The sequence below is a fragment of the Caulobacter sp. 10L414 genome (genome assembly GCF_056395525.1).
In genome coordinates, this window is record NZ_JBFTJR010000048.1 from 1 (window position 1) to 40,553 (window position 40,553).

41 protein-coding genes and 3 tRNA genes are annotated in these 40,553 nt (G+C 69.2%); 20 read left to right on the top strand and 24 right to left on the bottom strand.

Annotated features, from left to right (window positions below; all coding sequences use genetic code 11):
- Nucleotides 1-49 precede the first annotated feature (49 nt).
- From AC1DCG_RS18105 to AC1DCG_RS18130, 6 genes are all read right to left on the bottom strand, one after another.
- Complete coding sequence (locus AC1DCG_RS18105) at nucleotides 50-1,807, bottom strand: class I adenylate-forming enzyme family protein (protein ID WP_477041594.1); 1,758 nt, start codon at nucleotides 1,805-1,807, stop codon at nucleotides 50-52.
- A 245-nt stretch (nucleotides 1,808-2,052) separates the two neighbouring features.
- Entirely contained in the window at nucleotides 2,053-4,776 is a 2,724-nt protein-coding gene (locus AC1DCG_RS18110; RefSeq protein ID WP_477036864.1) for a valine--tRNA ligase, read from the bottom strand.
- A gap of 149 nt (nucleotides 4,777-4,925) precedes the next feature.
- A complete protein-coding gene (gene popZ / locus AC1DCG_RS18115; protein ID WP_116489658.1) occupies nucleotides 4,926-5,468 on the bottom strand; it encodes a pole-organizing protein PopZ in 543 nt (180 codons plus the stop codon).
- A gap of 136 nt (nucleotides 5,469-5,604) precedes the next feature.
- Nucleotides 5,605-7,074: a TolC family outer membrane protein gene (locus tag AC1DCG_RS18120; RefSeq protein ID WP_477041595.1), complete on the bottom strand. Its 1,470-nt coding sequence runs from the start codon at nucleotides 7,072-7,074 to the stop codon at nucleotides 5,605-5,607.
- A 236-nt stretch (nucleotides 7,075-7,310) separates the two neighbouring features.
- Nucleotides 7,311-7,883, bottom strand: coding sequence for a protein-L-isoaspartate O-methyltransferase family protein (locus AC1DCG_RS18125; RefSeq protein WP_477028603.1), 573 nt, complete (start codon nucleotides 7,881-7,883; stop codon nucleotides 7,311-7,313).
- 98 nt (nucleotides 7,884-7,981) lie between these two features.
- Nucleotides 7,982-8,311: a hypothetical protein gene (locus AC1DCG_RS18130; RefSeq protein ID WP_477028602.1), complete on the bottom strand. Its 330-nt coding sequence runs from the start codon at nucleotides 8,309-8,311 to the stop codon at nucleotides 7,982-7,984.
- 175 nt (nucleotides 8,312-8,486) lie between these two features.
- Here AC1DCG_RS18130 and AC1DCG_RS18135 point away from each other — a divergent pair, with 175 nt between their 5' ends.
- Nucleotides 8,487-8,918, top strand: a complete 432-nt coding sequence (locus AC1DCG_RS18135) for a helix-turn-helix domain-containing protein (RefSeq protein WP_165255369.1) — start codon at nucleotides 8,487-8,489, stop codon at nucleotides 8,916-8,918.
- On the opposite strand, the gene AC1DCG_RS18140 is transcribed toward AC1DCG_RS18135, so the two are convergent.
- From AC1DCG_RS18140 to AC1DCG_RS18150, 3 genes are all read right to left on the bottom strand, one after another.
- Entirely contained in the window at nucleotides 8,827-9,375 is a 549-nt protein-coding gene (locus tag AC1DCG_RS18140; protein WP_477028601.1) for a hypothetical protein, read from the bottom strand. The genes AC1DCG_RS18135 and AC1DCG_RS18140 overlap by 92 nt on opposite strands.
- Before the next feature lie 143 nt (nucleotides 9,376-9,518).
- Nucleotides 9,519-9,593, bottom strand: a tRNA-Asn gene (locus AC1DCG_RS18145).
- 143 nt (nucleotides 9,594-9,736) lie between these two features.
- Nucleotides 9,737-9,811 (bottom strand) — tRNA-Asn (locus AC1DCG_RS18150).
- Nucleotides 9,812-10,109: 298 nt separating this feature from the next.
- Between AC1DCG_RS18150 and AC1DCG_RS18155 the strand changes: the two genes are divergently transcribed.
- On the top strand, nucleotides 10,110-10,520 hold the full coding sequence (locus AC1DCG_RS18155) for a hypothetical protein (RefSeq protein ID WP_240903284.1): 411 nt from the start codon (nucleotides 10,110-10,112) through the stop codon (nucleotides 10,518-10,520).
- Between the two features lie 4 nt (nucleotides 10,521-10,524).
- On the opposite strand, the gene AC1DCG_RS18160 is transcribed toward AC1DCG_RS18155, so the two are convergent.
- The gene (locus AC1DCG_RS18160; protein ID WP_477028600.1) at nucleotides 10,525-11,301 is read right to left on the bottom strand and encodes a hypothetical protein; all 777 of its coding nucleotides are present in this window, start codon (nucleotides 11,299-11,301) and stop codon (nucleotides 10,525-10,527) included.
- Between the two features lie 233 nt (nucleotides 11,302-11,534).
- On the opposite strand from AC1DCG_RS18160, the gene AC1DCG_RS18165 reads away from it, so the two are divergent.
- Nucleotides 11,535-12,020 (top strand): hypothetical protein, encoded by a 486-nt coding sequence (locus tag AC1DCG_RS18165; RefSeq protein WP_165255363.1) that lies wholly within the window; start codon nucleotides 11,535-11,537, stop codon nucleotides 12,018-12,020.
- Between the two features lie 5 nt (nucleotides 12,021-12,025).
- On the opposite strand, the gene AC1DCG_RS18170 is transcribed toward AC1DCG_RS18165, so the two are convergent.
- From AC1DCG_RS18170 to tmk, 4 genes are read right to left on the bottom strand one after another with little or no spacing between them, the layout of a single operon-like run.
- Nucleotides 12,026-12,841 carry an MBL fold metallo-hydrolase gene (locus tag AC1DCG_RS18170; protein WP_477036866.1) on the bottom strand — a complete coding sequence of 272 codons (816 nt, stop codon included), beginning with the start codon at nucleotides 12,839-12,841 and terminating at the stop codon, nucleotides 12,026-12,028.
- Nucleotides 12,838-13,617, bottom strand: coding sequence for a TatD family hydrolase (locus AC1DCG_RS18175; protein WP_477028598.1), 780 nt, complete (start codon nucleotides 13,615-13,617; stop codon nucleotides 12,838-12,840). The genes AC1DCG_RS18170 and AC1DCG_RS18175 overlap by 4 nt, the downstream gene beginning before the upstream one ends.
- 4 nt (nucleotides 13,618-13,621) lie before the next feature.
- Nucleotides 13,622-14,629 carry a DNA polymerase III subunit delta' gene (locus AC1DCG_RS18180; RefSeq protein ID WP_477036867.1) on the bottom strand — a complete coding sequence of 336 codons (1,008 nt, stop codon included), beginning with the start codon at nucleotides 14,627-14,629 and terminating at the stop codon, nucleotides 13,622-13,624.
- A complete protein-coding gene (gene tmk / locus AC1DCG_RS18185) occupies nucleotides 14,626-15,255 on the bottom strand; it encodes a dTMP kinase (RefSeq protein WP_477036868.1) in 630 nt (209 codons plus the stop codon). Before tmk ends, AC1DCG_RS18180 begins: the two co-directional genes overlap by 4 nt.
- Before the next feature lie 89 nt (nucleotides 15,256-15,344).
- On the opposite strand from tmk, the gene AC1DCG_RS18190 reads away from it, so the two are divergent.
- Nucleotides 15,345-15,710 (top strand): hypothetical protein, encoded by a 366-nt coding sequence (locus tag AC1DCG_RS18190; protein WP_477028595.1) that lies wholly within the window; start codon nucleotides 15,345-15,347, stop codon nucleotides 15,708-15,710.
- Here the strand turns inward: AC1DCG_RS18190 and AC1DCG_RS18195 are convergent.
- On the bottom strand, nucleotides 15,707-16,612 hold the full coding sequence (locus AC1DCG_RS18195) for a septal ring lytic transglycosylase RlpA family protein (protein WP_477036869.1): 906 nt from the start codon (nucleotides 16,610-16,612) through the stop codon (nucleotides 15,707-15,709). The genes AC1DCG_RS18190 and AC1DCG_RS18195 overlap by 4 nt on opposite strands.
- A gap of 136 nt (nucleotides 16,613-16,748) precedes the next feature.
- On the opposite strand from AC1DCG_RS18195, the gene AC1DCG_RS18200 reads away from it, so the two are divergent.
- Nucleotides 16,749-16,838, top strand: a tRNA-Ser gene (locus AC1DCG_RS18200).
- A 101-nt stretch (nucleotides 16,839-16,939) separates the two neighbouring features.
- Nucleotides 16,940-17,830, top strand: coding sequence for a DUF4424 domain-containing protein (locus AC1DCG_RS18205; protein ID WP_477028593.1), 891 nt, complete (start codon nucleotides 16,940-16,942; stop codon nucleotides 17,828-17,830).
- 42 nt (nucleotides 17,831-17,872) lie between these two features.
- On the opposite strand, the gene AC1DCG_RS18210 is transcribed toward AC1DCG_RS18205, so the two are convergent.
- The gene (locus AC1DCG_RS18210) at nucleotides 17,873-18,424 is read right to left on the bottom strand and encodes a cysteine hydrolase family protein (RefSeq protein ID WP_477028592.1); all 552 of its coding nucleotides are present in this window, start codon (nucleotides 18,422-18,424) and stop codon (nucleotides 17,873-17,875) included.
- Between the two features lie 141 nt (nucleotides 18,425-18,565).
- On the opposite strand from AC1DCG_RS18210, the gene AC1DCG_RS18215 reads away from it, so the two are divergent.
- The 3 genes from AC1DCG_RS18215 to AC1DCG_RS18225 are packed head-to-tail and all read left to right on the top strand — an operon-like array spanning nucleotide 18,566 to nucleotide 20,441.
- A complete protein-coding gene (locus AC1DCG_RS18215; RefSeq protein WP_477028591.1) occupies nucleotides 18,566-19,483 on the top strand; it encodes a class I SAM-dependent methyltransferase in 918 nt (305 codons plus the stop codon).
- Nucleotides 19,480-20,214 carry a pseudouridine synthase gene (locus AC1DCG_RS18220; protein ID WP_477028590.1) on the top strand — a complete coding sequence of 245 codons (735 nt, stop codon included), beginning with the start codon at nucleotides 19,480-19,482 and terminating at the stop codon, nucleotides 20,212-20,214. The genes AC1DCG_RS18215 and AC1DCG_RS18220 overlap by 4 nt, the downstream gene beginning before the upstream one ends.
- Entirely contained in the window at nucleotides 20,211-20,441 is a 231-nt protein-coding gene (locus tag AC1DCG_RS18225; protein WP_058349802.1) for a sulfurtransferase TusA family protein, read from the top strand. The genes AC1DCG_RS18220 and AC1DCG_RS18225 overlap by 4 nt, the downstream gene beginning before the upstream one ends.
- Here AC1DCG_RS18225 and AC1DCG_RS18230 read toward each other — a convergent pair.
- Both AC1DCG_RS18230 and AC1DCG_RS18235 read right to left on the bottom strand, forming a co-directional pair.
- Nucleotides 20,413-21,363 (bottom strand): YihY/virulence factor BrkB family protein, encoded by a 951-nt coding sequence (locus tag AC1DCG_RS18230; protein ID WP_477036870.1) that lies wholly within the window; start codon nucleotides 21,361-21,363, stop codon nucleotides 20,413-20,415. The genes AC1DCG_RS18225 and AC1DCG_RS18230 overlap by 29 nt on opposite strands.
- A 219-nt stretch (nucleotides 21,364-21,582) precedes the next feature.
- On the bottom strand, nucleotides 21,583-22,710 hold the full coding sequence (locus tag AC1DCG_RS18235) for a CaiB/BaiF CoA transferase family protein (protein ID WP_477036871.1): 1,128 nt from the start codon (nucleotides 22,708-22,710) through the stop codon (nucleotides 21,583-21,585).
- Between the two features lie 180 nt (nucleotides 22,711-22,890).
- Here AC1DCG_RS18235 and AC1DCG_RS18240 point away from each other — a divergent pair, with 180 nt between their 5' ends.
- The 3 genes from AC1DCG_RS18240 (at nucleotide 22,891) to AC1DCG_RS18250 (ending at nucleotide 25,197) form a co-directional block, all read left to right on the top strand.
- On the top strand, nucleotides 22,891-24,213 hold the full coding sequence (locus AC1DCG_RS18240; protein ID WP_165255344.1) for a diguanylate cyclase domain-containing protein: 1,323 nt from the start codon (nucleotides 22,891-22,893) through the stop codon (nucleotides 24,211-24,213).
- Nucleotides 24,214-24,287: 74 nt separating this feature from the next.
- Entirely contained in the window at nucleotides 24,288-24,923 is a 636-nt protein-coding gene (locus AC1DCG_RS18245; protein ID WP_477028587.1) for a DsbA family oxidoreductase, read from the top strand.
- Nucleotides 24,924-24,960: 37 nt separating this feature from the next.
- Nucleotides 24,961-25,197 (top strand): hypothetical protein, encoded by a 237-nt coding sequence (locus AC1DCG_RS18250; protein ID WP_477028586.1) that lies wholly within the window; start codon nucleotides 24,961-24,963, stop codon nucleotides 25,195-25,197.
- Here AC1DCG_RS18250 and AC1DCG_RS18255 read toward each other — a convergent pair.
- A complete protein-coding gene (locus AC1DCG_RS18255) occupies nucleotides 25,194-25,928 on the bottom strand; it encodes an EcsC family protein (protein WP_477036877.1) in 735 nt (244 codons plus the stop codon). The genes AC1DCG_RS18250 and AC1DCG_RS18255 overlap by 4 nt on opposite strands.
- A 286-nt stretch (nucleotides 25,929-26,214) precedes the next feature.
- Between AC1DCG_RS18255 and hdaA the strand changes: the two genes are divergently transcribed.
- The 4 genes from hdaA (at nucleotide 26,215) to AC1DCG_RS18275 (ending at nucleotide 31,206) form a co-directional block, all read left to right on the top strand.
- Nucleotides 26,215-26,910 (top strand): DnaA regulatory inactivator HdaA, encoded by a 696-nt coding sequence (hdaA, locus tag AC1DCG_RS18260; protein ID WP_477036872.1) that lies wholly within the window; start codon nucleotides 26,215-26,217, stop codon nucleotides 26,908-26,910.
- 103 nt (nucleotides 26,911-27,013) lie between these two features.
- On the top strand, nucleotides 27,014-29,239 hold the full coding sequence (locus tag AC1DCG_RS18265; RefSeq protein ID WP_477028584.1) for an RNA degradosome polyphosphate kinase: 2,226 nt from the start codon (nucleotides 27,014-27,016) through the stop codon (nucleotides 29,237-29,239).
- A 97-nt stretch (nucleotides 29,240-29,336) separates the two neighbouring features.
- Nucleotides 29,337-30,824 (top strand): Ppx/GppA phosphatase family protein, encoded by a 1,488-nt coding sequence (locus tag AC1DCG_RS18270; RefSeq protein WP_477028583.1) that lies wholly within the window; start codon nucleotides 29,337-29,339, stop codon nucleotides 30,822-30,824.
- A 109-nt stretch (nucleotides 30,825-30,933) separates the two neighbouring features.
- On the top strand, nucleotides 30,934-31,206 hold the full coding sequence (locus AC1DCG_RS18275) for a hypothetical protein (RefSeq protein ID WP_477028582.1): 273 nt from the start codon (nucleotides 30,934-30,936) through the stop codon (nucleotides 31,204-31,206).
- Here AC1DCG_RS18275 and AC1DCG_RS18280 read toward each other — a convergent pair.
- Together AC1DCG_RS18280 and rnd are read right to left on the bottom strand one after the other, a co-directional pair.
- Nucleotides 31,203-32,945, bottom strand: a complete 1,743-nt coding sequence (locus tag AC1DCG_RS18280) for an ATP-binding protein (protein ID WP_477036873.1) — start codon at nucleotides 32,943-32,945, stop codon at nucleotides 31,203-31,205. The two genes, AC1DCG_RS18275 and AC1DCG_RS18280, sit on opposite strands and share 4 nt — an antisense overlap.
- A gap of 207 nt (nucleotides 32,946-33,152) precedes the next feature.
- On the bottom strand, nucleotides 33,153-34,322 hold the full coding sequence (gene rnd, locus AC1DCG_RS18285) for a ribonuclease D (protein WP_477036874.1): 1,170 nt from the start codon (nucleotides 34,320-34,322) through the stop codon (nucleotides 33,153-33,155).
- 126 nt (nucleotides 34,323-34,448) lie between these two features.
- On the opposite strand from rnd, the gene purM reads away from it, so the two are divergent.
- Nucleotides 34,449-35,486, top strand: coding sequence for a phosphoribosylformylglycinamidine cyclo-ligase (gene purM, locus AC1DCG_RS18290; protein WP_477028685.1), 1,038 nt, complete (start codon nucleotides 34,449-34,451; stop codon nucleotides 35,484-35,486).
- Nucleotides 35,486-36,067 (top strand): phosphoribosylglycinamide formyltransferase, encoded by a 582-nt coding sequence (gene purN / locus AC1DCG_RS18295; protein WP_477028579.1) that lies wholly within the window; start codon nucleotides 35,486-35,488, stop codon nucleotides 36,065-36,067. The genes purM and purN overlap by 1 nt, the downstream gene beginning before the upstream one ends.
- A 3-nt stretch (nucleotides 36,068-36,070) precedes the next feature.
- On the opposite strand, the gene AC1DCG_RS18300 is transcribed toward purN, so the two are convergent.
- A complete protein-coding gene (locus AC1DCG_RS18300; protein WP_477036875.1) occupies nucleotides 36,071-36,565 on the bottom strand; it encodes a hypothetical protein in 495 nt (164 codons plus the stop codon).
- A gap of 70 nt (nucleotides 36,566-36,635) precedes the next feature.
- Nucleotides 36,636-37,055: a nucleoside-diphosphate kinase gene (gene ndk, locus AC1DCG_RS18305; RefSeq protein ID WP_058350417.1), complete on the bottom strand. Its 420-nt coding sequence runs from the start codon at nucleotides 37,053-37,055 to the stop codon at nucleotides 36,636-36,638.
- Between the two features lie 89 nt (nucleotides 37,056-37,144).
- Here ndk and AC1DCG_RS18310 point away from each other — a divergent pair, with 89 nt between their 5' ends.
- Nucleotides 37,145-39,022: an ABC-F family ATP-binding cassette domain-containing protein gene (locus AC1DCG_RS18310; RefSeq protein ID WP_477036876.1), complete on the top strand. Its 1,878-nt coding sequence runs from the start codon at nucleotides 37,145-37,147 to the stop codon at nucleotides 39,020-39,022.
- A gap of 263 nt (nucleotides 39,023-39,285) precedes the next feature.
- On the top strand, nucleotides 39,286-39,696 hold the full coding sequence (locus tag AC1DCG_RS18315) for a hypothetical protein (RefSeq protein ID WP_101717397.1): 411 nt from the start codon (nucleotides 39,286-39,288) through the stop codon (nucleotides 39,694-39,696).
- Nucleotides 39,697-39,901: 205 nt separating this feature from the next.
- Here the strand turns inward: AC1DCG_RS18315 and AC1DCG_RS18320 are convergent, their stop codons facing one another.
- Complete coding sequence (locus tag AC1DCG_RS18320; RefSeq protein ID WP_477028575.1) at nucleotides 39,902-40,231, bottom strand: hypothetical protein; 330 nt, start codon at nucleotides 40,229-40,231, stop codon at nucleotides 39,902-39,904.
- Nucleotides 40,232-40,553: the final 322 nt, after the last annotated feature.

Consider the following 40,553-nt stretch of genomic DNA (forward strand, 5'->3'; position numbering starts at 1 on the left):
CCACCGGCCTTCGGCCACCTCCCCCACAGGGGGAGGTTCCTGAAGCCCCTCACCCGGTGACGAACACCTTCTTCAGTTCGGTCTTGAGGATCTTGCCGTTGGCGTTCCTGGGCAGGGTCTCGGGCCAGAAGATCACCTTCACCGGCACCTTGAAGGCGGCCAGGCGGTCGGCGACGAAGGCGCGGAGTTCGTCTTCGGTGGCGGTCACGCCGGGTTTCAGGGTGACGACGGCGGCGGGTTCCTCGCCCAGGGTCTTGTGCTCGACGCCCACGAGGGCGGCGTCCATCACCGCCGGGTGGTCGTAGAGAACGTTCTCGACCTCTATGCAGTAGATGTTCTCGCCGCCGCGGATCAGCATGTCCTTGGCCCGGTCGATGATGTAGCAGAAACCCTCTTCGTCCAGACGCGCCAGGTCGCCGGTGCGCACCCAGCCGTCGATGAAGGTCTGGGCCGTGGCCTCGGGCTTATTCCAGTAGCCTTTCACCACCTGCGGCCCCTTGCACCACAACTCGCCCACCGAACCGATCGGCAGCTCCTCGTAAGGGGCTTCCAGGGTCATGATCTTCAGGTCGGTGACCGGCACGGCCGGGCCGCAGCTTTCGGGGCGGTTCTCGTAGTCTTCGGCCGAGTTGGAGGTGGCGGTGGCCGAGGTCTCGGTCATGCCCCAGCCGTTGCCGGGCGAGGATTTCGGCCAGATCTCCTTGATCTTGCGCACCAGCTCGGGGGCCGAGGGCGCGCCGCCATAGGCCACGGCCTCAAGCGAGGACAGGTCGTACTTGTCGCGATTGGGGTGCTCGATGATCTGCCAGGCGATGGTCGGCACGCCGCCCATCTGGGTCAGCTTCTCGTCCTGGATCAGCTGCATGGCCTTTTCGGGATCCCACTTGCGGATCATGGCCATCTTGGCCCCGCCGAACAGCGACGGGTTCATCACCGCGAAACAGCCGGTGGCGTGGAAGAACGGCACCGAGATCAGCGCGCCCTTCTGCGGCAGGCTGGGATCGGGCTGGGGCGGCGCCTCGCCGCGGCGCAGGAAGCTGCGGGCCGAGGCGGCGGCGGCGGCGAAGAKGTTGCTGTTGACCGCCCGGTGTGTGGCCAGGGCGCCCTTGGGCTTACCCGTGGTGCCCGAGGTGTAGAAGATCGTCGCGTCGTCTTCCGGGCCCAGCTCGACGGTCGAGAGCGGGCGCTCCTCCAGCTTGATCCAGTCATTGGGGCAGCCGATCACGCTTTCCAGCCGCGTGACGTACGGATGGGCGATGTCTTCCTTGCTGCGCGAGACATAGACGCGCTTGAGATCGGGGCAGTTGTCGAAGTGCTCGGCCAGCCGCTCGAAACGCTCGACGTCCATCACCGCCACCGAGGCGCCGGAGTCGGTCAGGCCGTACTCYAGCTCGGGCCCGGTCCACCAGGCGTTCAGCGGGGTGATGATCGCTCCGATCGACAGGCCCGCATAGAAGGCCACCGGCCATTCGGGCAGGTTGCGCATGATCAGGGCGACGCGGTCGCCCTTCCTGACGCCCTTGGCCTCCAGCTCGGCGGCGAAGGCGGTCACCGCGCGGTAGAAGGCCTCGAAGCTGACCCGCTCGTCCTCGTGCACGAGGTAGATCTTGTCGCCGTGGGTGCGGCCGACCTGCAGGGTATGGCGCAGCGTGGGCGGGAGGTTCTTCCAGGTCCGCGTCGGCACGCCGCGGATCTCGACCTCCTCCATCTCGGCGGGCGATCCCGGGGCGGTGATCAGGGCGTAGGCCTGTTTCACCGACATGGCGGGCCATGGAACGGGGTTAGGCGCGTGAGCGGCCTGGGTCATACGTTACTCTCCCGGTGTCGATCGCGCTCGTTCAAGCGGCGCGTTTCCGTCGAGTAAGCACGCGGAAGCGACCGATGTAAACGGTCGTTTGGACGATAAGGGAACAATGTTTAGTTGGGAGAGATCCTCCCCCTGAAGGGGGAGGTGTCGCCGTCAGGCGACGGAGGGGGAAGACCCTGCCGTCGCTGACACTTCCCCCTCCGACCGCTTCGCGGCCACCTCCCCCATCAGGGGGAGGATTTTGATCACCCCATCGCCGCCAGACGGCCGAGGGCCGCTTCCAGCTTGGCCTTGGCCGCTTCGGCCTCGGCGAGGCGTTCGCGGTTTTCCTCGACGACCTCGGGCTTGGCGCGGGCCAGGAAGTCGGGGTTGCCGAGCTTCTTGCCGGTCTTTTCGATCTCGCCGACATGGCCGGCGATTTCCTTGGTCAGGCGAGCCTTCTCGGCGGCGACGTCGATGAACTCGGCCACGCCGAGGGCGCCCGTGGCTTCACCCATCACCACCGGCGCCGTGCCGGCGGGCGCGGCCTCGGCGACCGAGACCTGGCCCAGGCGAGCCAGGCTGACCAGCAGGTCGCGCTGGCGCTCCAGACGGCCCAGCGTGCCCTCGCCCGCCCCGACCACGGCCAGGGCCGGCTTGGCCGACGGCGGCACGTTCATTTCGGCGCGCAGCGAGCGGATCTCGCCGACGGTGTCGACCAGCCAGCCGATCTCGGCGGCGGCCTCGGCGTCGATCCAGCTTTCCGGCAGAGCCGGCCACTGGGTGGAGATCAGCATGCTCTGGCGAGCCGGACCGCCCTCCTCGGCCGTCTTGTCCCACAGCTCCTCGGTGATGAACGGCATCACCGGGTGCAGCAGGATCAGGATCTGGTCGAGCACCCAGGCGGTCATGGCGCGGGTCTCGGCCTTGGCGGCCTCGTCCTCGCCGTTCAGCACCGGCTTGGCCAGCTCCAGGTACCAGTCGCAGAAGACGTTCCAGATGAAGCGGTAGAGCGCGCTGGCGCCTTCGTCGAAGGCCGGGGCCTCGAAGGCCTTGGTCACTTCGCCCAGGGTCTTGACGACCTCGCCGCGGATCCACTTGTTCAGCGGCTGGGTCACCGACGCGGGGTCGAAGCCCTCGACGCGGACGCAGCCGTTCATCTGGGCGAAGCGCGTGGCGTTCCACAGCTTGGTGCCGAAGTTGCGGTAGCCCTCGATGCGCTGTTTGCTGAGCTTGATGTCGCGCGCCTGGCCCGACATCGCCGTCAGGGTGAAGCGCACGGCGTCGCAGCCCAGCTCGTCGATCAGGGCCAGCGGGTCGATGACGTTGCCCTTGGACTTGCTCATCTTGGCGCCCTTCTCGTCACGGACGAGGGCGTTGATGAACACCTGCTTGAACGGGACTTCGTCCATGAAGTGGATGCCCATCATCATCATCCGGGCGACCCAGAAGAAGATGATGTCGAAGCCCGTGACCAGGGTGCTGGTCGGGTAGAAGCGCGCCACGTCCGGGGTCTTTTCCGGCCAACCCAGGGTCGAGAACGGCCACAGGGCCGAGCTGAACCAGGTGTCGAGGACGTCTTCGTCCTGGACCAGCTGGACGTCGGCGCCGAACTGAGCGCGGGCGGCGGCGTAGGCGGCTTCTTCGGTCTCCTCGACGAAGATCGAGCCTTCCGGGCCGAACCACGCCGGGATGCGGTGGCCCCACCAGAGCTGGCGCGAGACGCACCAGGGCTCGATGTTGCGCAGCCATTCGAAGTAGGTCTTCTCCCAGTGCTTGGGCTCGAAGACGGTGTCGCCGTTCTCGACGGCCTTCAGGGCCGGCTGGGCCAGGGTGTAGGCGTCGACGTACCACTGGTCGGTCAGGTAGGGCTCGATGACCACGCCCGAACGGTCGCCGTGCGGGACCATGTGGCGGGTCTTCTCGATCTCCTTCAGCCAGCCCTCTTCCTCGGCGCGGGCGACGATGGCCTTGCGCGCGGCGAAGCGGTCCATGCCGACATACTCGGCCGGCACGGCGTCGTTGAGCTTGGCTTCCGGCGTCAGGATGTTGATCGCCGGCAGGCCGGCGCGCTTGCCGACGCCGAAGTCGTTGAAGTCGTGCGCCGGCGTGATCTTCACCGCGCCCGAGCCCTTGGTCGGGTCGGCGTAGTCGTCGGCGACGATCGGGATGCGGCGGCCGACGATCGGCAGGACGACGTCCTTGCCGACCAGGTCCTTGTAGCGCTCGTCGGTCGGATGGACGGCGACGCCCGTGTCGCCCAGCATCGTTTCGGGACGGGTGGTGGCCACGACGATGTAGTCGCGCGTCTCAAATTGGGTCGCCTTGCCCTCGTCGTCGAATTCGACGGGGTGCTGGTAGGTGACGCCGTCGGCCAACGGATAGGCGAAGTGCCAGTAGGCGCCGTCGACCTCCTTCTGCTCGACCTCGAGGTCGGAGATGGCGGTCTGGAACTGCGGGTCCCAGTTGACCAGGCGCTTGTCGCGATACAGCAGGCCCTGCTTGTGCAGCTGGACGAAGACCTTGCGGACGGCGGCCGACAGGCCCTCGTCGAGGGTGAAGCGCTCGCGCGACCAGTCGCAGCTGGCGCCCAGGCGGCGCAGCTGGTTGGTGATCGCCCCGCCGCTCTCGGCCTTCCATTCCCAGACCTTGTCGACGAAGGCCTCGCGGCCCATGTCGCGGCGGCCGATGTTGCCGGCGGCGGCCAGCTGGCGCTCGACGACCATCTGGGTGGCGATGCCCGCGTGGTCGGTGCCCGGCAGCCACAGGGCGGCCTTGCCGCGCATGCGGTGGAAGCGGGTCAGCACGTCCTGCAGCGTGTTGTTCAGGGCATGGCCGATGTGCAGGCTGCCCGTCACGTTCGGCGGCGGGATCACGATGACGAACGGCTCGGCGTTCGGATCCTCGCTCGGCTTGAAGGCCCCGGAGGCCTCCCAGGCTTCGTACAGGCGCGGTTCGACGGCTTTGGGATCGAAGGTCTTTTCAAGCATGGCGGAGGGGATATGCCATCTGCGGCCGCCGGGCGAAACCGGGCGGCGGGATTATCGGGGAATTTGAACGGGAAAAGGCGGCCGCGAACGCGACCGCCTTCTCAAGATCCGGGCGTCGGGGGCCGCCTAGGGGCGACCCGACGCCGATGTCATACGCCGCGGCCGCGCGAGATCCGGTGGACCTCTTCCTCGACCTTGTTCTCGACGATGCGCGGCAGATTCTGGTCCAGCCACTCTTTCAGCAGCGGGCGCAGCAGCTCGCGGACGACGTCTTCCAGCGTGCGGCCGTTGGCCGGCATCAGCAGGGCCGAGCTCAGGCTGCCGAAGGCGCTGGCGGCCAGGCCGGCGGCGTGATCGCCGACCAGGGTCTCGGCCACTTCGTCGCGGTTGAACACCGGCGGCGGGGTGTAGGCGGGCTCCGGAGGCGGCGGCGGCGGCTCATAGGCCGGCTCCGGCTCGGGTTCCGGGGTGTAGAGGTCGAGGTCGCCGAGCGTCTCGACCGGAGCCGGCGGCTCGATCGGATCGGTCAGCTCGAGGACGTCGTCCTCGATCACCGGCTCGGGCTCGGGAACCGGCTCGGGCGCGGGCGGCGGCGCCGCTTCGGCGGCCGGAGCGTCGTCTTCGGAGATGATCCGCCTGATCGAGGCGAGGATCTCCTCCATCGTCGGTTCTTGGGAGCTCTGGTCGGACATGATGGGCTGGGCCGTATTAAGGGGCTACGAATCCTTGCGCGCCTCGCAAGACGCGTGCCGCCGATGGTGCAGACTTGCACGGCTTAAGCAAGCCAAGGATTCGCGCCGCGATGATTCGTCCTGAAGTTGGACTGAATTACTTGCCGTCGGACGAGGTCGCGATCGCCGGCGAGGCGACCTTGTCGAGGGTGCGCACGAGCGGCTCCCACGGCACCGAACCCGAGTTCACGACACGGTCATAGGAGGTCTTCGGGTCGTAGCGCTCGACGCTGGGCGCCAGCTTGGTCAMGTCCAGCGCGCCCATGGCCTGCAGGACGCCGGCGCTGGCCACGTATTCGTCGCGACGAGCGGTGACCAGGGCCAGTTCGGCGGCGCGCAGTTCCTGCTGGGCGTTCAGCACGTCCAGCGTGGTGCGCAGGCCGACCTGCTGCTCCTGGCGCACGCCCTCGAAGGCGATCTTGGTCGCCCTCACCTGCTCCTCGTTGGAGACGAGGTTGGCGCGGGCGGCCAGCAGCGTGCTCCAGGCGGCCGAAACCTGCTGGACGACGGTGCGCTTGGCGCCCTCGACGGCGATGCGGGCGGCGTTCTCGCGTTCCTTGGCGGCGCGGACGTTCGAGGCGTTCAGGCCGCCGGTGAACAGCGGCACCCGGGCGGTGATCGAGCCGCTGATCGCGCGGTCGTACTCGCCGAACTGCTTGTAGTCGCCGTTCACCTCGTTGGCCGAGTAGCCGAGGCTGGCCCCGGCCGAGACGGTGGGCAGGTAGGCCGACTTGGCCTGGGCGACGCGGGCCGAAGCGGCCTGCTCGCTGTAGCGGGCGGACTGGACCGTCGGGTTGTTGGCCTCGGCGGCGTCGAAGGCCTGCTCGACCGAGGCCGGCAGCAGTTCGACCAGCGACGGCTCGGGCGCGAGATCAGTCGGGTTCTGGCCGACGATCTGGGCGTAGTTGGCGCGGGCGACGGCCAGATTGGCCTGCGAGGACGACAGGCTGGCCTTGGCGGCGGCCAGGCGGGCCTGCGACTGGGCCACGTCGGTGCGGGTGATCTCGCCGACCTCGAAGCGGGCGTTCGACTCGTCGAGCTGGCGGGTCAGGACGCTGACATTCTCCTGGGCGATGCGCAGGCTTTCCTGGCCGCGACGCACGTCGACATAGGCGGTGATGACGTTGGCCAGCACGCCCTGCTCGACGCCGCGCAGGTCTTCGCGACCGGCCAGCACGTCGGCTTCGGCGGCCGACAGCCGGGCGCTGGCCTGACCGCCCGTGTAGAGCGGCTGCGACAGCGACAGCGTGGCGCCGCTGGAGGCGGACTTGGTGACGTCGGCGCCGGTGACCACCTGGCCGCCGACCAGCGTCGTGCGGGGGTGCGCCAGATCGGTGCGCGACCCGGAGATCGATCCGTCCAGCCCCACCGTCGGGCGGAAGCCGGTCTTGGCCTGGACCACGCCCTCGTCGGCGGCGCGCTGCACGGCGCGTTGCTGCTGGATGGTGGGATTGGTCTGGTAGGCCAGGGTGACCGCGTCGGTCAGGGTCTCGGCGCTAGCCGCCGAGGCCAGCAAACCCATGCAGCAAGCAGCGGCCAGCAACCCGGCCCGACGGCTCTTCGACATCCCTCATTCCCCAACACACGCGAAGTCCGCGCTTTACACCCAAGCGCTGTAAGGCCCACCGTGGACCATCGCTAGTTAAGCTTTTTTCACGCGGACTTACGCGCTTGTCACCAAGGCCCCCAGACTAGAACCAGCCAAGCTTGGATGAAATACCCAACCCTGGTGAGCAGGCGCCAGTTTGAGGGACCTATGAGAGCGTCCGGGCGGGTTCAGCACCCGGACGTCCCGTCATGAGGTCAGAAAGCGAAGCCAGCCTCGACCGGGAACCCGGCCAGCAGCGACGGCGTCGAATCGAAAGCCGCGCGACGGGCCAGGCCGTCCTCGGCCCGGGCGTAGATCGCGGCGCGACCGACCGGACCCTCGCGCTCGACGACGCCCAGGCGACCGTTCAGCGCCAGGGCGCCCGTCCACGAGGCCGGAGCCTTCGGCACGGCGCCTTCGCAGACGATCACGTCGTATTCGCCGCCCTGCACGGCGGTCAGGTCGTCGCCGTCGAGGCGGGTGACCGAAAGGCCCATGGTCTCAAGCACCACGGCCGCGTAGGGCGCGGCGATGGCCAGGGCCTTCTCGCCCGCGCGCGGCTTGAGGTTCTGCAGCAGCTTGCCGATGTCGCGCGGGCGCATCAGCGTGCGGCCCGGAGCGTATTCGACCTCGGCGTCGGCATAGGCCAGATAGGCCTTGCCGGCGGGCACGAGGTTCTCGCGCGGAACCACCCGCAGGGCGTCCTGCAACGGCAGGTCGGTCACGTCGGCGGTGCGGATCTGGCTTTCCACCATGTTCAGGCGGGCAGCCGCGAAATCGGAGCTCATGGACTTCCTCGGACAGCAGTTCGAGAGGCTTATAGGTCCGGGCCTCGCCGGAAGGCAATCAGGCCCGTGCAACCAATCGCGCCGAGGATTTTCCCGACTCAGGCCGTCTCGCCGAGCAGACGGCGCAACTGATTCACCGCCGGCTTCATCAGCGGGTAGACGGTGGCGGCCGTGGCCAGCGGCGGACCGAGCACCGCGGCGCGCGCGGCGTCGTTCTCGCAAAGCTGCACGGCGATGCGCGCAATCAACGGCAGATCGGGATCCAGCAAGGCCGTGCGCTGGTCGATGAGGCGGGTCAGATAGCGAGGATCGGCGTCGTCCGGATAGGCCTCGATGGCCTCTTCGACGCTTTTCAGAAGCGCCTCGATCCGCTCGGCCACGCCGACGGCGGCCGCCGCTTCTCGCAATTTGGCTTCGATGTCACTCATGCCCCAACGCGCCCCCCGCGTCCGCCTTCCCCTGAATCGGCGGCCCGTATGGCGCAAATCGCGGCGCGGCGCCTCCTCGAAAAGCACACTGCCCCCAAAATGGGGACATGGTGAATTTTCTCACAGAGACGACTCGGCCTCAGCCTGCACCGAGCGGCTTTCTTTGGGAGCAGGCATGAGTACGGATGTTCGGCGCGCGGTCATCCGCCTATCGGCGGGCTATTTCCTGCGTTCGCTGGACGTGGCCAAGGGCCTGCACGCCGACGATCCCGTGCGCGCCATCGTCTTCACGACCATCTGGGTGGCCAATGTGGCCCACATCCGCCCCAACGCCGGCTTCGACGCCAAGGACGAACTGGCCAAGGACGCCCAGCGCCGGCCGGTCACCGTGGTGCAGGTCGCCGACTCGCTGGCCATGCCGGCAGAGACGGTGCGTCGCCACGTGGGCGCGCTGATCGCCGACGGCCTGTGCGTGCGCCACGGCCGCAAGGGCGTGACGATCCCCGCCGAGGTGTTCACCCGCCCAGGGATGCTGGAGGCCCTGGATCGCCAGCACCAGTACACCGAGACCTACTACCGGGAACTGCAGAAGCTGATCGGGTCGTAGGCGCGCCGGCGAGCCCGTGGAAGCGCCAGCCGCCGACGGCGCCCGCCAGGCCGCACACGACAAGCCACGCCCATCCGATCGAAACACCGAACGCGTCGTCGGGCGCGATCGCCGATGAGAACCAGGAGACGCCCAGGCCCGTGACCGCTCCGGCCAGCAAGCCGGCGACGACGTAGGCGCCTCGCCCCCACCCCAGCCGCACGGCCCACAGGTGAAATGGAATCCCGATCAGCAGCACGGCCAGCGTCGCCGGGACGCCGCCGAAGAGCAGGCTGAGCGGCAGCATGACGATCCCGGTCAGCGCCCCCAAGAACAGATCCAGGGCCAGCCGAACAGCGCCGCCGTCGGACACGAGCAGGAGCGCCGTCAGGATCAGGAAACCGCCGCCGCTCCAGCAGGCCGCCAGCACCGCGCCCGACGACGCCTTCAACAGGCCGCGCCACCGCGATTGGCCCACGCTACATCTCCCGAGCAAAGAACATCGGCGATGCGACGAGGCATGGCGCATCGCGCGTGAGCATGGCGCCGCCAGCGCGGCAAGCACAGATGAAATGAGGAGGAAGGGCTCGGCCAATTTCGGCCAAGCCGAAAACTAGAGAGTGGCTCCGCGGGTAGGATTCGAACCTACGACCAGCCGGTTAACAGCCGGCTGCTCTACCACTGAGCTACCGCGGAACAGGTCGCTCTCTGTCGAGGAGGCGGTTGATAGCGGCCGAACTGACTCGGCGCAAGACGCATGAACGTCGCATTCGGATGAAAGCTGATGTTCTTGTGGAGGAATTCTCGCCKGCGACGCTTCGAAAACATCGAAGGAAGAGTGGCTCCGCGGGTAGGATTCGAACCTACGACCAGCCGGTTAACAGCCGGCTGCTCTACCACTGAGCTACCGCGGAACAGGTCGCTCTCTGTCGAGGCGCGGTTGATAGCCGCCCGACTGACTCGGCGCAAGCGCCTTCTGACAAAAAAACAGCCCGGCCAGAAAGYCGGGCTGTGAAAAGTTGAGTGATGGTGGGGCGCCTTCAAAAGAAGACGTCCACAGGCTCGCCAATCATGATTAACCAGATCCTAATTTCAGACAGGACTGCCAAAAGGTCGCAGTCTGTGCATCCCGGCCGGACAGACCGTCGCGGCAATGTGTAACGGCGATACGCCGCTCCCTTCCCGCCAGGCGACTCGGTCGCTAAAGCGTTCATGATGAACACACCCGACGACCAGTGGTCCGTCACGCTGCAGCGTGGCGTGGCCAGCCTCGACTTCAAGGTGACCCGCGACCCGGCGGCGGGATCGACGGTGATGACCGGAGCGGTCGGCGACGTGCGCGGCGCGCGCGCCCTGGTGCAGGCCGCCGCCTTCGCCGCGGTCGAGGCCGATCGGTGGGTGGCCGCCGGCAATGGCGACGTGCCGATTCCCCGCGAACTGGTGCTGACAAGGCGCGACCTGGCCAACGCCAAGGCGGCCGAGCCGCCCGGCAGCGCTGCCTCGCCGTTCACGGCCGGCTATGCGGCCGTCTATCGCCTGGAACTGGCCCGGCTGCTGTGGGCGGCGATCTCCGATGCCCCGGCACGCCGCCTGGAGGAACTGGCGCGCCGCGTCCCGTCCTGAAGCCTCAGAAGCGCCGCCACAGGGCGACGACGCCGCCGCGTTCGCGCAGGGCGTTGCGGCCCGAGGCGGTGCCGACCGCCCCGGCCTGCACAGACCATCCGGCCGGCAGCTCGTAGACGGCGGTGAACTGCAGGTTCCTGTAGCGATAGGCCTCGAAGACCCCCTGCCCGGCCCCCAGCGACGAGACGTCGAACACCTGGGCCAGCAGCATCAATCGGCTGGTCGGACGGCCGCCCAGCGTGACCTCCAGCCGCCGCTCGTCGGGCGCCTCGCCGTCGCGGCGGCGCAGGCCGGCCTGCAGGTCGAGGAAGACGGGCCGGTCGGCCGCCAGCCAGCTTTTTCCGAGCAGCACGCGACTGTCGTACTCGGCCTTGGCGGATCCGCGCTGGGCCGCGCCGGGATCCCCGTCGCCGCCGGGCAGCCGCACCGCGCTCTCGCTCGACAGCACCCAGGTCTCGCCCGCCAGCATGCGGTAGCGCGCGGCCAGCTCCACATGACCAGGCTCGGTGTCGCGGGCGTTGCGCGTACGCAGCCGACGGACAGACGCCTGGGCCCTGATGGTCAGCTTGTCCGACAGACCGTATTCGGCGAAGCCCTGCAGCTCGGTCTTGCGATAGTCGACGATGTCGACCGCCTCGCCCTCCAGATCGAAGCCGTGCGTGCTGTCCTGCCGATGCAGGCTGACGATGAACTCCTTGCCGCCCTTGGGCTGGGTCCAGGCCGCGGCCCGGGCCTGTGCGGCCACCGCCGCCAGGACGGCGCAAGCCGCCCACACGAGCATCGTCGATCGCCCCGCCATGCCACCCCCAACACGACCGCAAGGCGGCGATAGAAGCACATATACTCGCATAAGGTGTATATGATTTTATGCGATTGACTCGCAACAACGAGCGACCTAGACCTTGTTGAGATTAATTCTCAAATACGATGTCGGGTTTCCTCCCCTCACCCACATCGACTGCGTCCGGCGGGGCTCCCCTCCGCCGGACGCCTTTTCCCGCCTGGAGCCCCCTGATGAGCTGCGCCTGCGGATTGGATCTCGATTTCGAAGACACCGGCCCCGAAGGCCTGGCGCGCGGCGAGCGGCTGCTGCTCTGGGGACTGCGCACCTGGGCGGCGCTCCGCCTGCAGGGCCAGCCGGCCGACACCACCATCCGCGCGGCCTTCGCCCGCGCCGCCTCGCCGCGCACGGCCTCGCTGTTCCTGCAGACCATGATGCTGGTCGAGGGCGAGCTCGTGCGGCCGCTGCAGATCCAGTGCCCGCACTGCGCCGGCTACGCCATCGACGAACAGAGGCTGGTGACGGCCTGCGGCCTGGCAGCCGCCGCACCGGGCCTGGCCTCGCGCCTGCTGTCGCCGCTGGTGGCGCGGCCCGACGTGGCCGCCGTGCTGGTTCGCGCGCTCAACCACGCCCTGGCCCTGGACGGCGCGCCCCTGCCCGTGCGCATGGGCGAACCGGTCGACCACGCCCCGCCCGTATCGACGGCGACGCTGCACTAGCAGCGCTAGATCGCGACCTCGAAGCGCATGTTGTCGTAGGCCGGCTCGACGCCCGACGGCAGCCTGGCGGCCAGGGCGTTGTAGTCGAGGTCGATGTGCAGGTTGGTGAGGATCGCGCGCCGGGGCCTGGCCCGCTCGATCCAGGACAGAGCCCGCTCGACATTGGCGTGGGTGGGATGCGGGGCCCAGCGCAGGGCGTCGACGATCAGCACGTCGAGGTCGGCCAGCACCGGCCAGCTCTCCTCGGGGATCTGCAGCACGTCGGGCGCGTAGGCGACGCCGCCGAAGCGGAAGCCGGCCGCGCGGATCTCGCCGTGATCGACGTCGAAGCTGACGACCGGGATCTCGCCGCTGGGCCCTTCGACGCTCCAGGCCTGGCCGTGCGGCGGCAGATGGCGCGCCTCGCAGATGGCCGGATAACCGCCCTTGGTCTCGAAGACGTAGGAAAAGCGGGTCAGCAGGCCCTCATGCGTGGCCGCGTCCATGTAGGTCGGAATGCGGAAGCGGTGATTGAGGAAGAACGGGCGCACGTCGTCGATGCCGTGGGCCTGGTCGGCATGGTCGTGGGTGAAGAGGACCGCGTCGATGCGCCCCGCTCCGGCCCGCGCCGTCTGCAGGCGCAGGTCTGGCGAGGTGTCGACCAGCACGGTGGTGTCGCCGCGCGGATCGCCGCCCGACAGCCGCCGCACCAGCATCGAGCAGCGCGAGCGATGGTTCCTAGGTTCGGCCGGATCGCAGTCGCCCCAATTGCCGTCGGCGCGCGGCACCCCTCCCGAGGAGCCGCTGCCGAGGATGGTGAACTCGAGCCGGCCGCCGGTCATGGACGCGGTATCGCGTCGAACAGGGCGAAGAAGGCGTCTTCCGAGCGCTTTTCAGCGTCGGCGCGGGTCCAGCCGCGGATCTCGGCCAGCTTGTCGACGATGTGCGGCAGGTGGGCCGGCTCGCAGCGGCGGCCGCGCATGGGCACGGGGGCCAGGTACGGGCAGTCGGTCTCGACGATGATGCGCTCGGCCGGCATGTCGCGGATCACCGCGCGCACGTCCTCGGCCTGCTTGAAGGTGGCGATGCCCGAGACCGAGAACCAGGCGCCCAGGGCGGCGGCCCGGCGGGCGAGGTCTGCGCCGCTGGTGTAGCAGTGCATCAGGATCTTGAAGGCGCCCTTGGCGTGCTCCTCCTCCAAGATCTGGCCCATGACGTCGTCGGCCTCACGGGTGTGGACCACCAGCGGCAGGCCCGTCTCGCGGGCGGCGGCGACGTGCTCTCGGAACACGGCGGCCTGAACCTCGCGCGGCGACAGGTCGTAGTGGAAATCCAGCCCCGTCTCGCCGATGCCGACGACCTTGGGCTTGCCGGCCAGTTCGACCAGGTGGGCGGTCGTCAGGTCGGTGTGATCCTTGGCCTCGTGCGGGTGAGCGCCGACCGTGCACCAGATGTCGCTCTCAGCCATGGCGATGGCGTGGACGGCCGGGAAATTGGGGATCTTGTCGCAGATGGTCAGCATCATTTCGATGCCGGCCTCGCGGGCGCGGCCGATGACCGCGTCGCGGTCCTCGGCGAACTGGGGCGCGTGCAGGTTTACGTGGCTGTCGATGAGCATGCGGTCAGATGGAGGCCTTCGCCGCGGCGCGCAAGTCCGCAATCGCCGTCCAGAACACGTCTGCGCGGTCGAGGTTCACCGCCTCGGCCTCGATCGGCCAGCGCACCAGGCGCTCCCAGGCGGCGGCCCAGCGGTCGAGACCCGAGGGCGTGCGATCGCCGGCCATGCCCGTGGCCATAGCGTGGATCTGGTCGGCCAGGCGCTCGAACAGAAGCTCGAAGCGGGCCTGGCCCTCGGCGCCCTTGAAGGTGTCGGCCAGCGCCAGCAGCGCGGCCTCGTCGATCTCGGGCAGCTTGCGCAGGATCTCGCCGGCGGTGTCGTCGGCCTCCAGCGCCTTGGCGGCGGCCAGCTGCAGGGCCTTGCCGGGCGCGCCGTGGGCCATGCGGCCCAGGCGCTCGGCCTGGCGGCGGTCGAGGCCCAGGCTGTGCTCGACCATGTCGGCGGCGCGCTCGACGCCGGGCGCGGGCACGGCCAGGCGCCGGCAGCGCGAGCGGATGGTGGGCAGGAGCTTGCCCGGCGAATGGCTGATCAGCAGGATCAGCCCGCGCGGCGGCGGCTCCTCCAGCGTCTTGAGCACCGCGTTGGCGGCGTTGACGTTGAGGTCGTCGGCGGCGTCGATGATCGCCACCCGATAGGGCGAAGTCGCCGGCGAGTTGGCGAAGAAACCCGGCAGCAGGCGGGCCTCGTCGACGGGGATCGACTTGCGGGCCTTGCCGTCGTCGGTGGCGCGCTCCAGCACCATCAGGTCGGGATGCGAGCGGGCGGCGACCTGGCGGCTGACGAAGTCGGACGGGGCCGAGCCCAGCACGCCGAACGACTTGTCCTCGCGCGCGCCCAGCAGCCGGCGGGCCATGCGGTAGGCCAGCGTGGCCTTGCCCACGCCCTCGGGGCCGGTCAGCAGCCAGGCGTGGTGCAGCCTTCCCCGGCCCAGGGCATCGAGGAACGACAGCTCGGCCTTCTCCTGGCCGTCCAGCGAGAAGACGTCGCGCGGGTGCGGAGGGGCGTCGCTCATGCCAGGTCCAGCCGTTCGCTGACGGCGCCCCAGACGGCTTGCGAGACCTCGTCGATCGAGGCGGTGGCGTCGATCACCGCGCAGCGCTCGGGCTCGCGGCGAGCGATCTCAAGGAAGCCGGCGCGCAGGCGCTCGTGGAAATCCAGGCCCTTGGATTCGAAACGGGCGGCGCCGCCGCGGGCGTTGGCGCGCTCTAGGCCCACGCTGGCGGGCAGGTCGAACACCAGGGTCAGGGCCGGGATCGTGGCGCCCAGCACGTGCTGCTCGAGGCTGGCGATCAGCGTGGCGGGCGCATCGCCGCCGGCGCCCTGATAGGCCCGGGTCGAATCGGCGAAGCGGTCGCAGACGACCACCGCCCCGCGCGCCAGGGCCGGACGGATCACCCGCTCCACGTGGTCGCGGCGGGCGGCGTACATCAGAAGAGTCTCGGTGACCGGCGACCAGCGGTCGGCCGCGCCGTGCACCAGAAGCTCGCGGATCGCCTCGCCGCCAGGGCTGCCGCCCGGCTCGCGGGTGAGCACGACCTCGCGGCCGAGCGCCTCCAGGCGCTGCGCCAGGAGGCGCACCTGGGTCGACTTGCCGGCGCCCTCGCCGCCTTCGAAGCTGATGAACGTTCCGCTGGCCATCGGCCTCAAATCGGCTGGAACGCGAGGCTTGTCCAGACGCCGAGTGGGGAACGGATGGACCCAGGGGCCGTCGGCGCTATGTTTCGGTCATGGCCGCCAATGACGCACGAGCAGGAACCAAAGCGGAAGCCGTCTTCGCCGAGGGGCTTTCGGGCTATGGCCCCGGGAGTTTGATCACGGGCCAGGACCTGCTGGCCCTCTCAGACCTCTGCCTAGCCGCCGACCGCATCGTCCACACGATCGAGGCCTATGCCCTGGCGGACGAATACCAGCAGCTGACGCCGGAGTTCAGCCTGTTCGGCCAGCATCCCGAAGAAGCAGCGCGGCCCTGGCCCGACCGGGCGCGAGATTCCCACGCCCTGGTCACTGCGTTGGTGGCCGAGGCGAACACCAGCGAGCGCCTGATCCAGTACCAGGTCTGGCTCGACTGGGGCGACGAGCCCGACAGCGCCTAGGGCCGCAGCACCGTGGCGTCGTTGAAGCCCAGCGAAGCGACGCGATCGCGGACGCCCCAGGCCAGGCCCTCGTCGTCGCCGGCGCTGACCAGCACGCGATAGAGCGTGCCGCCCGAACGCTCCATCGGCTCGACGGTGACGCGGCCAGCGGATGACAGCCGCTCGGCGGCGCGCTCGGCGTTGTCGCGGTTGGCGAAGCTGCCGGCCTGGACGCGATAGGCGCCCGACGGCGGCGCGGAAACATTGACGATCTCGGGCTCGCGCGGCGGCGGCGCGACCGGAGCCCGATAGGGCGCGGCCGGCGGCGGCGTCGCGGGGATCGAGGCGTAGCGCCGGGGCTGGTCGGCGGCTTTCTTGGGCGCGGGGCCGATATAGCGCACGCGCACCTTGGCCAAACCCTTGCCGCGATAGCCGAGCTCGTCGGCGGCGGCCTTGGACAGATCGATCAGGCGGTCGCCGACGAACGGCCCGCGGTCATTGACCCGCAGGCGCATCTTGCGGCCGTTCTCCAGATTGGTGACCTCGACGATGGACGGCAGCGGCAGCGTCTTGTGGGCCGCGGACGGCAGGTCCATGTCGAAGACCTCGCCGTTGGCGGTGCGGCGGTTGTGGAACTGCTCGCCGTACCAGGACCCGGTCCCGACCACGTCGTAGTTCGGATCGGCCTTCGGATAGTACCAGACGCCCTTGATCTGATACGGCTTCTCGGTGCCGCGCAGGCCCTGGCCGTAACCGGGCGGCGGCGGGCCGTGATATTCGCGGTCGGGCGTGGACTTCGGCAGGCCCTTGGCGATCGGCAGGCGCGGGCTGGGCGTGGCGCAGGCGGCCAGGCCCGCGGCGCCCAGCGCCAGCAGGCCCAGGACCTTCAGCGCCCGGATTTCAGATCTTTGCTCGCGCCGCATACGTCGCCAAAACTCCGGATGGTTCGTCCCCCATCATGGTTTCAGCTTCGTTCAGATGTTTTTAGGCTTGGTTAAGGATGCCTGCGACAGATCGTTCTGGAGCCGAAGCACGAGCGCTGATATAGCCGCCCGCTCCGGACAGGTGGCCGAGTGGTTTAAGGCAGCGGTCTTGAAAACCGCCGTAGGTGGAAGCCTACCGTGGGTTCGAATCCCACCCTGTCCGCCACTTCTTCGTCGTCGTCGCCGTGCTATCCCGGTGACATGACCTTTCGCCCCCTTCTCAGCTCAGTTCTTCTTGCCGGCGCCCTCGCCTGCACGGGCCCGGCCATGGCCAACGACACCTCGGCCGAGCTGGCGGCCGGCGGGCTGGTGCTGACGAAAACCACCGCCGTAGCCATGCGGTCGGAGGACCTCTACATCTCGCCGACCGCCGTGCGGGTCCGCTACGTGTTCGAGAACACCAGCGGCAAGGACGTGACGCTGCGGGTGGCCTTTCCGATGCCCGACATCGGTGGCGACGGCTTCTTCATGGGCGACGTGTCGATTCCCGTGGACGACCCGGCCAACATCCTGGGCTTCTCGACCAAGGTCGACGGCAAGCCGGTGAAGGCGCAGGTCGAGCAGAAGGCGTTCGGCGGCGGCGTCGACCGCACGGCCTGGCTGGTCGCCAACGCGATCCCGCTGGCCGTGCACCAGGAGGCGGCGACCAAGGCCATGCAGGCCCTGCCGCCCGCCAAGCTGAAGGAAGCCCGGGCGCTTGGCCTCTACAACGAGGACCAGGGGCCGATCTGGGTGCTGAAGACCACCTATCACTGGCTGCAGGCCTTCCCGGCCGGCAAGCCGATCGCCGTCGAGCACGCCTACACGCCGTCGGTCGGCGCGACGGTGGCGACCTCGGTGGGCAGCGCCTACGGGGCCGAGACGGAGGCCAAGTACTGCGTCGATCCCGGCACGGTCGCGGCGGTCAGGCGCGCGGGCGGCGAGGACGGGGCCTTCATCGAGAAATGGATCGACTACGTGCTGGTCACCGGCGGCAACTGGAGCGAGCCGATCGGCGACTTCCGGCTGGTGGTCGACAAGGGCTCGCCGAGGAACCTCGTCAGCTTCTGCGCCGATGGCGCGAAGAAGATCGGGCCGACCCAGTTCGAGGTGCGCCGCAAGAACTGGCGGCCGGAGAAGGACCTGCAGATCCTGCTGCTGGAGCGGCGGGAGCCGTAGCAGCAATTGCAGCCCTCTCTCTTAGAGAGAGGGGTTTCCGCTCTACCCCAGCCTCGCCAGGATCTCGTCCGTCCGCGTGACCACCGCGTACTCGCCGTCGAGGTTGGAGAGGCTCATCAGGTGCCATTCGGCCGCGTCGCGGACGGCGCCTTCGAGGTCGGCCTTGTCGAAGGTGAAGCAGGCGTCGGCCGGCACGGCGACGTCGAAGCCCAGGCAGGCTGCGGCGCGAACGGTGGCTTCCACCGAGTTGTTGGTGGCCACGCCGACCACGACCAGGTGACGCACTTCGCGCAGGCGCAGCCAGCGCTCCAGGCCGCTGGCGGCGAAGGCGTCGGGGACGTTCTTTTCCACCCGGTGCTCGGACGGCAGGGGCTCGAACCTGGGCTGGAACTCGCAGTTGGAGGAGCCTGGCCAGAACGAGCCTTCGGGCGAGCGGCTCATGTGGCGCACATGGACGACCGGCAGACCGCGAACGCGCCAGGCGTGCAGCAGGTGGGCGGCGTTGTCCTCGGCTCCCGGATTGTTGCGAGGTCCGGTGTTCTCCGGAAGCATGCCGCGCTGCAGGTCGATGAGGATGAGGGCCGTGGCGTTCATGGCCAAAGCTTGCTTCGACGCCCTGCTCCAAGCAATGCCGCGCGAGCGGCCAAAGCGTGAAACTCTGGCGTCGCGGGMCCGCCCAAGGTAACCAACGCCCCTTTCCCCCCTTCGCGTTCCACGGCCCAAGATCCTCTGCTCATGACCGACACCATCTCCGCCGCCGTCTATGGCTTTCCCCAGCGCGAGGTGATCGAGACGCCGCGCGGCGCCGTGCAGACCGCCCCGACCGTGCCGGGCGCCCAGCCGCTGGAAGGCCTGGCCGACGCCTCGCTGGACGCCTTCGTGGTGCTGGCTCCGGCCGGCGCGGTGGAGCGGCGCTACGTGCTGGCCCAGGCCCTGCGGGCGCTGAAGGCCGGCGGTCGCCTGACCGTGGCCGCACCCAAGGATCGCGGCGGCCTGCGCCTGAAGAAGGAGCTGTCGGCGTTCGGCTGCACGATCGGCGAGGACGCCCGTCGTCACCACCGCATCTGCGTGACCCTGCGCCCCGAGGCGCCGACGGGCCTCTCCGAAGCCCTGGCCGAAGGCGCGCCGCGCCGTATCGACGGCGAGGGCCTGTGGACCCAGCCGGGCGTATTCAGCTGGGACCGGCTCGACACCGGCACCGCCCTGCTGATGCAGGCCCTGCCCGCCTTTTCGGGCGCCGGCGCGGATCTGGGCTGCGGCATCGGGGTGCTGGCCCACCAGGTGCTGGCCTCGCCCAAGGTGACCAAGCTGGCCTTGGTCGACATCGACCGCCGGGCGCTGGACGCGGCCCAGCGCAATGTCGACGACGCGCGGGTCAGCTTCTCGCACGCCGACATCCGCCTTGGCCTGCCGGAACTGTCGAACCTGGACTTCGTGGTCTCCAACCCTCCGTTCCATGAAGGCGGCGGCGAGGACAAGGCGCTGGGCCAGGCCTTCATCCGCGGCGCGGCCGCGCTACTCAAGAAGGGCGGCGTGCTGTGGCTGGTGGCCAACCGTCACCTGCCCTACGAGGCCGTGCTGGCCGACCACTTCGCCCGCGTGAAGCCCGTGGTCGACCAGGAAGGCTTCAAGGTGCTCGAGGCCGTGAAATGACCAAGGCGCTGATGGCGCGGCTGGACCGGCTGCTGGCCAATCTGGGCTATGGCGCGCGACGCGAGGTCCAGGCCCTGGTGGCGGCCGGCAAGGTAACCTTCGACGGCGTGCCGCTGAAGGACGCCGGCAAGCGCATCGCCGTGACCGCCGACCTGCCCCAGCACCTGTTCGTTCGCGGGGTTCCGATCGATCCGCCCGCGCCGCTGGTGCTGCTGATGAACAAGCCCCTGGGCGTGGTGTGCTCGCACCGGGAGGACGGGGCCAAGATCTACGACCTGCTGCCGCGCCGCTGGCAGATCCGGGATCCTGCGCTGTCGAGCGTGGGGCGGCTGGACAAGGACACCTCGGGCCTCCTGCTGATCACCGACGACGGCGACTTCCTGCACCGGGTGATCTCGCCCAAGCGGCACGTGGCCAAGACCTATCTGGCCAGCCTCGACCGCCCGCTGTCGGGCAAGGAGGGCGAGGCCTTCGCCAGCGGGACGCTGATGCTGGAGGGCGAGGAAAAGCCGCTGCTGCCGGCGCAACTGGACGTGGTGGACGACAGGACCGCCCGCCTGACCATCACCGAGGGCCGCTATCACCAGGTGCGCCGGATGTTCGCGGCCATGGGCAACCACGTCACGGCCCTGCACCGCGAGCGGATCGGCGGCATAACGCTGCCGGCCGACCTGGAGCCCGGCAAGCACCGGATCCTTACGGCGCAGGAAGCCGAGCAGGTGTTTTCGTGAGCGACATCGAGGTCGACGCGCGCGGCCATCGCTGCCCGGTGCCGACGCTGCGCCTGCGCCGGGCGCTGGAGCACGCGCCGGCCGGGGCGACGGTGCGCCTGCTGGCCGACGATCCGCTGGCGCGCATCGACGTGCCGCACTTCGCCCGCCAGCTGGGCGCGACGCTGGAGGGCGTCGAGGACCTGCCGTCGGGCGCGATCAGCTTTCGGGTGACGAAGGCGCCTTGAGGGCGATGGCCTTGGGGCCGTCGACCAGGGCCTGGGGCCGCTCGTCGAGCGCGATCTCGACCTCGGTGGCCAGCGCGCCGCCGAAGAACACGGCGTTCACGCTCCACGACAGCCAGATCAGGAAGATGATCACAGCCGAGATCGAGCCGTAGGTCGCGCCCAGATGCGCCACCTTCTCGACGTAGAAGGCGCTGGCCCACGACATGAAGACGCAGAACAGGCCCGCCGCGACGCCGCCGGTCAGCGAGGCGCGCCAGCCGACGGGCTGGCGGGACATGGCGTAGCGGTAGATCAGGGTCATGCCGATGACGAGGCCCAGCGTCGCCCAGGTCCATTCGCTCTGGATCCACGACACGCCTTCCAGCGGTCGCAGGTTCAGGGTGCTGGAGAGCAGCCGGAAGGTCAGGAACACCCCCGACATCAGGAACAGCATGCCGAACGCCGCGATCAGCACGAACAGCGCCATCAGGTTGAAGCCGAAGAAGCCGCGCTGGTCCTCCTCGTCATGGATGAACGACAGCCCCGCCAGCAGCGCCTTGAAGCCGCGATGGGCGGCGTAGACGCCGATGACCAGGATGACGAGGCTCTGCAGCGAGACGGTATAGACCGGCGCGTGGGCCAGGCGCTGCATCTCGCTCTGGAAGATCGGCCGCGCGCCGGTGGGCATCATGAAGGCCAGGGCGTCGGCCTGGCGGGCGGCGGTGTTGGGGTCGAGCAGAAGGCTGTAGAGGCCGATCAGGATGGCCAGGCCCGGAAACACCGCCAGAAGCGCGAAGAACGAGACGCCGCCCACATAGAGCATGACGTCGCGCCCCCACAGCCTGGACAGGGCCAGGCCGAGAACGCGGAGGATTTCCTGAACCCAGTGGATCGGGTCGAGATCGAGGTCTCGCCAGCGAATGGGGGCCTTGGGGGGCTGCATTCGCCGGAAACTGCCTCCCCGCGCCCGGTGAAGCAACCCTTCGACGGCGCCGCTCTCCAAAACGTCAAAGACGCGCCGCCTCAGGGAAAGCGACGCGTCTCCGCAGGTCTTGCCTGAACCGGCCGTCGCATCGAGGGACGGGTTGGCACGGCGGCCGGTCACAGTTCGAAGTTAGGATTCGCCGCCTGAACCGCATCTGAACGCCGTTGTCAGCTTGCGTCAGAGCGCGCCGGCCGCTTCCAGCTCGGCGATCGCCGCCGCGTCGAAGCCCCAGTCGCCCAGGGCCGAGGCGTTGTCGGCCCCGATCTTCGGCGGCGGTCCCTGGATCACGCCCGGCGTGGCCGAGAAACGCGGCGCGGGCGCGGGCTGGATGACCCCGGCGACCTCGACGAAGGTCTCGCGGGCCTTGTTGTGGGCGTGGTCCGGGGCTTCGTCCATCGACAGGACGGGGGCGAAGCAGACGTCGGTGGCGTCCATGATCGCGCACCACTCGTCGCGGGTCTTGGTCGCGATCACCGCGGCCAGCTTCTCGCGCAGGGCCGGCCAGTCGTCGCGACTCATCTGGGCCTGGAAGTGGGGATCGGTGATCCCGGTCTTCTCCAGCAGCAGCAGGTAGAACTGCGGCTCGATCGAGCCGATCGACACCCACTTGCCGTCGGCGCACTGGTAGGTGTCGTAGAAGTGGGCGCCGCCGTCGAGCAGGTTGCCCCGCCGCCCCTCGCGCCACATGCCCATGGCCTTGAAGCCGTAGAACATGGCCATCAAGGAGGCCGCGCCGTCGCTCATGGCGCAGTCGATGACCTGCCCCTGCCCCGTTTCGCGGGCGTGGATCACGCCGGCCAGCAGGCCGAAGGCCAGATAGAGCGCCCCGCCGCCGAAGTCGCCGACCAGGTTCAGCGGCGGGATCGGCTTGTCCTGCGTTCCGATCGCGTCCAGCGCGCCGGTGATGGCGATGTAGTTCATGTCGTGGCCGGCGGCCTTGGCGTAGGGGCCGGTCTGGCCCCAGCCGGTCATGCGGCCGTAGACGAGCTTGGGATTGCGGGCCAGGGCCGCGTCGGGCCCGAGACCCAGGCGCTCCATCACGCCGGGGCGAAAGCCCTCGAACACCGCGTCGGCGGTCTCCATCAGCTTCAGGCAGGTCTCGACGGCGGCGGGCTGCTTGAGGTCCAGCGCCACCGAGCGGCGGCCGCGGGCGGTGACGTCGGCCGGCGACGAGCGGCCCGAGCCCTTGCGATCGATGCGCACGACGTCGGCGCCGAGGTCCGACAGCAGCATGCCGCAGAACGGCCCGGGGCCGATCCCGGCGAACTCCAGCACCTTCAGCCCAGACAGCGGTCCCTGGCCCATCGCGTCCTCCCGTTTCGATCTCGTTGGCGGCAGTAGGACCCGGTTGACGCCCGGTCAGGCAAGCCCGGGAGAAATCGCCTGTCGACAAGGTAAAGACTGCGACCACGCATCCCTTTGCCGCACCCTCGCCTCTGCTATGTTGGCTCGCGAATCAAAGGCCTGCGCCAGCGGAGAACGAATTTGGCGGTGAACGCCCGGATCCTGATCGTGGCGCGTGACGACACGCGGGCCGGTCCCCTGTCCGAAGGGCTGGACCGCCTGGGCTGGCGCACCATCACCGCGCGCGGCCCCTACGCCGCCCTCGCCGCGCTGGGCGACCTGCAGATCGAGGCCGTGATCGTCGACCTGGACGCGGCCGGTCCCGACAGCCAGACGCTCGCTCGCCGCCTCAAGGCGGCCGTGGCCCCTCGCCGCCTGCCGGTGATCGCCATCGGCGAGCCAGGCACGGACGTGGGCCAGAGCGCCTTCGACCTGACCCTGTCGCCGCCGCTGCATCCGTCGCAGGCGGTGCTGCGCCTGGAATCCCTGGTGCGCACGGCGATCGCCGAAGAAGAGTTCGAGCTTCGCCTGACCACCTTCGGCGATCGCGGTCGCCGGCTGGACCTGCCGGAAGCCTCCAGCGCGCCCTATCGCGTGCTGGCCATCGGCGAGCCGGCCCCGCAATTCCTGGCCCTGTCCAACGCCCTGACCCGCGGCGGCGCCGACGTGGTCGGCGCCTTCACCGCCTACACCGCCTTCGACTACCTGCACGAGCGGGCCTTCGACGCGGTGGTGCTGTGGGCCGGCGAGAACCAGCAGGAAGCGCTGTCGATCGCCGCGGGCATGCGGCGCAACACCCGCCTCTTCCACATCCCGGCGCTGCTCTACATGAACGCCGAGAGCTACGTGACCATGTCCGAGGCGTTCCATCGCGGCGTGTCCGACGTGGCCTCGCCGCAGACGCCCGAAGGCGACACCGCCCGCCGGGTCATCGAGCTGGCCCGCAACTATCGTCGCGGCGAAGCCATCCGCGGCGCGCTGGAGAAGGCCCGCAGCTCGGGCCTGATGGACGCGGCCACGGGCCTGTTCACCCGCGATCTGTTCGCCGCCCACCTGGCCCGCCTAGCCGGCGCCGCGCGCGAGCGCGGCCGTCCGCTGTCGATCGGCGTGCTGCGCGTGGCCGACAAGACCGACGTGGTCTGGGCGCGCCAGAACGGCTGGCTGGACCGCGCCATCCCGCAGATCGGCTCGATGGTCGGCCGCCTGGTGCGCGTCGAGGACACCGCCGCCCGCCTGGCTCCGGAGGTCTTCGCCCTGGCCCTGCCGGCCACGAACCTGGCCGCCGCCAAGGCCGCCGCCGAACGCATCGCCGCCGTCATCGGCTGCACCGCCTTCGACGCCGGCGAGGACCGCAGCCCGTTCGTCTGCGAATTCGACATCGGCGTCGCCCAGATCGAGCCGGGCGAAACCGCCATCCACGCGCTGGAGCGCGCCGCTTCACAAGCCCTCCAGAAGGCCATCTAACTTAACCAGACGCGTGACGGGCGCCGAAACCGCAGACACTTTCGGCTGTCACGCTTCAGTCTAGGAGTTCCCCCATGGGCCAGCCGATCACCGTCGACGTCGTCGCCGACGTCGTCTGCCCGTGGTGCTATCTCGGCTGGCGCCGGGTGAAGAGCGCCCTGGCCGCGCGTCCCGACCTCGAGCCGATCCTCGTCTGGCGTCCCTACCAGCTGGACCCGACCCTGCCCGAGGAAGGCGTCGACCGCGCCGCCTACATGGCCGGCAAGTTCAAGGATCCCGCGCGCCTCAAGGCCGTGCACGAGGCCCTGGTCGAGGCCGGCGCCGAGGAAGGCATCGACTTCGCCTTCGACAAGATCGCCCTGTCGCCCAACACCAGCGCCGCCCACCGCCTGATCCGCTGGGCGCGCGGCGCGGCCGTGCAGGACGCCGTGGTCGAGGGCCTGTTCGCCGCCTATTTCGAGGAAGGCCGCGACATCGGCGACCCCGTCGTGCTGGGCCAGATCGCCAAGGCCGCGGGCATGGACGAGGTCGCGGTGCTGCAGTTGCTGGCTGAAGGCGCCGACAAGGACGTGATCGTCCAGCAGCACGCCATGGCCGTGCGCGGCGGCGTCACCGGCGTGCCGGTGGCGATCTTCGCGGGCAAGGTGGCGGTGGTCGGCGCCGAAAGCCCCGAGAACCTGCAGAAGGCGATCGACCAGGCGCTGGCCTGACCCTTACGATCGCCGAGAAAATCGGATCAGGGCGCGCATGATCTCTTCCAGCTACGTCACCACCACGAAGATGAAGCTCTTCAAGATCTTCACCGTGCTGTTCGTGCTGGTGGCGCTGCCGATCCTGATCATAGGCGGCGCCAAGGCCCTGCTGACCGGAGAGCCGATGTTCTCGAACTCGGGCTTTCATTGCGCGGGCGATCCGCCCGACGTCGTCCGACACCACTCCTGCGCCGGAAAGCCGGTGAAGGTGAAGCCCCGCGATCAGCGTTAGGTCGAGCCTCGACCGGTCAGCGCCGGCTGCGCCTCCAGCCGCATCCGGTAGGCCATCACCGCCGTGTGGCCGAGCTTTTCGACCAGGCGCCAGTTGACGATCGCCCCCACCGGCGCGCCGACCACCGGCAGCAGCTGGGCCAGCTTCGCCAGATCGATGTGATCGCGGTACTGCTGCTGGAAGGCCCGCCAGTCGAAGCCCGAGAGATCGGTTGGATGCCGGCGTGCGTCCCAGCCGTCCATGGCCCCGAACACCTTGGCCCGATGGGCCGCGTCGGAGAAGGCCAGTTCGAAGATGTGCAGGATGTAGAGCCGTTCGGAGAGCTCCGAGCCTTCATGGCCGAAGGCGGCGGCGATCTCGAACAGCAGCTTGATCTTGAAGCTCATCAGCAGCGGGAAGTCGGCGGCGGCCAGGACGAAGCCCCCTGCTCCGGCGATCCCGCCCTCGGCGGCGGCGGCCTTCTTCCAGTTGTCGATCGCCGCCCGCACGCGCTCCAGCCGCTCGTCCAGCGTGGCCGAGACCAGCGGCGCTCCGGTGGCGAAGTCCGAACCGGTGAGAATGGCCCGGGTCATGCCCTGCATCGCCGTGGTGATGGCGGCATGGACCTTTTCCGGGATGATCCGGTTGACCTTCAGTTGCACGGCGCGGGCGGCCAGGCCCAGGGCGCCGGGCGGCCTGGTCATCTGCTCGCGCCAGGCGGCGAGGTCGGCGGTGGCGGCGGTCTGGGCCAGGTTGCAGCTCCGAAAGTGAATCGCGGCGACGCCGAAGCGTTCGCCGCCGGATCATGCCGCAGTCGGCGAGAGCGTCGAAGTCCCCAGAAGATTAACGCTCAACAGGCCCGTGGATCATTTGAACACGGCCGTCCACACCGGCGTCCACACGAGCATCCACACCCGCTTCCTGCGTCCACACCTATCGTGGCCTATATCCCCAAGCGCGCCCGCCCGCCGTCTCGCGGCGCAACGGCCCGCCGCCTATACCTTGCCTACCCATTCACCATGTGACTTCGCCACGACCTTGAGCCAGCTGAAATTGCCGTTGGAACGCCCGCCCAGCTTCGAGCGGGTCGACTTCGCCGTCTCGCCGGCCAACGAGGACGCCGTGCGCGCCGTCGACGCGTGGCCGCAATGGCCGAACGGCCGCCTGGCCCTGCTTGGCCCGTCGGGCAGCGGCAAGACCCACCTGGCCCGCGCCTGGGCCGCGGAAGCCGGCGCCGTGATCGTCGACGCCACCGATCCCCACCAGGCGCCGCTCAACCTGCCGGCCCTGCGCGGCCGCGCCGTGCTGGTCGAGGACGCCGACCGCCGCGCCCTGGGCAGGGTGGTGTCGGACGAGGACCTGTTCCACCTCTTGAACATGGCCGGGGTCGACGGCGGCAGCCTGCTGCTGACCGCCCAGACCGCGCCGCTGGAATGGCAGACCATCGTCCCGGACCTGCGCTCGCGCCTCAACGCCCTGACCGCCGCACAGATCGAAGAGCCCGACGACGTGGTGCTGGAAGCCGTGCTGCGCCGCGCCTTCGCCGACCGCCTGATTCGTCCCGCCGACGACGTCTACGCCTTCCTGCTGCGCCGCATCCCGCGCAGCGCGCCCGAAGCCGTGGCCCTGGTCGCGCTGCTGGACGAAGCGGCCTCGGAAGGCGGTCGCGGGATCACCCGGGCCTTCGTCGCCCAGGTGCTGGCGTTCGGCGAGGACGACGGCTTCGAGGACTGAACGAGACTGGGCGAAAGCCCGGCTTTTCTTGAACAAATCCCTGTTTGTCTTGCGGCTGTCATCGGGCTCGTCCACCATGCCGGGCATTGCCCTGGAGTAGACGATGACAGACGCCGCCGCCCTCGCGCCCGCCCCTCACAAGGTGGAGACCGCGCCCGAGGATCGCGCGCGCCTGACCCTGGACGAGGACCTGCTGGCCTCGCCGGAGCGGTTCTTCAATCGCGAACTGTCGTGGCTGGCCTTCAATCAGCGCGTCCTGGACGAGAGCGCCAACCCGCGCCACCCGCTGCTCGAGCGCCTGCGCTTCCTGTCGATCAGCGCCAACAACCTCGACGAGTTCTACATGGTCCGCGTCGCCGGCCTGAAGGGCCAGGTGCGCGAGGGCGTTCGCGTGGTCAGCCAGGACGGCCTGACGCCGGGCGAGCAGCTGACCCGCATCAACGCCTCGGCCTTCGAGCTGATGAGCGAGCAGCAGAAGATCTGGCGCGAGGTGCGCGCCGAGCTGTGGGCCGAGGGCCTGAAGCTGCTGGACGCCAAGGACATCGTCGGCGCCGACCGCGAGCGCGCCGAGGAGATCTTCAAGTCGCGCATCTTCCCGGTGCTGACGCCCCTGGCGGTGGATCCGGCCCACCCGTTCCCGTTCATTCCGAACCTGGGCTTCTGCCTGGCGCTGAAGCTGCGCCGGATCGCCGACGACAAGCACCTCTACGCCCTGGCCCCGATCCCCAACCAGGTGCAGCGCTTCTGGGAGATCGCCAGCACCGCCCGCGGCCGCAAGCGCGAGCGCAAGATCGTGGCGCTGGAAAGCTTCATCATCCTGTTCCTCGACCACCTGTTCCCTGGCTACGAGGTCGAGGGCCGGGGCCTGTTCCGCCTGATCCGCGACAGCGATCTGGAGATCGAGGAAGAGGCCGAAGACCTGGTGCGCGAGTTCGAGGCGCGCCTGAAGAAGCGCCGCCTGGGCCGCGTGGTGCGGGTCAAGATCCAGACCACCATGCCCGCCGACCTGCGCGACTTCATCATCGAGGGCCTGCGCGCCCAGCCCGAAGACGTGGTGCTGGTCGACGGCAAGCTGGGTCTCGCCCAGATGTCGGAACTGATCCCGCCGGACCGTCCCGACCTGAAGTTCAAGCCCTACAACGCCCGCTTCCCCGAGCGGGTGCGCGACCACGGCGGCGACTGCTTCGCGGCGATCCGCGAGAAGGACATCCTGGTCCACCACCCGTTCGAGAGCTTCGACGTGGTGGTGCAGTTCATCCGCCAGGCGGCCCGCGATCCCAACGTGCTGGCCATCAAGCAGACCCTCTACCGCACCTCGAAGGACAGCCCGATCGTGGCGGCCCTGATCGAGGCGGCCGACAACGGCAAGAACGTCACCGCCCTGGTCGAGATCAAGGCGCGCTTCGACGAGGAAAATAACCTGAAGTGGGCGCGCGACCTGGAGCGGGCGGGCGTGCACGTCGTGTTCGGCTTCGTCGACTGGAAGACCCACGCCAAGCTGTCGGTGGTGGTGCGGCGCGAGGGCGACTCCTTGCGCACCTACTGCCACTTCGGCACCGGCAACTATCACCCGCAGACGGCGCGGGTTTACACCGACCTTTCCTTGTTCACCTGCGATCCGGCCATGGGTCGCGATGGCGGCAAGCTGTTCAACTTCATCACCGGCTACGCCCAGCCCGGCGCGCTGGAAAAGCTGTCGTTCTCCCCCCAGACGCTCAAGCCCGACCTGCTGGCCATGATCGCCGCCGAGGCCGCCAACGCCCGCGCCGGCAAGCCGGCCGGCATCTGGGCCAAGATGAACGCCGTGGTCGATCCGCAGATCATCGACGCCCTCTACGCCGCCAGCCAGGACGGCGTGCAGATCGATCTGGTGGTGCGCGGCATCTGCTGCCTGCGTCCAGGCATTCCGGGCCTGTCGGAGAACATTCGCGTCAAGTCCATCGTCGGCCGCTTCCTGGAGCACGCCCGCGTCGTGGCCTTCGCCAACGGCGCCGACATGCCCAGCGCCCAGACCCGCGCCTTCATCAGCTCGGCCGACTGGATGCCGCGCAATCTGGATCGCCGGGTGGAAAGCCTGGTGCCGATCGAGAACCCCACCGTGCACCAGCAGGTGCTGAGCCAGATCATGGTCGCCAACCTCAACGACGAGGCCCAGAGCTGGCGCCTCGACCGCGAAGGCCACTACGCCCGCGACCCGGCCTGGGACAGCAAGGGCGCGTTCTCGGCCCACGAGTACTTCATGACCAATCCCAGCCTGTCGGGGCGCGGCCATCACGTGCAGGACATGCCGCGCGCCTTCGACCACGTCGGCCCCAAGCGCAAACGCTGAGGGTCCGGCGCCGAAAAACTGGGGAGCGACGGCTTTCGTGACGGTTTCGTCCAAGGCCGCTGCTTCCCCTGCGCGACGAATGCGTTAAACCAGCCTCATGCCTCTCTCGGCGCCGCGCGACGCGGCCGTGATCGATATCGGCTCCAACTCGGTCCGCCTTGTGGTGTACCGGCTGGAAGGTCGCGCCATCTGGACCGTCTTCAACGAGAAGGTCCTGGCCGGCCTTGGCCGCGAGCTCGGCTCCAAGGGCCGCCTGGCGCCGGACGGCGTCGCCCAGACCCTGGCGGCGCTGAAGCGCTTCAAGGCGGTGCTGGAGGCCGTGCAGCCGGCCGAGACCTTCGTGGCCGCCACCGCCGCCGTGCGCGAGGCCAGCGACGGCGCCGAGTTCGTCCGGCGCGTGGCCGAAGAGACGGGCCTCACCATCCGCGTGCTCTCGGGCGAGGAAGAAGCCCGCTACGCCGCCCTGGGCGTGCTGGCCGGAGCGCCCGACGCCACCGGCGTGGTTGGCGACCTGGGCGGGGCCAGCCTTGAGCTGGTGCGGCTGGAGCCGACCGGCGCGGGCCAGGGCGTGACCCTGCCGCTGGGTCCGTTCAGCCTGGGCCTGACCGAAGGCTTCGACGCCGACCGCGTCAGGCGCCTGGCCGCCCTGCGCCTGGCCCCCGTGGCCGAGGTGTTCAAGGCCGACGCCTTCCACGCCGTCGGCGGCGCCTGGCGCAACCTGGCTCTGCTGCACATGCGCCTGTCCGGCTATCCGCTGCAGGTGGTGCACCAGTACGAGATCGGCCGCAGCGAGGCCCTGGAGGCCGCACGCCTGGTCTCGCACCAGTCCAAGAGTTCGCTCGAGCGCATCGAGGGGATGTCCAAGAAGCGCATCGAGACCCTGCCCTACGCCGCCGTGGTGCTGGAGAGCCTGATCGAGCGCCTGGACCTCAAGCGCATCGAGATCTCGGCCTTCGGCGTACGCGAGGGCCTGCTGTTCGAAGCCATGGCGCCGCGCGTGCGGGGCCTGGATCCGCTGATCGAGGGCAGCGCCTCGCTGACGGCCCGCCAGGGCGTGGCCGACGACCTGGGCGTGGCGCTGCAGGCCTGGCTGGAGCCGGCCTTCGGCAAGCTGGAAAGCCTGTTCGACGGCCGCGACGCGGTGCTGCTCGCCGCCGCCTGCCGGCTGGCCGACCTGGGCGCGCGCCTGCACCCCGACCATCGCGCCGACCTCGTCTTCGAGCAGGTGCTGCGCGCCCCGATCGCCGGCCAGACCCACGTGGAGCGCGCCTTCCTGGCCGCCGCCGCCTTCGCCCGCCATTCGACGCCGTTCAATCCGCCCGAGATGGACGTTCTGGAGCGCCTGCTGACCCCTGCCCGCCTCAAGCGCGCCCGGGCCCTGGGCGCAGCTATCCGCCTGGGCTGCGACCTTTCGGGCCGCAGCCCGGCCCTCCTGTCGCGCTCGCGGCTGGCGATCGAGAAGTCCGACGTGCAGCTGTCGGCCGAGCCCGGCTATGCGGCGCTCCTGCTGGGCGAACAGACCGCCAAGCGCGCCAGCACCCTGGCCCAGGTCCTAGGGCTGAAGCTGAAGGTGCTGCCGCTGTAGCCGAGCAGGCTCCGCGACAGCGCGCCGCAGGCGAACGGCGTTCTCCCAGAATGGTTTGTTAGCCACGCACGCCGAAGCTTCTCCTCCTCAGCACGGGGAGAAAACCGACATGCAGAAGCAGGTCGCCTTAGACGTCCAAGACACCATCGACGCCGCCTCGCAGGCGCCGGCGCAGCCCCAGGTGGTCCGCCTGGCCGGCGCTTCAGCCAAGCCGGTGGAAAGCCCGGCCAGGCGGCTGCAGAGCGACGTCGCCGCCGCCTTCGGGGCCAGGCAGGGATGGTCGGTGCGGCGCACGGTGGTGCTGGGGGCGGCCTATCACGCCGTGATCCTGTCGGCCCTGTTCATGGCGGCCTTCGAGACCTTCACCCACGTCGCCGGCTAGGCGGCTTCCTCGCCGCCCAGCACGCGCACCAGCACGGCGTAGAGCGAGGTCACCTCGAACGGCTTTTCCACGAAATCCTGCATGCCGGCGGCGCGGCAGGCGGCGATGTCGCCGTCGGTCACGGCGCCGGTGACGGCGATCACCGGGGTGGCGCGGTTGCGGCCCTCGGCCCGCAGACGACGGGTGGTGTCCAGGCCGTCGAGGCCGGGCATGTTGACGTCCATCAGGATGGCGTCGAAGCGGGTCTCGCCGGCCAGCAGCAACGCCGTCTCGCCGTCGGCCGCCAGGGTCACCGCCAGTCCGAAGGCTTCCAGCACCTGGGCCAGGGTGCGGCGGTTGATCTCGTGATCGTCGACGACCAGCACGGCCGTCGTGTCGGAGAACCCGTCGGCCGAGGCGTCCAGCGGCTCGGGCGTCGGCGGCTCCTCGCCTGCCGGGGCCGGCAAAGTCAGGACGAAGCGCGCGCCGCTGCCCTCGGCCGATTCCGCCGTCAGGTCGCCGCCCATCAGGCGCGAGAGATCGCGGCTGATGGCCAGGCCAAGCCCGGTGCCGCCGAAGGTTCGGGCCGTGTCGGCGCCCAACTGGTCATAGGCCGTGAACAGCCGCGCCAGTTGCTCGGGGCCAAGGCCAGGACCGGTGTCGGTGACCGCCAGCGTCAGCACCAGGCCGCCCTCGGCCCGCGCGGTCATGGTCAGCGCCACGCAGACCCGGCCCTCGGGCGTGAACTTGATGGCGTTGGACAGCAGGTTGTTGAGCACCTGGCGCAGGCGCACCGGGTCGCCCTTGATCCAGCGCGGCAGATGACGCCCGCCGGTGAAGCGCAGGGCCAGGCCCTTGTCCCGCGCCTCGGTCCGCCAGAACCGCAGGGTGTCGCAGATCACGGTGCGGGGCGAGAAATCGATCAGCTCGACGCTCATGCGGCCCGCCTCGATCTTCGACAGGTCGAGCAGGTCGTTGAGCAGGGCCCGCATCATCACGCCGGCGTCGGCGATCAGGTCGGCCTTGGCCTTGGCCTGGCCGCCGGTTCCGCGGGCGATCTCGCCGGCCCCGGCAAGGATGGCGCTGAGCGGCGTGCGCAGTTCATGGCTGACCATGGCGACGAACGCGCTCTTGGCGGCGTCGGCGGCCACGGCCTGCTCGCGGCGGATCTCGGCGGCGGCGCGGGCCTCGCGCTCGGCCAGCAAGGTCTGGCGCGACCAGCCGAAGACCAGCGAGGTGACCAGCACCATAAGCCCGCTGCCGATCAGGAAGGCCTTCACGCCGACGTCTTCGTGGTCGCCGGCCAGGATGGGTGAAGCGAACAGATAGCCCAGATGCGGCGTGGCGGTGACCCCGAAGGCCAGCCGCGAGCCCTTGGCGCCCATCAGGGCGGTCATCACCGAGCCGGCCAGCAACAGGGCGCCGCCGGCCGCGCCGGCCGGCAGTCCCGTCCGCCACAGCGGCACCGCCAGCCAGCCGAACGCGACGGCCAGCAGGAAGTCGGCGCCCAGGCAAGCGAGCACCCAGCGGTGCGGATTTCCGTCGAAAGCGCGCAGGGCGAGAGCCTGAAGACCTTGCGCCGCAAGACAAGCCAGCGCCCAGGGCATCATGAAGGAGAACCGCGGCGCCAGGCCAATCGCCGCACAGACCATCGCGATGACGAAGAGCCGCAGCGGAATCTGCTGCCGCAGGGCCTTGGCGGGCCTTGCATAATTACGCGCGGCCCTGACCAGCCACGGATCCTGTTCCGCGTACGCCAACTCGACCCAATTCCCCAGTCTTCGGCCGTCCCCACAGCCGATTACCCCCGCGACGCTTATAGCGCCCGGAGGTCAACAATCGTTTTTCAAAACATGTCGGCCACAAGACGGCTGTGCCGTCTTGCACAAAAGGCGGCGCCTGAACTTGGCGCTCGGGGCCTCGGCGGCGCAACCCTCTTTTGAGTCGCGCCGCCGACAGACCAGGGATCAGGCCGGACGCGGGGTCCGGCGAACTTCCACGACGCGGACCTTGATCCCGTCGAGCACCAAGGCCAGTTCGCCCCGCTTGATCTTAAGGGCGTCGCTGCCGAACGCCTCGCGACGCCAGCCCTGCAGAGCGGGCGTGTCCGCCTCGTCGTCGGCCGCGATCTTCTCGAGGTCCGAAACGGTGGCGATCAGCTTGGACGCCACGCCGGCTTCCTCGGCGCGGGCTTTCAGCAGCACCTTCAGTAGCTCGACCACGGCGCCGGCCGAAGGCGGCGGCGGCGGGCCGGGCTTGTCGACCACGGGCGCATAGCCTTCCGGGTCGGCCAGGGCGGCCTTGATCGCGGCGATCAGGTCGGGACCGAACTTGCTGCCGCCGAAGCCCTTGGGCACGCCGCGTAGGGTGTTGAGCCCTTCCAGCGAGGTCGGGGCCTGGGTGGCCAGCTCGTCGATGGCCTCGTCCTTGAGGATGCGGCCGCGCGGCTGGTCACGCTGCTGGGCCGTGCGCTCGCGCCAGGCCGAGACCGACTTGAAGACGGCCAGGTACTTGGCTTGCGTCTTGCGCGGACGCAGACGGCGCCAGGCCTTCTCCGGGTCGACATCGTAGGCGGCCGGATCGCTCAGGGCCTTCATCTCCTCCTCGACCCAGGCCAGGCGGCCTGATTCCTGGAGGCGATCGCGCAGCACCGGGAACAGGCGCGCCAGGTGCGTCACGTCGGCCAGGGCGTAAGCCAGCTGGGCGTCGGTCAGCGGGCGGCGCGCCCAGTCGGTGAAGCGGCTCGACTTGTCGATCTCGATCTTCAGCATCTGACGCACCAGGGCGTCATAGGCGATCTGCTCGCCGAAACCCGCGGCCATGCCGGCCACCTGGGTGTCGAACAGAGGCGTAGGCATCGCCTTCAGATTATTGAAGATTTCGACATCCTGGCGCGCGGCGTGGAACACCTTCAAGAGGGTCTCGTCGCGCATCAGCTCGAGCAGCGGCTCGAGGTCGATGCCCTCGGCCAGCGGATCGATCACCGCGTCGGAAACGGGCGAAGCGACCTGGATCAGGCAGAGCTTGGGCCAATAGGTGGTCTCGCGCATGAACTCGGTGTCCACGGCGATGAAGGGCTGCCCCTTCAAACCATTACAGAACTCCGCCAGCTCGGCGGTGGTGGTGATCGGCGTCATCGGCTGCTAATAGCCTCGCGCACCCCCGAGTCTGCAAGCGTCAAGCGTTGCGGAGCAGCCACTTTTCTGTCCCAAAGCGCCCCGGAAGGGTCGCAAGAGGGCCTGGAACCACAGATGAGCGACCCGATGAGCGATCCGAAGACCGACCAAGCCGGCGGCCTGACCTACGCCCAGGCGGGCGTGGACATCGATGCTGGCAACGCCCTCGTCGACGCGATCAAGCCGCTGGCCAAGGCGACTCGCCGTCCGGGCGCGGAAGCCAGCCTGGGCGGCTTCGGCGCGCTGTTCGACCTCAAGGCCGCCGGCTACGAGGACGCCCTGCTGGTGACCACCACCGACGGTGTCGGCACCAAGCTGCGCATCGCCATCGACGCGGGCATGCACGCCGCGGTCGGCATCGACCTGGTGGCCATGTGCGTCAACGACCTGCTGGCCCAGGGCGCCGAGCCGCTGATGTTCCTGGACTACTTCGCCACCGGCAAGCTGGACGTCGAGACCGCCAAGAGCGTGGTCGCCGGCATCGCCGAGGGCTGCAAGCTGGCCGGCGCGGCCCTGGTGGGCGGCGAGACCGCCGAGATGCCGGGCATGTACGGCGACGGCGAATACGACCTGGCCGGCTTCTCGGTCGGCGCGGTCGAGCGTGACGGCGTCCTGCCCAAGCTGGACAAGCAGCGCGCCGGCGACGTGATCATCGGCATCGGCTCGTCGGGCCCGCACTCGAACGGCTATTCGCTGGTGCGCCGCGTGGTCGAACGCTCGGGCCTGGCCTGGGACGCCCCCTGCCCCTTCGAGGAAGGCAAGACGCTGGCCGAGGCCCTGATGGCCCCGACCCGCATCTATGTGAAGTCGATCCTGCCGCTGCTGCAGTCGGGTCGGGTCAAGGGCGGCGCCCACATCACCGGCGGCGGCCTGATCGAAAACCCGCCGCGCTGCATCGCCGAAGGCCTGGTTCCCGAGTTCGACTGGAACGCCTGGCCCCTGCCGCCCGTGTTCGAATGGCTGCAGGAAGTCGGCCAGATCGACGCCCATGAACTGCGCCGCACCTTCAACTGCGGCGTCGGCTTCATCCTGATCGTCGCCCAGAGCGACGTGGAGCCCGTGCTCGCCGCCCTGCTCAACGCCGGCGAAGACGCCTTTGTCTGCGGTCAGCTGGCCAAGGCGTGATGACGGCGAAGACCAAGGTCGCCGCCCTGATCTCGGGCCGGGGCTCCAACATGGAAGCCCTGGTCCGCGCCGCCCAGGACCCGGCCTGCCCGTTCGAAATCGCGCTCGTCCTGGCCAACAAGGCCGACGCCGGCGGTCTGGCGACGGCGCAAGCGGCCGGGATCGAGGCGCTGTGCGTTCCGAGCAAGCCCTTCGGCAAGGACCGCGAGGCCCATGAGCGCGCGGTCGACGGCGCCTTGCGCGAACGCGGTATCCAGGTCATCGCCCTGGCCGGCTACATGCGGATCCTGACCCCGTTCCTGGTCGACGCCTGGGAAGGTCGGATGCTGAACATCCACCCGTCCCTGCTGCCCAAGTATCCGGGCCTGGACACCCACGCCCGCGCCATCGCGGCGGGCGAGGCCGAGGCCGGCTGCACCGTGCACCTGGTCACCGCCGGCGTGGACGAAGGCCCGATCCTGGGCCAGGCCCGCGTGGCGATCCAGCCCGGCGACGACGACCACGCCCTGGCGGCGCGGGTTCTGGTCGAAGAGCACAAGCTCTATCCGGCGGTGCTGGCGGCGTTCGTCCGGGAGCTCTGAGGCTCAGTCCGCCAGAGGCCCCTTGCGGTCGCGGTCCACGCCGTAGAGCCCGTCCGGATCCGCCACGCGCCTCGCCTCGCACGCCTTCCAGGCGGCCTCCCAGTCCATCTCCTGGCTGAGCGCGCCGTCCTGCCCGTACAGCCGCCAGATGGGCAGAGCAGACGCCACGGAATCGTGGACCGCCTCTTCCAGCGTGAGGAACCAGGCGCTGTCCATGCCGATCGCCCCCTCGCCCCCGTCGTCGCCCGTCCAGACAAGGCCCCACGGGTTGGCCGGACCGAAGCCCTGCTCGCAATAGGCGATGGCCACCTTGGAACGAGCGAGATCCTCGACGACGTTCCAGCAGACGTATTGCTGGCCGGGTTCGCCATAGTCCCAGTCGCGCAGGATCGGCCGGGGTTCGACGAGCAGGCTCCTGACGTGATCCCTGACCCTGGGGTCGGCGATCGCCTCCAGTTCGCGCTCCACAAGCCCGCTCAGACGCTTGGCGTCGATCATTCCTGCGCTCCAAAACAAAAAGGCCGGCGGGTCGCCCCGCCGGCCTTTTCTAACCTAAAGCTCGAAAGCCTTAGCCGACGATGTCGGCGTCGGTGAAGAACTGGGCGATTTCGATGCCGGCGTTCTCGAGGCTGTCCGAACCGTGGACCGAGTTTTCGCCGATCGACAGGGCGAACAGCTTGCGGATGGTGCCTTCGGCGGCGTTGTCCGGGTTGGTGGCGCCCATGACTTCACGGTACTTGGCCACGGCGCCTTCGGCTTCCAGGACCTGCACGACGACCGGCTCGGCGGTCATCTGGGCGACGAGTTCACCGTAGAACGGGCGCTCGGCGTGCACTTCGTAGAACTTCTTGGCCTGAGCTTCGGTCAGGTGGACGCGGCGCTGAGCGACGATGCGCAGACCGGCTTCCTCGATCACGGCGTTGATCTTGCCGGTGATGTTGCGGCGGGTCGCGTCGGGCTTCAGGATCGAGAAGGTACGTTCGGTCATTCCGAAAATCTCACAGAGAAAGTTTGTGAATTGGGAGGTTGCGGGCTTATAGCCGGGCGCCTCCTCCCCGCCAACCCCGCGTTCCCAACATGCTTCAGATCAACGACCTTACTTTCGACGCCTGGGGACGCCGGTTCTTCGACAAGGCCACCGTCAGCCTGCCCCCGGGCGCGAAGGTGGGCCTGATCGGCCGCAACGGCGTGGGCAAGTCGACGCTGTTCAAGCTGATCCTGGGCCACCTGGTCGCCGCGGGCGACGAGATCAGCCTGCCCAAGAACGCCCGCATCGGCTCGGTCGACCAGGAGCACCCGGCCACGCCCGTCAGCCTGCTCGACACGGTGCTGGAGGCGGACGAGGAGCGACACGCCCTCACGACCCGCCTGGAAACCGCCGATCCGGAGGAGATGGGCGAGATCTGGGGCCGGCTGATCGAGATCGACGCCGACAGCGCCCCGTCGCGGGCCTCTGAAATCCTGGCCGGCCTGGGCTTCTCCCAGGAAGACCTGCAGCGCCCGATGAGCGAGTTCTCGGGCGGCTGGCGCATGCGCGTGGCCCTGGCCGCGGCCCTGTTCGCCGAGCCCGACATGCTGCTGCTCGACGAACCGACCAACTATCTCGACCTGGAAGGCGCGCTCTGGCTGGAGGCGCGCCTCAAGAAGTATCCGCACACCGCCCTGATCGTCAGCCACGACCGCGAGCTGCTCAACAACAGCTGCACGCACATGCTGCACCTGGCCGGCGGCAAGCTGGAGCTCTACACCGGCGGCTACGACGACTTCGAAAAGCGTCGCGCCGAGAAGGCCCGCCTGCAACTGTCGGCCAAGGCCAAGCAGGACGCCGAGCGCGCCCACCTGCAGGCCTTCGTCGACCGCTTCAAGGCCAAGGCCTCCAAGGCCGCCCAGGCCCAGTCGCGGATGAAGCGCCTGGCCAAGATGGAGCCGGTGGCGACCACCATCGAGGAGCGCGTCGCGCCCTTCACCCTGCCCTCGCCGCCCAAGCCGCTGGCCCCGCCGCTGATCCGGCTGGAAAAGGCCAATGTGGGCTACGAGGCGGGCCGCGCGATCCTGAAGAACCTCAACCTGCGCATGGACCTGGACGACCGCATCGGCCTCCTCGGCGTCAACGGCGCGGGCAAGTCGACCTTCGCCAAGATGATCGCCGGCGCGCTGACCGTTCAGACCGGCGAGCTGCATCGCGACAAGAAGATGAAGGTCGGCTGGTTCCACCAGCATCAGATCGAGGCGATGGATCCCAAGGACACGCCGCTGGAGATCGTCCGCCGGGCGATGCCGGACGCCAGCGAGTCCTCGCGCCGATCGCGCCTGGCCCAGTGGGGCCTGAACTTCGACAAGCAGGACACCACGGTCGCCAACCTGTCAGGCGGCGAGCGCGCGCGCCTGCTGCTGAATCTGGTGGCCATGGACGCGCCGCACGTCCTGATCCTCGACGAGCCGACCAACCACCTCGACATCGACAGCCGCCGGGCCCTGCTCGACGCACTGAACGACTACGAGGGCGCGGTGCTCCTGATCACCCACGACCGCTCGCTGATGGAACTGGTGGCCGACCGCCTGTGGCTGGCCGCCGACGGCAAGGTGGTTCCGTTCGACGGCGACATGGACGACTACGCCAAGTTCGTGCTCGACCGGGCCAAGCAGGCGGTGAAGCCCACCCAGGTGGCGCGCGAACCGGCCAAGGCCCCCGCGCCGTCCGCCGCGACCGCCCCCAAGAAGGTCGCCGTCGAGCCCCTGCGCCGCAAGGTCGAGGCCGCCGAGCAGGTGATGAACCGCAAGACCCGCGACCTTGCCGAGCTGGAGGCCCAGCTGGCCGACCCGCAGCTCTATGTGAAGACGCCGGCCAAGGTGCCTGAACTGGAGAAGCGCCGCGACAACGCCAAGGCCAAGCTCGACGAGGCCGAGGCCGCGTGGATGGAGCTGGCCGAGCAACTGGCCGAGGCTGAGGGTTAGATCGGACAAGCATCCTGTAGTTCTGATCGTTTATCACCGAGCATCCCCGCGAAGGCGGGGATCCAAGCTGCGCTTCCAGATGACGCTCGGGCTGTGATCGACTCGCTGCCTCAGCTTGGGTCCCCGCCTTCGCGGGGAAGAACGGATCTTGAGGCGGACGCCGCATGCATGTCGGCCTACTCCAGGACAACAACTCTCGGTAAACGCCAGTAAACCAAGAGATTTAGCCGTTCCGACAGACCTTCGGGCCTATCAATGCGGCCATGACCGCAGCCCTTTCCAGCCGCAACCACGTCGTCGCCAACCCTGAAGGGTTGTCGGCCGCCGCCGTGCTGGAAGCCTTCGCGACCTGGCTCGACCAGCGCCTGGCCGAGGCCACTCGGCTTGAGATGGACCTGGCCTTCCGCGACCGTCCGTTCGACGTCGAGATCGGCCGCACGCCCGCCCTGGTGGGCTGGGAGCACCGCTATCTGGCGCCGGGCGCGGCCGCCCCCAAGGGCAAGATGTGGACGGTCTACCGCCTGCACGACCAGACGGGCCGCCCCAGCGAACTGGCGACGGCGCGCGCCCAGGCCGACAAGCTGGAAGACCTGACGCCGCTGCTGGGCGAGCTGGGCTATCTCGGCGTCTTCGACGGCGAAGCGGCGATGTTCCCGGGCCTGGGCAAGCGCTAGGGTCTGTACTCAATTGGACGAGGGTAATTAGTTATCCGGCTCAATAGCTTATAGCAGTTGCCATCCCGGCCGTAGCGCAGCGGAGCGCCGGGATCTCCCACAGTTTTCGAACCTGCCGACGTGGGAGATCCCGGCTCTACGGATCGCTGACGCGCTCCTCCGGCCGGGAAGACACGTTTCTTTGCACGCCAATTGAGTCCAGACCCTAGCGGCGCTTGCGCCGAGCTTCCTCCGCCTCGTGCGCCTTGAGCGCCTCGGCAATGCCAGGCCAAGCCGGCGATCGATCACGCTGAAACTCGTATTGCATGTCCCGAACGGCCGTCCAGCAACGGATGCCTTCATTCGTCTCTTCGCGAAAGTTGGCCACCTCCTCGGCCGGAGCTTTGAGCGCCACCTGGTCGACCTGCCGCTGCATGCGCCGCAGGAAGGCGATATGGTCGTCGCAGGCGGCGATCACCCGCTGATTTACGCCGCTGAGGGGTTTGCCGTTCGGGGCGCGGCGCAGGCGGCTGCGCGGGGGTTTGGACTTGGGCACGAGAGTGTCTCCGCTTCGATCCTTCTCCCCTTGCGGGAGAAGGTGGCGGCCGAAGGCCGTCGGATGAGGGGGCGCGCGGACGGTTCTGAGAGACCCCTCACCCGACCTCGCTTCGCGAGGCCACCCTCTCCCGCAAGGGGGAGAGGGACATGGAGAGGCGATCTCCCGTGGACATCCACGAAAGCTGATGGGGAGGCGCGGAGCGGCCGGGCGGAGCCCGGGGACCGTAGGTTTGTTTAGCGTTTCGGCTTCGTCGACCGCTCCGCCGCGTCGTTATTCCGGAGGGCCGGAGGCGCGGGTGCTGTTTCAACCCTGGACCCGG

Bases quoted from the DNA above. Each gene is read 5' to 3' on its own strand.
- AC1DCG_RS18110 (WP_477036864.1), bottom strand. From the start codon at position 4,776: ATGCTTGAAAAGACCTTCGATCCCAAAGCCGTCGAACCGCGCCTGTAC.
- popZ (WP_116489658.1), bottom strand. From the start codon at position 5,468: ATGTCCGACCAGAGCTCCCAAGAACCGACGATGGAGGAGATCCTCGCC.
- AC1DCG_RS18125 (WP_477028603.1), bottom strand. From the start codon at position 7,883: ATGAGCTCCGATTTCGCGGCTGCCCGCCTGAACATGGTGGAAAGCCAG.
- AC1DCG_RS18130 (WP_477028602.1), bottom strand. From the start codon at position 8,311: ATGAGTGACATCGAAGCCAAATTGCGAGAAGCGGCGGCCGCCGTCGGC.
- AC1DCG_RS18135 (WP_165255369.1), top strand. From the start codon at position 8,487: ATGAGTACGGATGTTCGGCGCGCGGTCATCCGCCTATCGGCGGGCTAT.
- AC1DCG_RS18155 (WP_240903284.1), top strand. From the start codon at position 10,110: ATGATGAACACACCCGACGACCAGTGGTCCGTCACGCTGCAGCGTGGC.
- AC1DCG_RS18160 (WP_477028600.1), bottom strand. From the start codon at position 11,301: ATGCTCGTGTGGGCGGCTTGCGCCGTCCTGGCGGCGGTGGCCGCACAG.
- AC1DCG_RS18165 (WP_165255363.1), top strand. From the start codon at position 11,535: ATGAGCTGCGCCTGCGGATTGGATCTCGATTTCGAAGACACCGGCCCC.
- AC1DCG_RS18170 (WP_477036866.1), bottom strand. From the start codon at position 12,841: ATGACCGGCGGCCGGCTCGAGTTCACCATCCTCGGCAGCGGCTCCTCG.
- AC1DCG_RS18175 (WP_477028598.1), bottom strand. From the start codon at position 13,617: ATGCTCATCGACAGCCACGTAAACCTGCACGCGCCCCAGTTCGCCGAG.
- AC1DCG_RS18180 (WP_477036867.1), bottom strand. From the start codon at position 14,629: ATGAGCGACGCCCCTCCGCACCCGCGCGACGTCTTCTCGCTGGACGGC.
- tmk (WP_477036868.1), bottom strand. From the start codon at position 15,255: ATGGCCAGCGGAACGTTCATCAGCTTCGAAGGCGGCGAGGGCGCCGGC.
- AC1DCG_RS18190 (WP_477028595.1), top strand. From the start codon at position 15,345: ATGGCCGCCAATGACGCACGAGCAGGAACCAAAGCGGAAGCCGTCTTC.
- AC1DCG_RS18195 (WP_477036869.1), bottom strand. From the start codon at position 16,612: ATGCGGCGCGAGCAAAGATCTGAAATCCGGGCGCTGAAGGTCCTGGGC.
- AC1DCG_RS18205 (WP_477028593.1), top strand. From the start codon at position 16,940: ATGGCCAACGACACCTCGGCCGAGCTGGCGGCCGGCGGGCTGGTGCTG.
- AC1DCG_RS18210 (WP_477028592.1), bottom strand. From the start codon at position 18,424: ATGAACGCCACGGCCCTCATCCTCATCGACCTGCAGCGCGGCATGCTT.
- AC1DCG_RS18215 (WP_477028591.1), top strand. From the start codon at position 18,566: ATGACCGACACCATCTCCGCCGCCGTCTATGGCTTTCCCCAGCGCGAG.
- AC1DCG_RS18220 (WP_477028590.1), top strand. From the start codon at position 19,480: ATGACCAAGGCGCTGATGGCGCGGCTGGACCGGCTGCTGGCCAATCTG.
- AC1DCG_RS18230 (WP_477036870.1), bottom strand. From the start codon at position 21,363: ATGCAGCCCCCCAAGGCCCCCATTCGCTGGCGAGACCTCGATCTCGAC.
- AC1DCG_RS18235 (WP_477036871.1), bottom strand. From the start codon at position 22,710: ATGGGCCAGGGACCGCTGTCTGGGCTGAAGGTGCTGGAGTTCGCCGGG.
- AC1DCG_RS18245 (WP_477028587.1), top strand. From the start codon at position 24,288: ATGGGCCAGCCGATCACCGTCGACGTCGTCGCCGACGTCGTCTGCCCG.
- AC1DCG_RS18250 (WP_477028586.1), top strand. From the start codon at position 24,961: ATGATCTCTTCCAGCTACGTCACCACCACGAAGATGAAGCTCTTCAAG.
- AC1DCG_RS18265 (WP_477028584.1), top strand. From the start codon at position 27,014: ATGACAGACGCCGCCGCCCTCGCGCCCGCCCCTCACAAGGTGGAGACC.
- AC1DCG_RS18270 (WP_477028583.1), top strand. From the start codon at position 29,337: ATGCCTCTCTCGGCGCCGCGCGACGCGGCCGTGATCGATATCGGCTCC.
- AC1DCG_RS18275 (WP_477028582.1), top strand. From the start codon at position 30,934: ATGCAGAAGCAGGTCGCCTTAGACGTCCAAGACACCATCGACGCCGCC.
- rnd (WP_477036874.1), bottom strand. From the start codon at position 34,322: ATGACGCCGATCACCACCACCGCCGAGCTGGCGGAGTTCTGTAATGGT.
- purM (WP_477028685.1), top strand. From the start codon at position 34,449: ATGAGCGATCCGAAGACCGACCAAGCCGGCGGCCTGACCTACGCCCAG.
- purN (WP_477028579.1), top strand. From the start codon at position 35,486: ATGACGGCGAAGACCAAGGTCGCCGCCCTGATCTCGGGCCGGGGCTCC.
- AC1DCG_RS18300 (WP_477036875.1), bottom strand. From the start codon at position 36,565: ATGATCGACGCCAAGCGTCTGAGCGGGCTTGTGGAGCGCGAACTGGAG.
- ndk (WP_058350417.1), bottom strand. From the start codon at position 37,055: ATGACCGAACGTACCTTCTCGATCCTGAAGCCCGACGCGACCCGCCGC.
- AC1DCG_RS18310 (WP_477036876.1), top strand. From the start codon at position 37,145: ATGCTTCAGATCAACGACCTTACTTTCGACGCCTGGGGACGCCGGTTC.
- AC1DCG_RS18315 (WP_101717397.1), top strand. From the start codon at position 39,286: ATGACCGCAGCCCTTTCCAGCCGCAACCACGTCGTCGCCAACCCTGAA.